Annotated in this window: 58 protein-coding genes (2 of these 58 cut by a window edge); 5 read left to right on the top strand and 53 right to left on the bottom strand. The window is 47.1% G+C overall.

Features of this window, described 5'->3' with window-relative positions:
- From SFC66_RS02215 to upp, 26 genes are all read right to left on the bottom strand, one after another.
- Positions 1-1,013, bottom strand: partial view of an AimR family lysis-lysogeny pheromone receptor gene (locus SFC66_RS02215; RefSeq protein WP_411217070.1) — the 5' portion only. Its footprint begins 55 nt before the window's first position; the window shows 1,013 of its 1,068 coding nt (coding positions 1-1,013); it begins with the start codon at positions 1,011-1,013; its stop codon lies beyond the left edge, outside the window.
- A gap of 228 nt (positions 1,014-1,241) precedes the next feature.
- On the bottom strand, positions 1,242-2,159 hold the full coding sequence (gene spoIIQ, locus SFC66_RS02220; protein WP_411217071.1) for a stage II sporulation protein SpoIIQ: 918 nt from the start codon (positions 2,157-2,159) through the stop codon (positions 1,242-1,244).
- Between the two features lie 75 nt (positions 2,160-2,234).
- A complete protein-coding gene (spoIID, locus tag SFC66_RS02225; RefSeq protein WP_411217072.1) occupies positions 2,235-3,278 on the bottom strand; it encodes a stage II sporulation protein D in 1,044 nt (347 codons plus the stop codon).
- A 101-nt stretch (positions 3,279-3,379) separates the two neighbouring features.
- Positions 3,380-4,267: a C40 family peptidase gene (locus tag SFC66_RS02230; protein WP_411217073.1), complete on the bottom strand. Its 888-nt coding sequence runs from the start codon at positions 4,265-4,267 to the stop codon at positions 3,380-3,382.
- Positions 4,264-5,361, bottom strand: coding sequence for a mandelate racemase/muconate lactonizing enzyme family protein (locus SFC66_RS02235; protein WP_411217074.1), 1,098 nt, complete (start codon positions 5,359-5,361; stop codon positions 4,264-4,266). Before SFC66_RS02235 ends, SFC66_RS02230 begins: the two co-directional genes overlap by 4 nt.
- Positions 5,358-6,296 (bottom strand): S66 peptidase family protein, encoded by a 939-nt coding sequence (locus SFC66_RS02240; protein WP_411217734.1) that lies wholly within the window; start codon positions 6,294-6,296, stop codon positions 5,358-5,360. The genes SFC66_RS02235 and SFC66_RS02240 overlap by 4 nt, the downstream gene beginning before the upstream one ends.
- Positions 6,297-6,357: 61 nt before the next feature.
- Entirely contained in the window at positions 6,358-7,983 is a 1,626-nt protein-coding gene (locus SFC66_RS02245; RefSeq protein ID WP_411217075.1) for a peptide ABC transporter substrate-binding protein, read from the bottom strand.
- A gap of 24 nt (positions 7,984-8,007) precedes the next feature.
- The gene (locus SFC66_RS02250) at positions 8,008-8,997 is read right to left on the bottom strand and encodes an ABC transporter ATP-binding protein (RefSeq protein WP_411217076.1); all 990 of its coding nucleotides are present in this window, start codon (positions 8,995-8,997) and stop codon (positions 8,008-8,010) included.
- A 4-nt stretch (positions 8,998-9,001) separates the two neighbouring features.
- The gene (locus SFC66_RS02255; protein WP_411217077.1) at positions 9,002-9,955 is read right to left on the bottom strand and encodes an ABC transporter permease; all 954 of its coding nucleotides are present in this window, start codon (positions 9,953-9,955) and stop codon (positions 9,002-9,004) included.
- Between the two features lies 1 nt (position 9,956).
- A complete protein-coding gene (locus SFC66_RS02260; RefSeq protein ID WP_411217078.1) occupies positions 9,957-10,892 on the bottom strand; it encodes an ABC transporter permease in 936 nt (311 codons plus the stop codon).
- Between the two features lie 12 nt (positions 10,893-10,904).
- Positions 10,905-11,729 (bottom strand): M55 family metallopeptidase, encoded by an 825-nt coding sequence (locus tag SFC66_RS02265; protein ID WP_411217079.1) that lies wholly within the window; start codon positions 11,727-11,729, stop codon positions 10,905-10,907.
- A gap of 163 nt (positions 11,730-11,892) precedes the next feature.
- The gene (gene murA, locus SFC66_RS02270; RefSeq protein WP_411217080.1) at positions 11,893-13,197 is read right to left on the bottom strand and encodes a UDP-N-acetylglucosamine 1-carboxyvinyltransferase; all 1,305 of its coding nucleotides are present in this window, start codon (positions 13,195-13,197) and stop codon (positions 11,893-11,895) included.
- A 33-nt stretch (positions 13,198-13,230) separates the two neighbouring features.
- Positions 13,231-13,938 carry a YwmB family TATA-box binding protein gene (locus SFC66_RS02275; RefSeq protein WP_411217081.1) on the bottom strand — a complete coding sequence of 236 codons (708 nt, stop codon included), beginning with the start codon at positions 13,936-13,938 and terminating at the stop codon, positions 13,231-13,233.
- A 78-nt stretch (positions 13,939-14,016) separates the two neighbouring features.
- Positions 14,017-14,250, bottom strand: a complete 234-nt coding sequence (locus SFC66_RS02280) for a DUF1146 family protein (protein ID WP_411217082.1) — start codon at positions 14,248-14,250, stop codon at positions 14,017-14,019.
- Positions 14,251-14,442: 192 nt separating this feature from the next.
- On the bottom strand, positions 14,443-14,847 hold the full coding sequence (locus SFC66_RS02285; protein ID WP_411217083.1) for a F0F1 ATP synthase subunit epsilon: 405 nt from the start codon (positions 14,845-14,847) through the stop codon (positions 14,443-14,445).
- A 38-nt stretch (positions 14,848-14,885) separates the two neighbouring features.
- On the bottom strand, positions 14,886-16,280 hold the full coding sequence (gene atpD / locus SFC66_RS02290) for a F0F1 ATP synthase subunit beta (protein WP_411217084.1): 1,395 nt from the start codon (positions 16,278-16,280) through the stop codon (positions 14,886-14,888).
- A gap of 23 nt (positions 16,281-16,303) precedes the next feature.
- The gene (gene atpG / locus SFC66_RS02295) at positions 16,304-17,170 is read right to left on the bottom strand and encodes an ATP synthase F1 subunit gamma (protein WP_411217085.1); all 867 of its coding nucleotides are present in this window, start codon (positions 17,168-17,170) and stop codon (positions 16,304-16,306) included.
- 59 nt (positions 17,171-17,229) lie between these two features.
- Positions 17,230-18,735, bottom strand: coding sequence for a F0F1 ATP synthase subunit alpha (atpA, locus tag SFC66_RS02300; protein ID WP_411217086.1), 1,506 nt, complete (start codon positions 18,733-18,735; stop codon positions 17,230-17,232).
- Positions 18,736-18,753: 18 nt separating this feature from the next.
- Positions 18,754-19,299: a F0F1 ATP synthase subunit delta gene (locus tag SFC66_RS02305; RefSeq protein ID WP_411217087.1), complete on the bottom strand. Its 546-nt coding sequence runs from the start codon at positions 19,297-19,299 to the stop codon at positions 18,754-18,756.
- Between the two features lie 3 nt (positions 19,300-19,302).
- Positions 19,303-19,821 (bottom strand): F0F1 ATP synthase subunit B, encoded by a 519-nt coding sequence (gene atpF, locus SFC66_RS02310; protein ID WP_411217088.1) that lies wholly within the window; start codon positions 19,819-19,821, stop codon positions 19,303-19,305.
- Between the two features lie 127 nt (positions 19,822-19,948).
- Complete coding sequence (atpE, locus tag SFC66_RS02315) at positions 19,949-20,155, bottom strand: F0F1 ATP synthase subunit C (RefSeq protein WP_038564072.1); 207 nt, start codon at positions 20,153-20,155, stop codon at positions 19,949-19,951.
- Between the two features lie 38 nt (positions 20,156-20,193).
- Positions 20,194-20,925, bottom strand: coding sequence for a F0F1 ATP synthase subunit A (gene atpB / locus SFC66_RS02320; RefSeq protein ID WP_411217089.1), 732 nt, complete (start codon positions 20,923-20,925; stop codon positions 20,194-20,196).
- A 20-nt stretch (positions 20,926-20,945) separates the two neighbouring features.
- Positions 20,946-21,299: an ATP synthase subunit I gene (locus SFC66_RS02325; RefSeq protein ID WP_411217090.1), complete on the bottom strand. Its 354-nt coding sequence runs from the start codon at positions 21,297-21,299 to the stop codon at positions 20,946-20,948.
- Positions 21,300-21,753: 454 nt separating this feature from the next.
- Positions 21,754-23,937 (bottom strand): S8 family serine peptidase, encoded by a 2,184-nt coding sequence (locus tag SFC66_RS02330; RefSeq protein WP_411217091.1) that lies wholly within the window; start codon positions 23,935-23,937, stop codon positions 21,754-21,756.
- Positions 23,938-24,004: 67 nt separating this feature from the next.
- Entirely contained in the window at positions 24,005-25,159 is a 1,155-nt protein-coding gene (gene wecB / locus SFC66_RS02335) for a non-hydrolyzing UDP-N-acetylglucosamine 2-epimerase (RefSeq protein ID WP_411217092.1), read from the bottom strand.
- Positions 25,146-25,775: a uracil phosphoribosyltransferase gene (upp, locus tag SFC66_RS02340; RefSeq protein ID WP_411217093.1), complete on the bottom strand. Its 630-nt coding sequence runs from the start codon at positions 25,773-25,775 to the stop codon at positions 25,146-25,148. Before upp ends, wecB begins: the two co-directional genes overlap by 14 nt.
- Positions 25,776-26,069: 294 nt before the next feature.
- Here upp and SFC66_RS02345 point away from each other — a divergent pair, with 294 nt between their 5' ends.
- The gene (locus tag SFC66_RS02345) at positions 26,070-26,369 is read left to right on the top strand and encodes a hypothetical protein (protein ID WP_411217094.1); all 300 of its coding nucleotides are present in this window, start codon (positions 26,070-26,072) and stop codon (positions 26,367-26,369) included.
- A 76-nt stretch (positions 26,370-26,445) separates the two neighbouring features.
- On the opposite strand, the gene SFC66_RS02350 is transcribed toward SFC66_RS02345, so the two are convergent.
- The 21 genes from SFC66_RS02350 to rsgA form a co-directional block, all read right to left on the bottom strand.
- A complete protein-coding gene (locus tag SFC66_RS02350; RefSeq protein ID WP_411217095.1) occupies positions 26,446-27,681 on the bottom strand; it encodes a serine hydroxymethyltransferase in 1,236 nt (411 codons plus the stop codon).
- Positions 27,682-27,727: 46 nt separating this feature from the next.
- Positions 27,728-28,267 (bottom strand): TIGR01440 family protein, encoded by a 540-nt coding sequence (locus tag SFC66_RS02355; RefSeq protein WP_411217096.1) that lies wholly within the window; start codon positions 28,265-28,267, stop codon positions 27,728-27,730.
- Between the two features lie 15 nt (positions 28,268-28,282).
- Positions 28,283-28,723 (bottom strand): ribose 5-phosphate isomerase B, encoded by a 441-nt coding sequence (rpiB, locus tag SFC66_RS02360; RefSeq protein ID WP_411217097.1) that lies wholly within the window; start codon positions 28,721-28,723, stop codon positions 28,283-28,285.
- Positions 28,677-30,053, bottom strand: coding sequence for a methyl-accepting chemotaxis protein (locus tag SFC66_RS02365; protein ID WP_411217098.1), 1,377 nt, complete (start codon positions 30,051-30,053; stop codon positions 28,677-28,679). Before SFC66_RS02365 ends, rpiB begins: the two co-directional genes overlap by 47 nt.
- A gap of 48 nt (positions 30,054-30,101) precedes the next feature.
- Positions 30,102-30,707, bottom strand: a complete 606-nt coding sequence (locus SFC66_RS02370; RefSeq protein ID WP_411217099.1) for a low molecular weight protein arginine phosphatase — start codon at positions 30,705-30,707, stop codon at positions 30,102-30,104.
- A gap of 144 nt (positions 30,708-30,851) precedes the next feature.
- Positions 30,852-31,868: an L-threonylcarbamoyladenylate synthase gene (locus SFC66_RS02375; protein ID WP_411217100.1), complete on the bottom strand. Its 1,017-nt coding sequence runs from the start codon at positions 31,866-31,868 to the stop codon at positions 30,852-30,854.
- 71 nt (positions 31,869-31,939) lie between these two features.
- A complete protein-coding gene (locus SFC66_RS02380) occupies positions 31,940-32,308 on the bottom strand; it encodes a hypothetical protein (protein ID WP_411217101.1) in 369 nt (122 codons plus the stop codon).
- Positions 32,309-32,372: 64 nt separating this feature from the next.
- Positions 32,373-32,999, bottom strand: a complete 627-nt coding sequence (spoIIR, locus tag SFC66_RS02385) for a stage II sporulation protein R (protein ID WP_411217102.1) — start codon at positions 32,997-32,999, stop codon at positions 32,373-32,375.
- A 301-nt stretch (positions 33,000-33,300) separates the two neighbouring features.
- Positions 33,301-33,993: a toxin regulator gene (locus SFC66_RS02390; RefSeq protein ID WP_411217103.1), complete on the bottom strand. Its 693-nt coding sequence runs from the start codon at positions 33,991-33,993 to the stop codon at positions 33,301-33,303.
- A 261-nt stretch (positions 33,994-34,254) separates the two neighbouring features.
- Positions 34,255-35,136 (bottom strand): peptide chain release factor N(5)-glutamine methyltransferase, encoded by an 882-nt coding sequence (gene prmC / locus SFC66_RS02395; RefSeq protein ID WP_411217104.1) that lies wholly within the window; start codon positions 35,134-35,136, stop codon positions 34,255-34,257.
- Positions 35,117-36,187 (bottom strand): peptide chain release factor 1, encoded by a 1,071-nt coding sequence (gene prfA / locus SFC66_RS02400; RefSeq protein ID WP_411217105.1) that lies wholly within the window; start codon positions 36,185-36,187, stop codon positions 35,117-35,119. Before prfA ends, prmC begins: the two co-directional genes overlap by 20 nt.
- Positions 36,188-36,250: 63 nt before the next feature.
- Positions 36,251-36,823 carry a thymidine kinase gene (locus SFC66_RS02405; protein ID WP_411217106.1) on the bottom strand — a complete coding sequence of 191 codons (573 nt, stop codon included), beginning with the start codon at positions 36,821-36,823 and terminating at the stop codon, positions 36,251-36,253.
- A 186-nt stretch (positions 36,824-37,009) separates the two neighbouring features.
- On the bottom strand, positions 37,010-37,255 hold the full coding sequence (locus SFC66_RS02410; RefSeq protein WP_038564035.1) for a type B 50S ribosomal protein L31: 246 nt from the start codon (positions 37,253-37,255) through the stop codon (positions 37,010-37,012).
- A 133-nt stretch (positions 37,256-37,388) separates the two neighbouring features.
- A complete protein-coding gene (gene rho / locus SFC66_RS02415) occupies positions 37,389-38,675 on the bottom strand; it encodes a transcription termination factor Rho (protein WP_411217107.1) in 1,287 nt (428 codons plus the stop codon).
- A 400-nt stretch (positions 38,676-39,075) separates the two neighbouring features.
- Positions 39,076-40,362 carry a UDP-N-acetylglucosamine 1-carboxyvinyltransferase gene (locus tag SFC66_RS02420; protein WP_411217108.1) on the bottom strand — a complete coding sequence of 429 codons (1,287 nt, stop codon included), beginning with the start codon at positions 40,360-40,362 and terminating at the stop codon, positions 39,076-39,078.
- Between the two features lie 95 nt (positions 40,363-40,457).
- The gene (fsa, locus tag SFC66_RS02425; protein ID WP_411217109.1) at positions 40,458-41,066 is read right to left on the bottom strand and encodes a fructose-6-phosphate aldolase; all 609 of its coding nucleotides are present in this window, start codon (positions 41,064-41,066) and stop codon (positions 40,458-40,460) included.
- 412 nt (positions 41,067-41,478) lie between these two features.
- A complete protein-coding gene (locus SFC66_RS02430; RefSeq protein WP_411217110.1) occupies positions 41,479-42,342 on the bottom strand; it encodes a class II fructose-bisphosphate aldolase in 864 nt (287 codons plus the stop codon).
- A gap of 123 nt (positions 42,343-42,465) precedes the next feature.
- Positions 42,466-42,843, bottom strand: coding sequence for a response regulator (locus SFC66_RS02435; RefSeq protein WP_411217111.1), 378 nt, complete (start codon positions 42,841-42,843; stop codon positions 42,466-42,468).
- Positions 42,844-42,986: 143 nt separating this feature from the next.
- Positions 42,987-44,594, bottom strand: a complete 1,608-nt coding sequence (gene pyrG, locus SFC66_RS02440; protein ID WP_411217112.1) for a CTP synthase — start codon at positions 44,592-44,594, stop codon at positions 42,987-42,989.
- Between the two features lie 178 nt (positions 44,595-44,772).
- The gene (gene rpoE / locus SFC66_RS02445; RefSeq protein ID WP_411217113.1) at positions 44,773-45,312 is read right to left on the bottom strand and encodes a DNA-directed RNA polymerase subunit delta; all 540 of its coding nucleotides are present in this window, start codon (positions 45,310-45,312) and stop codon (positions 44,773-44,775) included.
- A gap of 109 nt (positions 45,313-45,421) precedes the next feature.
- Entirely contained in the window at positions 45,422-46,480 is a 1,059-nt protein-coding gene (gene rsgA / locus SFC66_RS02450) for a ribosome small subunit-dependent GTPase A (RefSeq protein WP_411217114.1), read from the bottom strand.
- Positions 46,481-46,756: 276 nt separating this feature from the next.
- Here rsgA and SFC66_RS02455 point away from each other — a divergent pair, with 276 nt between their 5' ends.
- Positions 46,757-47,944, top strand: a complete 1,188-nt coding sequence (locus SFC66_RS02455) for a phospholipase D-like domain-containing protein (RefSeq protein WP_411217115.1) — start codon at positions 46,757-46,759, stop codon at positions 47,942-47,944.
- A gap of 42 nt (positions 47,945-47,986) precedes the next feature.
- Here the strand turns inward: SFC66_RS02455 and argS are convergent, their stop codons facing one another.
- Genes argS through speE form a run of 3 tightly spaced genes read right to left on the bottom strand, consistent with a single transcriptional unit; the run spans position 47,987 to position 50,975 of the window.
- Positions 47,987-49,657, bottom strand: coding sequence for an arginine--tRNA ligase (gene argS, locus SFC66_RS02460; RefSeq protein ID WP_411217116.1), 1,671 nt, complete (start codon positions 49,655-49,657; stop codon positions 47,987-47,989).
- Positions 49,654-50,094, bottom strand: a complete 441-nt coding sequence (locus SFC66_RS02465) for a YwiB family protein (protein WP_411217117.1) — start codon at positions 50,092-50,094, stop codon at positions 49,654-49,656. The genes argS and SFC66_RS02465 overlap by 4 nt, the downstream gene beginning before the upstream one ends.
- Positions 50,095-50,147: 53 nt before the next feature.
- The gene (gene speE / locus SFC66_RS02470) at positions 50,148-50,975 is read right to left on the bottom strand and encodes a polyamine aminopropyltransferase (protein ID WP_411217118.1); all 828 of its coding nucleotides are present in this window, start codon (positions 50,973-50,975) and stop codon (positions 50,148-50,150) included.
- A gap of 174 nt (positions 50,976-51,149) precedes the next feature.
- Between speE and SFC66_RS02475 the strand changes: the two genes are divergently transcribed.
- Complete coding sequence (locus SFC66_RS02475) at positions 51,150-53,192, top strand: transglycosylase domain-containing protein (protein WP_411217119.1); 2,043 nt, start codon at positions 51,150-51,152, stop codon at positions 53,190-53,192.
- A 40-nt stretch (positions 53,193-53,232) separates the two neighbouring features.
- Here the strand turns inward: SFC66_RS02475 and SFC66_RS02480 are convergent, their stop codons facing one another.
- Positions 53,233-53,733 (bottom strand): YwhD family protein, encoded by a 501-nt coding sequence (locus tag SFC66_RS02480; protein WP_411217120.1) that lies wholly within the window; start codon positions 53,731-53,733, stop codon positions 53,233-53,235.
- A gap of 42 nt (positions 53,734-53,775) precedes the next feature.
- Between SFC66_RS02480 and SFC66_RS02485 the strand changes: the two genes are divergently transcribed.
- Positions 53,776-54,702, top strand: a complete 927-nt coding sequence (locus SFC66_RS02485) for a ZIP family transporter (protein WP_411217121.1) — start codon at positions 53,776-53,778, stop codon at positions 54,700-54,702.
- A gap of 243 nt (positions 54,703-54,945) precedes the next feature.
- On the opposite strand, the gene SFC66_RS02490 is transcribed toward SFC66_RS02485, so the two are convergent.
- Together SFC66_RS02490 and SFC66_RS02495 are read right to left on the bottom strand one after the other, a co-directional pair.
- Positions 54,946-55,449 carry a YwgA family protein gene (locus tag SFC66_RS02490; protein ID WP_411217122.1) on the bottom strand — a complete coding sequence of 168 codons (504 nt, stop codon included), beginning with the start codon at positions 55,447-55,449 and terminating at the stop codon, positions 54,946-54,948.
- 12 nt (positions 55,450-55,461) lie between these two features.
- Positions 55,462-56,757 (bottom strand): HD domain-containing protein, encoded by a 1,296-nt coding sequence (locus SFC66_RS02495; protein WP_411217123.1) that lies wholly within the window; start codon positions 56,755-56,757, stop codon positions 55,462-55,464.
- 185 nt (positions 56,758-56,942) lie between these two features.
- Here SFC66_RS02495 and SFC66_RS02500 point away from each other — a divergent pair, with 185 nt between their 5' ends.
- On the top strand, positions 56,943-57,671 hold the 5' portion of the coding sequence (locus tag SFC66_RS02500) for a lipoate--protein ligase family protein (protein ID WP_411217124.1). The gene runs 96 nt beyond the window's last position; only the first 729 of its 825 coding nucleotides appear in the window; the start codon lies at positions 56,943-56,945; its stop codon lies off the right edge, out of view.

Raw genomic sequence — 57,671 nt, forward strand, 5'->3', positions numbered from 1 at the left:
CGTGAAAAATAGAAGTCTTTATGTCTGTGGATGAACTGGTGATAGGATGCTACTAAGTGGTCCTTTTTGTGATGAATCAACCCGTAGAAAAATTTATAGAATGCAGTCTGTTTTTCAGCTTTCCAAATTGGATATCGCTTTCTTGCGCGACCGACTTCGCCAAGCTGATATTCGATATACGCAAGTGCCAACGGATCATCCGTCAAGTACGCATGCGGAATACCGAAATACGCAGCAACGATCGGCAAGACTTGTTTCTCAAGCATTTGTACAAGGCATTCAGCATTATATCGCTTCGCCATTTTGCTGCCTTCGGCCAAATGGGAGAAGCTTGCAATCTTATCATCGAATAGATAAGTCAATCCCATTTTATAATGCTGCATGGCACGCTGGCCCGGAAGATATGTATGATTAAGGATACTCCTGCCATGCTTTCTGGCAATGATCAGTTCGTTCCGCTTCCAATGATACAGAAACAGCAGCTTGTCCACCCGGACACCCATCATCACCCGCATGAAGTAGTCTTTGATAAGCATGATCGTATCCTGCAGTTCGTCCAGGTAATAGCCGATCATATGATAATCGTGGTTGTGAAAATGCTGATAGATCCTGCCGATCAACACCAGGGCTTTTCCTTCTGGGAAATCCACTTGCAAGCGGTTGATCTGTCGATCGAATTCATTTCCCGGGAGCTTGTACGCCTGGTATTGAATGATCAATTCATATAGACATGCATATGTCCTGTTTCGCCGATTGGCAGATCGCTTATTCCGATCGACCAGCAGCTGCAGTTCTTTCTCGAAGAAATTCATACCAAGGAAATCCATTGCCGCGAAATTAACAGCAGCAGAATCGGATTGCAGACAGAATTTTGCCGTCATATCGGTAATTTGCTTTACATCATGGTTTGTCTCCACCAGTTGAATGAATGACCAAATATCTGTCATCCGGCTCATTGCTGCCGGGAGCTTGCCCAAGTCAGTAGCTTCCTTACGCAAACTTGATTGATTCAACTTCCCTTTCTCCTCTCACATTTCCCAATCTTACTTTCTTGGAATCACTTGACTCAGACTTTCATTTTGTGATTTGCACCATTTCATTATTCCATCTTTTCAGATAATTACAAGCGTTTACAGGATGGATTCGTTCGACAAATTACTGTGTTTCCTGCTCCTATCGTTGGACTGCTTTCTGCCTAAAAAAAAACAAAAAACACCCCATTATCGGAGTGTTTTTGCCAATCATGTCTGAGCTGATGAGGAAGAAGAAGTTGCATCGTCCTCTGGCTGCTCATCTTGTTCAGGAGCTTTTTCTTCATCGGATCTTTCTGGTGTTTCTTCCGTTTCACCTGCATCATCGGCTGGTGCAGTACCTGCATCTGCGTCATCTTCTGCTGGTGCTGGTGCTTCTGTTTCGCTTTGCTCATTTTGGCCAGCTGTATCCGCTGCTTCTTCTTGAACAGCTTCCGCCTTTGCTTCCTGAAGCTTGCTCACCGGCTGGTTGAAGAAGCTTTCAGGGTTTACAGCAGTATCACCGTTACGCACTTCGAAGTGCAAATGTGTTTCTTTATCTTTCGCGAATAGGCTCTGTCCCGCTGTTGCCAGGACATCCCCTTGCTTGACTTCCTGACCGACTTCCACTTTCACATCTTCCAGGCTTGCATAATATGTCGCAACCCCGTTGCTATGCTCCATCTGGACAACATTACCGTGCAATGCATCGTCTTTGACTTCCGTCACTGTACCGCTCAAAGCAGCCAGGACATCGAAGCTACCGCCATCCGCTGCAGCGTAATCCACTCCGGTGCTTTGATAGTATTTGTTGTCGTAGAGTACGAGTGCATTCTCTTGGGATTCGCTGTCGGCTTTGTGATCATAGAACTTCGTTACGACTGTCGCTTCTGCATCTTCTGCCACAGGAGCTTTCACCACTTCATCTTGCTCTGCTACAGGAGTAGCTTCTTCATCGCCGCCTAGATCGAAAGAATCAAAGATACTTTTATCTTCTTCTGCCTGCTCAGGCTCGCTTGTACCGCTCTGATACCACAATACCGCAGTTAAAAGCAAAGCGGAAATACCAAGATACAATGCTGGGAAAAACCATTTTTTACGGAAAAGACGTTTCCATTTGGATTTTGAAACGCTGTTTTTTTCCTTCATAGAACATCACCTCTGCAACCATTGTGGTCACAAAGATAGATTCCTATACATCTCTTTCAGAAAAATTTTCCAGCCTCATTTAGATACCAGTTTGGCGCCTTCTGCCGGCAATTTATCAATCTGCGTATCTGCGTAATAATATGTCAGGATGTCACTGTATGATTTGCCTTCCGCTGCCATGCCATTGGCACCATACTGACTCATGCCGACACCATGACCATATCCCTTCGTCTTAAAAATCAAGTGATCATCTTTCAGTGACAGCGTGAAATCTGTCGATTTGAGTCCGAGCTTCTCCCGGATTTCCCTGCCAGTGAACTGCTTGCCGCCAATCTCCACTTGCGCAACACGCTGGCTGTCATTTCGCTTGATACCACCAGGTGCTTTGCTAATATCGATAGTCACACCAAGAAGTTTTTCTGCTTCTGCGATCGGGATCACTTTCTGGTCTGTGAATTTCGGCGATTGTCTATCCCATGGACTTTCCACCGATTTTAAATAAGGCAGCGGGTTTTCCCAATAATCTTCCGCATTCTCGGTATATCCATTGCTCGTCGAGAAAAAAGAGGGGGTAATCGGTTCGCCGTCATATGTGATGATTTCACCGCTCGTTTCTTGCACAGCTTGTGATAGTTTCGCCATCTTTTCTTCATACTCCTTGCCCCATGCCTGGCGCAGTTCGTCTTCATTCTTATACACTTGATCACTGGTCGAATCGGATACTTCGATTGCTTCCGGTTGCTCCGCTTGGTGATCTTCCATATACCGCACCACATATGTCCGGGCGGCTACGGCTTGTGCCTTCAATGCTTCCAGCTCGAAATCGGCCGGCATTTCGGATGCAACCACTCGCGTCACGTATGTCTCAAGCGGCACCGTTTCCACTGCATTGCTTGCTGTACGGCTCACTTCCACTGCCACACTTGCTGTTTCTTTGACTTCTTTTTCCTGTTCCATTGCTGTAGCCGTCCTCTCCATTCCGCCTGGGTCTATAAATGGTACTACAATCAATGTCGGGAGTGCCACAATGACAGCAAATAAACAGACGATCAGCAAGCCGATACCGGCGTGGGATCTGAAGCGACGTTTTGCGCTTGGCTTCTTCTTATTCTTTTGCATAGAGGACCTCCTTATCAGCTGGTCTACTCTTTACTCTATGTAACTTCCATGGATTGCTAGAACTTCTGCAGCTAAAAAAATAGAGTGCCCGCGGCACTCTATCAGCTCCAGTATCTTCTGACGGCACAAAGTTCTGTTTCATACACAGTATCTGTCATATCCAGAATCTCGATTTTTCTTCCTGTCTTCGGGGCATGAAGCAATTTTCCATCGCCATGATAAAAGCCGACATGATGGACACGCCCCTTGCCTTGTTCATGAGCAAAGAAAAGTAAATCACCAGGTTCCGCCTTAGCCGAGGCTACCGGCTTTCCCGAAAGCACCTGTGCACTGGCATCGCGCGGAATGGTATAGCCGCCTGCCAGATGCATATTATGAGCAAAGCCGGAACAGTCATAGCCCCAGCTGCTCATACCGCCCCAAAGATAATCAAGTCCGATGAAGCTTTCAGCAGCAGCAATCAGCTCCCCGCCACTTGCACTCCGAGCAGTCAAGATGCGGCTTTCCGATTTTGAAATCCTGCCCCGTCCGATCGGTGTCATCACCGTGTAAAATGCTACATCTTCCCCGAGGAATGGAAGTCTTGTCATAAAACTGAGCTCCATGGATCCAGCCGTTCCCTCCAATATCAGCACCGCATGCTTCGCCGCAACCTCCACCATCTGTTTTGATTTTGGCAGAGGAGCTGCAAGCTGATGGGCGAGTATCCATCCTGGATAGCCATGGATATGTTTAGGCGTGGACTGAGAAGGGACGACCACTTTTACCCAACCATCCTTTTCATCTTCTTCCTTTACGGTCGTACCGAACAGCACTTGGGATTGCAGCAGATTATTTTCATGCAGTTCCAATTTAGCAGTGTGCGAAAGCTTCTGCACCCAACGTGATGGATCGGCAGGTTTTGTCGTTATTGGACTATCCACTGGTCTGGCTGCATCTGGATCGGTCCATAGATTAGCGACTGAAACGGCAATTGCATGTTCTTTCATATCACTTTTTCTCCATGAACATCCACAGCCAGGATGCCAAGTCCTGGAGAAGCATTGAGCATCATGCGGCTTCCTTCATAGCGGACGCCGCCTGTTACGATATCTTCCCGCAGCATGAGCGGGGCATCAAAGTCCACCCGGGTAATATGCTGCTGACTGGCAGCCAGATGTGCGGCTGCGCTGATGCCGATACGGGACTCGATCATGCAGCCAACCATGCACGCGACACCGTATGCGCGCGCAATTCGAGCAATATCCAATGCAGGTTGGATGCCGCCTGCTTTCATCAATTTGATATTCAGCAAATCCGCTGCACGCATCTCCAGTAGTTTTAGCGCATCCTGCGGGGAAAACAAGCTTTCGTCTGCCATGATCGGAGTTTGCACATGAGCTGTCACATACTGCATCCCGCTCAAATCAGACGCGGATACAGGCTGTTCCACCAGTTCGATGGTAAGCCCCGCATCTTCCATCCTGCCGATTGCGCGGACAGCCGTTTTGGCGTCCCAGCCTTGGTTCGCATCGAGCCGGAGCGTGATGTCGCTGCCAACCGCATCCCGAACTGCTTGCAGACGTTTGATATCCGTTTCGATATCGTCTTTGCCAACTTTTACTTTCAAGGTCTTAAAACCATCCCTGACATAAGCCGCTGCATCTGCTGCCATCTCTTGAGGCGGATTGACGCTCACGGTGAAGTCCGTTTCCAGTGTATCCCTTGCTCCGCCAAGGAACTGGTAAAGCGGCATCCCTGCATACTGTGCCATACAATCATGCAGCGCCATATCCACGGCTGCTTTGGCGCTGGTATTCCCGATCAGGCATCGCTGCAGCTTTTCAAGCAGCACATCGCGTTCCAGCAATGACGTGCCGATGATGGCCGGCTTGATGACATTCTCGACTGCGTAACGCACACTTGCAAGGCTGTCACCGGTTATGACATGTGTCGGCGGTGCCTCACCCCAGCCGATCAAACCGTCATCCGTCGTCACTTTTACAATGATGGATTCCGCAATCGTCACTGTACGAAGTGCCGTTTTGAAAGGCTTCTTTAACGGGATGGCTGTTTGGAACACTTCCAGCCTGGCAATCTTCATGTCGTCACCCCCGCCTCCACACGCAATGTCTTCGATTCTGTGTCCATAATGGCATCAGCCCCGAGCGGTACGGTAATATTCGGGTTGCAATGGCCAATGCGGAAACCTTTCAGAATCGGTTTGCCAAGGTCTGTCAAATAATCGACGAGCACTTGATCAAAAGATAATTGCTTGTCTTGCTCCTTTGATTTGCTGTTGCTGAAATCACCGATGAGGATCCCATTGGCTTGTGCCAGCTTCCCTGCTTGCTTCAGTTGATTGAGCATGCTGTCGATTTTATAAGTAGGCTCATCGATATCTTCCAATAACAGCAGCTTACCTTTTGTATCGATTTCATCCGGCGTTCCGAGCGTACTTACCAAAAGTGATAGATTTCCGCCAACGAGCTGCCCCGATGCTTTGCCGTGCACGATGGCTTCGAGCGGTGAAATATCCGCTGTATACACCACTTCTGTCGGTGTGAATAATTGCTGCAGCCAATCATAGCTCAGCTTGGCAAAATCGGATTCTGCCATATCCGAGGCAACCATCGGCCCATGAAACGTGACAAGCCCGGTCCGCTGACGTATTGCTGTATGTAAGTAGGTGATATCACTGTAACCAAGAAGAATCTTCGGATTCTGCTTGATCAGCTCAAAATCGATCATATCGATCAGCCGCCACGATCCAAAACCTCCGCGGGCGCAGATGATTCCTTTGATGCTGTCATCGGCGAACATGCTGTTGCAGTCGGCTGCCCGGTCGGCGTCGATCCCTGCTAGGTATCCATATTTATCGTATACATGCTTGCCCAGCTTCACCTTCAGTCCAAGCGATTCAACCAGCTTGATTCCTCGCGCAAGCTCCTCGCTCTCTATCGGTGATGCAGGCGCAACAATCCCGATTGTGTCTCCTTTTTTCCATGCTGATGGTTTCATGCCTATCTCCCCCTTTATCCTATATTTATGTCTTGGCAGACAGAAGAGAAGCAGTTTTCACCGCTTCTCTATCGCTGCCTTATTCGATATCAGCCCATTTCAGCTCCAAATAGCCTACTGGATGCATGATGACATTTTTCACATTCGGCTTTTGCAAATACACATGCTGGTAGAAGTGAAGCGGCACAATCGGCATCTCATCCATCAGGATTTTCTCAGCTTCCATCAGCAATTCAAAACGTTTTGACTCATCGGTTTCTGTTTTGGAATCGGCAATCAGTTTATCGTATGCTTCATTGGACCAGCCGGTACGGTTGGAAGAAGAATCCGATGTGAAGCTTTCCAGGAAGTTGACTGGATCACCGTAGTCGGCAAGGAAAGACCCGCGGAACAATTGGTACACAAGCTTGGTCTGCTCTTCACTGAAGACACTGGATTCGACTGTCTGCAGTTCGACATCCACGCCCAGGTTATCCGACAGCATGCTCTGCACACCTTCGGCCAGACGTTCGTTTTCGGTATTGGTTCCATATGTGAGCGTCACAGCAGGCAGTTCATCCCAGCCTTCCTCTGCCATAGCTTCTTCCAGCAATTTCTTCGCTTCGGCTGGGTCATCTTGCACCAAGTCGCCGTTTTCTTCACGGAAATCGCCGCCATCCGGTGTTTCAAAACCATATGGCACAAAGCCGCGGGCTGGCTTTTCACCGATTCCGCGCACAAATTCAACCATATCATCACGGTTCATCGCCAGGGCAAATGCTTTACGGACTTTTTCATTCGTGAATGGCTCTTTTTGAACATTGAAGCGCAGGAATTGATCGCCTGCTTGCACTTCGGTGACAAGTTCATCGCTTTCCATCAATTCTTTCGCATTATCAGCTGGAAGGGATGATCTATCCAAATCACCGCTTTGATACATTTGGTATTCCGTATTCCGGTCTGCCACCATTGCCCAGTTCACTTGATCAAGCTTTACCGTGTCTGCATCCCAGTATTCTGGATTTTTGACCATGATCAGTTCTTTATCATGCGACCAGCTATCGATTTGGAATGGCCCATTGCTCACATATGTGTCTGCTTCTGAAAACCATTCCGGATTTTCTTCGGCTACTTTTTCATTGACCGGGAAGAAAGCCGGGTTCGTCAATAAATTCAGGAAGTAACCAGTCGGTGCAGCAAGAGTGACTTTGAATGTTTTGTCATCGACTGCCTCGATGGCAACATCATCCGCACTGCCTTCGCCGCTGTTATACGCTTCGGCTCCTTCGATCACATATGCCAGGAATGCCGGCTGATAGGCCTGTTCCGGATCAAGCATATGCTTCCATGCGTAAACGAAATCGTTGGCAGTTACGTCATCACCGTTTGACCACTTCGCATCGTCACGAAGATGGAAAGTATATTCCTTACCATCCTCACTTACATCCCAATTCTCCGCGATGGCAGCTTGCGGCTGATGATTTTCATCCAGACGCGTCAGCCCCTCCATCAAGTTATTCACCATCACCCACGAAACACTGTCAAAGCCTTCAGGAGGATCAAGTGATGTCGGCTCCTGACCGTTATTCAGGCGCAGGATCTTTTTGTCCTCTCCGCCTTCCCCATCACCGCTTCCCCCAGCGCTGTTATTCGCTGTACACGCAGACAGCAATAGTACCAATGCGGCAAGACATGCTACAAAAGATAACTTCCAGTTTCTTTTCATCTCTTTTCCCCCTTTGGATTTGGATCAGACTGGCTGTTTTTTAGCTCGAGCATCTTGCAGCCAGCATTCCACTTGATGTGTTGCAGATAAGTGACTGGCAGAAGGATGCACATTCGCACATACCTGCATCGCTCGGGCACAGCGCGCCGTGAACGGACAGCCTTGCGGCGGAGCGAACAAATCCGGCGGTGTTCCATCGATCGGCTGCAGGATATCCTCTTTCATATCCAGCCGCGGCACCGACTGCAGCAAACCGAGTGTATAGGGATGCTGCGGATGATAAAAAATTTCTTCTTTGCTTCCGGTCTCGACGATTTTCCCGCCATACATGACAGCAACTCGATCGGCTACGCGGGCTACGACACCAAGATCATGTGTGACAAGGATGATGGATACACCAGTTTGTTCCTGAATTTCTTTGAACAGTTCCATGATTTGCGCCTGGATGGTCACATCCAGTGCTGTCGTCGGTTCATCGGCAATGAGCAAATCTGGTTCACAAATCAATGCCATCGCAATGACAATCCGCTGCCGCATCCCGCCACTGAACTGATGCGGATACTGCTTAAGCCGGCTTTCAGGATTCGGGATGCCGACCAGGCGGAGCATTTCGAGCGCCTTTACCTTCGCTTCACTTGTACTGACGGATGTGTGCTGTTTCAGCCCTTCTGTCAGTTGATCACCAACAGTCAACGTTGGATTGAGTGCTGTCATCGGATCTTGGAAGATCATCGAAATATCGACACCGCGTATGGATCGCATTTCTTTTTTTGATATTTTCACCAAGTCTTTGCCTCTGAACTGTATCTTGCCTTGCACAATCTTGCCTGCTGGAGACGGGATGAGCTGCATGATACTGTTGCTCGTCACGCTTTTTCCGCTGCCGGACTCTCCGACGATCGCCAGCGTCTCTCCTTTGTTCAAATACAGATTCACACCTCTGACAGCCTGAACGGTTCCGCCATATGTCGAGAAATGGACATGCAAGTCTTGTATTTCAAGTATTTTTTCCATATCGTCACCTCCTCAGCTTCGGATCAAATGCATCCCGCAGGCCATCACCCAGCACATTGAAAGCGAACATCGTCAAACTGATGAACAATGCCGGGAAAAACAGCAGCCACCAATCGCCGGAAAGGATGGCAGACAAACCATCATTGGCCATTGATCCCCAGCTGGCATTCGGCGCTTGGATACCAAGCCCTAAAAAGCTGAGGAATGCTTCAGCGAAGATTGCCGATGGGACAGTCAGTGTGATCTGTACGATGATCGGACCCATCGTATTCGGCAGCAGATTCTTGCGGATGATTCGTCCGGTGCTTGCTCCCAATGTTTTGGATGCAAGTACATATTCATGATTTCGCAGCTGCATCACCTGTCCGCGGACGATCCTGGCCATTCCGATCCAGCCGGTGATGGTCAGCGCCACAATGATCGTAAATAAACTCGGTCCCATGACAACAAGCAGCAAAATGACGACAAGCAAGTGCGGGAGGCCGTAAAGTATCTCGATGATACGCATCATGACACTGTCGGTACGGCCGCCTTTATAGCCGGCGATCCCTCCATAAATGATGCCGATGAAGAAATCGATCAGCGCAGCTGCTATTCCGACAAACAGCGAAACACGCGCTCCGTGCCAAAGGCGGGTGAACACATCACGTCCGAGATTATCCGTTCCGAACCAGTGTGCTGCCGATGGCGCAAGGTTTTGATTCCGCAATGCCCCTTCCGAGATGCTGTAAGGTGAGAATATCGGCGCAAACACCGCTGCCAGAATCAAGACGATCAAAAAGAAAAGACCAGTGATCGCCAATCGATTCTGCTTCAGACGCAGCCAGGCATCTTTGTAAAAAGACAAACTCGGCCGCGCCACTTCTTCCGCCTTTTTCAAATCCTTCTCGATCGGTTGGAACCACTCATCCGGTATGTGCTGCACCGTTGCATCGATTGGTCTGTTCGGATGCTCCATATCAGCTGCCTCCTTTCTTATGCAGCTTGATTCTGGGATCAAGGATGCTGTATACCACGTCTACCAGGAAGAGCATGAAAATGAGAAAAGCACTGTAGAAAACAGTCGTGCCCATGATGACCGGATAATCCCGATTATTGATGCTTTCGACAAAGTATTTTCCCATGCCCGGGATGGCAAAAATCCTTTCGATGACGAAGGTTCCAGTCAAAATGGAAGCCACCAGTGTTCCTAGAATGGTCACTACCGGCATCAGCGCATTTCGTAAAGCATGCTTGATGACGATCTTTGTCGGGGACAAGCCTTTGGCACGTGCGGTCTTGATATAATCCTGCGTCAGTACTTCCAGCATGCTCGATCGCGTCAGCCGGGCAATGATGGCTGTGGGTCCGGTCGCCAGTGCAATGATCGGCATGATCATATGCATCGGAGACGACCAAGTCGCTGCCGGCAGCAGCTGCAGATTGACAGCAAGCTGCTGAATCAGCAAGGTAGCCAGAATGAAGTTCGGGACCGATATGCCTAATACAGCCAATGTCATGGCGATATAATCGATAAGGCCGTTATGTTTCAATGCCGCCAATACGCCTAATGTGATTCCAGAAAGAAGTGCGATGGTGATGGTCCACATGCCAAGCTCTGCCGATATTGGAAAACCGCGGCCAAGCAAATCGTTCACAGTTTCGGTTGGCTGCTTGATCGACGGACCGAAATCGAAAGTTGCCAATGATTTGAGCCAGATGCCATATTGGACGATCATCGGTTCATCCAGATGATAATGCGCATTCAAGTTTTCCTGGACAGCTTCACTTGTACTCCGGTCTTGTGTTGTAAAAGGATTGCCTGGGATACTGTGCATGAGGATGAAGGTCAGCGTTGCGATGACAAGAATCGTCGCAATCATGATGAAAAAACGTCGAATCAGATATAATGCCATAAGCTTTCGCTCCTAACTGAAGGTTGTATGCATGGCCAGCTCCGTCATGACGAGCATGGCACGATACGCTTCGATGATGTCCTTGGCAGGAAAAGCAACAATTGTTGTACCATATTCCAGATGCGTACCTGGCATGAGCTGCGCCCACTCCGCTTGTCCATAGTTCGTAAATTCGATTCGCAGGAGAATTTCCTTTGGCGGGACGAGCGGTTTTGCTGCAGCTATATTGTTCATCGCTTCTTTTACTTTCTCCTGAAGAAGCTGTCCTGCTTTTTTCGGGGATGGTGTCAATATGGCAGAGCGTGATAACGATTGTTTGACTGGAGCTGTCACAACATGCGGCATCAGCTGTTCCGCTTCCAGACACGCCTGATCATCCCCTGCTACCAGCAGAACCGGCACACCATAATGACCAGCAATATAAGCATTGAAACCGAGTTCCCCGATCGGTTCATCATTCAGGAAAAAGTTGCGGACACCGTGAATCATACTGTGTGACATGACTCCGAACTGGCCTGCTCGTGCATGATAGCCAGAAAAAATCGCTCCCGAAAAACTCCCATCCAAGCTCTGCACCATTGAAAGCGGTTTCACTTCCCCGGATATCAAATAAGCCTCTTCATGTAATTCTTCCACCAATAGGTTATTCATCTTAGAATGGCTGTCATTGACAAGGACGTATTCGGCTCCGGCATTCCTGGCTGCTTCAATGATATTGTTCGTTTCTGTGGTCATGATTCGTCTTGCCCGTTCATAATTATGTTTCGAGCTATCCACATATGTATGGTCCGGTAAACCAACAATCCCTTCCATATCCACCGATAGGTAAATTTTCATGCTACTCCTCTCTTCCGGTAACTCCCTGTTTATTGAATTTTCTAAATAATTATAACATAGTGCTTTTATGTTAGGAAGAATAATTCCCATTTTGTTGGGAAGGTTTTCTTACAAAGCCCAAAAAAATAAGCCCCTTTGTAAAAGGGACTTATCCATCTTCTCATTAATGTGTTGTTTCTTCCACTGCAGCTGCAGCTTCTTCGAACACGTCATCATTCACACGTTCGATATCCGCTCCAAGTGCTGCAAGTTTCCCATGGAAATTCACATAACCGCGATCCAGATGCTTAAGCTCTGTTACACGAGTGTATCCATCAGCAATCAGTCCTGCCAAGATAAGTGCTGCTCCAGCGCGCAAATCAGTTGCTGCTACTTCAGCGCCTTGCATATCTGTCGGACCTTCCATGATGACACTGCGGCCTTCGATTTTGATCTTCGCGTTCATACGGCGGAATTCTTCCACGTGCATGAAGCGGTTTTCGAATACTGTTTCCGTGATGATACTTGTGCCTTTTGCACATAGCATCAATGCCATCATCTGTGACTGCATATCAGTCGGGAATCCTGGGTGCGGCAAAGTTTTCACGTCTGTCGCTGTCAATTTGTCAGGACCGATGACACGAATGCCATTGGCTTCTTCCTTGATCGTTACACCCATTTCTTCCATCTTCGCTGCAACAGCACTCACATGCTCCATCTCGATGCCTTCGATAAGGACATCACCTTTTGTGATGGCAGCTGCAACCATGAAAGTACCCGCTTCGATACGGTCAGCAATCATCGTATGCTCAGCACCAACTAGTTCTTCGACACCTTCGATACGGATAGTCTCCGTACCAGCACCTACGATTTTAGCTCCCATTTGGTTCAGGTAGTTTGCCAGATCGACAATCTCAGGTTCCTTTGCACAGTTCTCCAAGATAGTCGTTCCTTCAGCCAATGCTGCAGCTGTGATGATATTTTCTGTTGCACCGACACTTGGTACATCGAGATATATTTTAGCGCCTTGCAGGCGTCCTTCTGAGCGTAATTCTACATAGCCGTTACCGACTTGCACATTTGCCCCCATCGCTTCGAACCCTTTCAGGTGCTGATCGATCGGGCGGGATCCGATTGCACAGCCGCCAGGCAATGCAACTTTCGCATGACCGAAACGAGCCAATAATGGACCCAACACCAAAACAGATGCACGCATCTTGCGAACGTATTCGAAAGGTGCTTCTGTCGTCATTTCTTTCGCAGCATCCACAGTGATCGCGCCATTATCGAACGCTACCTCTGCACCCATACTGCGCAACACTTCATTAATCGTAAAAACATCGGCTAAAGCCGGGACATTATGAATAACACTTTTTCCTCTACTAGCAACTATACTTGCTGCGATGACAGGCAGTACGGCATTTTTCGCACCTTCGACCTTGACAGATCCCTTAAGCTGCCTTCCACCACGGACGATGATTTTTTCCAAGTTTCATTCTCCTCCGCGTCCAATTTCACTATATTAATATTCAGTCGTTATGATAGGCGTTCCTACAGTTACGGTTGATTGCCCATTCCCGTCATGCAGCGCAAGCTGTATGTTCATGTTGTCTGCTAAGGAACGGCTGGCTTTCAATTGTGTTGTATATCCTGTTGTCGTAGTGTAAACGTTATCTTGCATATTCGTTAGTGGTTGAACATCTAATTTTTCCATGACATTCTGAAACAAAATACCACCGCTTATTTTATCACCGAAACCTGCTTTGAGACAAGCGAATTTTGTTGCAGAATCAGTGAAAAAACGCATTTCGGCAGTATTTGTTAAGTCTTGGACATATGTGTGTACGTTATCCGTCCAATCCGAGCCGGAAATGGTATAGATGATTTCAGCCTGGTATTCCTTATCTGTAGGTACTACCATCAATATACGTTCGTCAATGCTCTGGTGTTTATGGGGGGTATGTACCAAAAATTTAGCGGCTTTGTCCGTTTTTTGTTCCATTATGGAACCTGCTTCATGCAATTTCGCCAAATAATCTTTTGCATCATCCCGGGAAATAGACTCACGTATGGTTATTTCATAAGAAAGCATCTCTGTCCCTTCGTTATCCAGCACCGTGTACATGCGATCCAAATCGTCCGTTACATCAGCTTTTCCTGCCCCTTGTGACTCCAATCCATTACCGATCAGCATAATGATTACTACGATTAAAACAAGATAATGTTTCATTTTTTTCGCTCCCCTGTCCGTACTTTTTACAAGCAGTATGAACAGGGAAGGTGATGCTTATACATTTTTGCTAGATTACTAGAACAGATACCGAAGCTGATTCGTCCAGCTGACCAACTGTAAAAAGGCATTGCTGACAGTCGTCCCGATGACGATGGTCAGCAAGATGACCAGCATCCTTGCTTCAAATACCTTTCCTTTCTTTATCAAGGCATCTACGTTGACCCCCATCAAAATACGCCAAGTAATACCCATGAAAGCGATGTGGGATGCCATCCCCAGCAGCGCATCCTGCCCTAACACAGTAAACATTCAAACACTCCTTATGAGAATAAGCAGGTGTATGCGAGCGGTTCAGCCACATAGTACTCTGTTATCCTATATTCCGTACTATTAAACACTTTTCTTTCAAATTATAACGACATTTGCTATGATACGCCATCTATATTTCCCAGGAAATCAAATAAAAAAACAGCATTCCCCAATGGAATGCTGTTTTTGATATCAACGGCCGTGTGATGCGACATCAAGTCGATTGATCGCCCGCTTAAGCGCCTGTTCTGCGCGGATTTTGTCTAAGTTATCCTGCTTTTCCTGCAGACGTTTCTCAGCGCGTTGCTTCGCCTGTTCTGCACGGTCCAAATCGATGTCAGTTGCTTTTTCAGCAGACTGAGCAAGAATCGTGATTCTGTCAGGACGGACTTCAAGGAATCCGCCGCTTACGGAAACCCAATCCGTGCGACCCTGGATTTGTAGACGGACCGAGCTGACTCTCAATGGCGCTACCAACGGAATGTGACCTGGCAGGATACCGAGTTCACCATCTTCCGCTGTACAGCTGACCATTTCATAGTCTTCTTCGAGAACAGGACCATCAGGAGTAACAATACTTGTTGTTACGGTACTCATAAGGAGCCCCTCCTATCCTACTATTGCATGATTGCTGCTTATTGGTTAACGCCAGCTTTTTCAAGCACTTCTTCAATACGTCCAACAAGGCGGAAAGCATCTTCCGGAATGTTATCGTATTTACCTTCCAAGATTCCTTTGAAGCCTGCAACTGTTTCTTTTACAGGTACATAAGAACCTTTTTGGCCTGTGAACTGCTCGGCAACGTGGAAGTTCTGAGAAAGGAAGAACTGAACGCGACGTGCACGTGCAACGACAAGTTTGTCCTCTTCACTTAGCTCATCCATACCAAGGATCGCAATGATATCCTGCAATTCACGGTAACGCTGCAATGTTTGCTGCACTTGACGTGCTACATTATAATGCTCTTCTCCGACAATGTTTGCATCCAATGCTCTGGAAGTAGAGGCAAGTGGATCTACGGCAGGATAGATACCTTGTTCGGATAGTTTACGGTCAAGGTTCGTTGTAGCATCCAAGTGAGCGAAAGTCGTAGCCGGAGCCGGATCTGTGTAATCATCGGCTGGTACGTATACTGCTTGGATGGAAGTTACGGAACCTTTATTTGTAGATGTGATACGCTCTTGAAGCTGACCCATTTCCGTTGCAAGCGTCGGCTGGTAACCTACTGCTGATGGCATACGGCCAAGCAATGCGGACACCTCAGAACCTGCTTGTGTGAAACGGAAGATGTTATCGATGAATAGTAGAACATCCTGACCTTCTTGGTCACGGAAGTGCTCTGCCATTGTCAAACCAGTCAAGGCAACACGCATACGTGCACCAGGCGGTTCGTTCATCTGACCGAAGACCATGGCAGTCTTCGCGATAACGCCGGAGTCCTTCATTTCGAAGTACAAGTCGTTACCTTCACGTGTACGCTCACCAACACCTGCGAATACGGAAATACCACCGTGTCCTTGTGCGATGTTGTTGATCAGTTCCTGGATAAGAACGGTTTTACCTACACCCGCTCCTCCGAAGAGACCGATTTTACCACCTTTGATATATGGTGCAAGCAAGTCGACAACTTTGATACCTGTTTCAAGGATCTCCGTCTCTGTTGCCAAGTTATCGAAGTCTGGTGCTTCACGGTGGATCGGGTCTTTTTTGACTTCGCCTTGGATAGGCTCGTCCAAATCGATCGTCTCACCTAATACGTTGAAAATACGTCCTAGTGTAGCTTCTCCTACAGGTACGCTGATCGCTGCTCCTGTATCCACTACCTCTTTTCCGCGCTGTACGCCTTCTGTGGAAGACATCGCGATTGTACGTACACTGTCATCACCAAGGTGAAGTGCCACTTCCAAAGTCAAAGAAGTAGTTTCGTTCACTTGGACAACTAGTGCGTTATAGATGGCAGGCAGGTGGCCGTTCGGGAAACGTACATCCACAACCGGACCCATTACCTGCGTAATGATACCATTGCTCATCTGGACCCCTCCTATCTGTATTCTTAGGATTGCTGCGCAGCCGCTCCGCTGACAATCTCACTGATTTCTTGTGTAATGGCTGCTTGACGTGCACGGTTATAAGTAAGCGTCAGATCATCGATCCGCTCGTTGGCGTTATCTGTCGCATTTCTCATCGCTGTCATACGGGCAGCGTGCTCACTTGCTTTCGCATCTAGCAGCGCGCCGTAGATCAAGCTCTCGGCATATTGAGGCAGCAATATTTTCAATATTTCTTCTGCGTTCGGTTCGAATTCGTACATGCTCTGTACGGAACGTCCTGTATCGGCAGAAAGGTCTGTTAACGGAAGCAGTTTCTGGGAAGTGACTTCCTGGGAGATGGCGTTGTTGTAATGGTTGTAAAACATCACCAATTCATCAATCTCGCCTTCCAGGAACATTTCCACAGCTTCCGATGCAATCTGCTTGATATCAGCAAAGTCCGGCTGATCAGGCAGACCGATGATTTCCTTGGCGATCGGCATGTCGTTCTTCTTGAAGAAGTCGCGGCCGAAACGTCCGGCAGCAATCACCGTATATTCATCTGCAGAAGCATGCTGACGCTGGATGGTACGATACACTTCACGAATGACGTTGTTATTGTACCCGCCAGCAAGACCACGGTCAGCCGTGATGACGAAGTAACCTGTCTTTTTGACTGCGCGTGTTTGCAGCATTGGATGTGTCGCGTCGTCTGAAGCGGCGATTTGTGACACAACCTCCTGCATTTTTTCGCTATATGGTACGAAAGCTATTGCATTCTGTTCCGCGCGGCTCAATTTGGACGCTGAAACCATCTGCATCGCTTTCGTAATTTGTTTCGTCTTTTTGGTAGAGTTGATTTTACTCTGGATATCTCTTAAGGATGCCAAGGCGCATGCAGCCTCCCTTCGCTAAGGAATACGTGCAGCATTCCGTAATTTATGAAATGTTAGTTTACGACGAATGTCTTCTTGAATGCTTCGATCGCGTTGTTAAGCTGATCGGAATCAGCCGGTTTGCCAGTCTCACGGATGCCTTTCAGCAAGTCCGCTTGATTCGCTGCGAACCAAGTGTGGAATTCATTCTCGAAACGAACGATTTGTTCAACCGGGATATCATCCAAGTAGCCATTTACAAGCGCATAGATGATTGTTACTTGTTTTTCAACGGAAAGCGGCTGATGCAAACCTTGCTTCAGTACTTCCACTGTACGTGCACCACGGTTCAAGCGAGCTTGTGTGGATGCATCCAAGTCAGAACCGAACTGTGCGAATGATTCAAGCTCACGGAATGCAGCTAAATCAAGACGCAATGTTCCGGCAACCTTCTTCATCGCTTTGATTTGCGCAGATCCACCTACACGGGATACGGAAAGACCTGGGTTGATCGCAGGACGTACACCGGAGAAGAACAAATCAGACTGCAAGAAGATCTGTCCGTCTGTGATGGAAATGACGTTTGTCGGGATATATGCAGAAATATCGCCAGCTTGTGTTTCAACGAATGGCAATGCAGTGATGGAACCGCCGCCCTTCTCGTCACTAAGCTTCGCTGCACGTTCCAATAGACGGGAGTGCAAGTAGAATACATCTCCTGGGAATGCTTCACGGCCCGGCGGTCGTTTAAGAAGCAAGGAAAGTTCACGGTATGCTGCTGCTTGTTTGGAAAGATCATCGTATACGATCAAGACATGCTTGCCGTTGTACATGAATTCTTCACCCATAGCCACACCTGCATACGGTGATAGGTAAAGCAATGGTGCAGGATCGGATGCACCTGCTGCCACTACGATTGTATAATCAAGCGCGCCGTGTTTACGAAGCGTTTCTACTGTACCGCGGATAGTGGATTCTTTTTGTCCGATTGCAACATAGATACAGATCATATCCTGGTCGTGCTGGTTGAGGATTGCATCGATTGCAACGGATGTTTTACCAGTCTGACGGTCACCGATGATCAACTCACGCTGACCGCGGCCGATCGGTACGAGTGCATCGATCGCTTTGATACCAGTCTGAAGCGGCTCGTCAACGGATTTACGATCCATGACACCTGGTGCCGGAGCTTCGATCGGACGAGTTTTCGTCGCTTCGATCGGTCCTTTACCATCGATTGGCTGACCTAGCGGGTTCACTACGCGGCCAACAAGTTCTTGTCCTACAGGAACCTGCATGATGCGTCCTGTACGGCGAACCTCGTCACCTTCACGGATGCCTTTGTATTCTCCAAGAATAACGACACCGACATTTGATTCTTCCAAGTTCTGTGCAAGTCCCATGACACCGTTTGCGAACTCGATAAGTTCTCCGGACATTACATTATCCAGGCCATGGACACGTGCGATACCGTCACCAACTTGAATAACAGTACCAACGTCACTTACTTCCATTTCAGCATCATAATTTTCGATCTGCTGTTTGATCAACGCACTGATTTCTTCAGCTTTCATGCTCATGCGGTCTCACCTCTATCCTTATTTGCTCACATTTACTAAATTGCGTTCGATACGAGTCAGCTGATTTTTGATCGAGCTGTCGTAAACTGTATTGCCGATTCTTACTTTCAACCCGCCCAATAGTGTCGGATCGACCTTGTTATCGATGGAAACAGCTTGTATGCCAAGTTTCTTTGAAAAAGTATCAGCCACCGTCTGGCGCTCTGCAACGGATAGCTCACGGACAGAATAAACGGTTGCTTGCACAGTACCTTGCTTTTCGTCATGCAATGCTTGGAAAACATCCGCCATTTGCGGGATGCTGCCGATACGACCGGCATCCAAGAGCAATTTCAGCGTGTTGCGGGTTTCGATACTTGCTGCTGCAAAACTAGTTTCAATCAATGCTTTCTTTTTATCCAAGCTGACCTTGGGTTCGGACAAGTAACGGAGGAAAGCAGCATCGTTTTGTGCCACTTGCTTCGCTGTGTGCAATTCCGCTCGCACGGTTTCGACGATATCGCGGTTCTCTGCCACTTCGAAAAGCGCTTCTGCGTATCGTTTTACAATGGTCACATCACGCATGGCTTATCGCTCCAATTCTTTCACATAGTCACTGATTAGCTTATCCTGATCTTCGGAGGAAATTTCCTTCTCGATGATCTTGCTTGCAATCTGTACGGAAAGGGATGCAACTTGTGCCTGCAATGCCTGCATTGCTTTTTCCTTCTCGTTGGCGATATCTTCAACCGCTGCGTCTTTGAGACGTACTGCCTCACGTTTTGCTGCGGCAATGATATTCTCTTCTTGCTGCTGTCCTGCTTTTCTTGCTTCTTCTATGATCGCATGTGCTTCAGCACGTGTTTTCTTCAATTCTTCAGCGGCAGTTTTTGCTGCTGCCTCTGCATCTTTACGGCTTTGCTCCGCCGCGTCTATTTCACTTGAAATAAACTCTTGGCGATCTTGCATGACTTTCAATAAAGGTTTCCAAGCAAATTTACCTAAAAGCGCCAGTAAGATTATGAAGCTGATGATCTGTACCAGCATACTGCCTATAGGTGCGCCGCCAATGGAAGCACCGATGATAAGTGTTTGCAACAGTTCCACTCCTTTCAAGCTTCTAACCACAGTTACATATGTAATCCGGGTTCTTACTTGTTCATGACTTACAAAAAGAATGGCGAATATTCAACAGATAGAATTTCGCCATTCATTCAAATTATAAGGTGAGTTATTACATTACGATAAACGCGATAACTACTGCTAGAATTGGAATTACCTCTACCAATGCAACCCCAAGTAGCATCAAGTTTCTAAGTGTTCCAACAAGCTCAGGCTGTCTTGCTGCACCTTCAACTGTACGACTGATGATTAGACCGTTACCAATACTTGCACCAAGTGCTGCCAAACCTACTGCAATAGCTGCTGCTAATGAACCCATAATATAATTTCCTCCTTGTTTTTACTTACAAATTTTGTTTAGTGGTCTTTCGAGACCTTGTGAGACAGATACACCATCGTAAGTACGATGAAGATATATGCCTGGATTGCACCGATGAACAAACTGAACGCCTGCCATGCCACCATAGGTATTACGGCAAGGATGGTTGTATACGGCGGTGCAGTGAATGCAAGAGACTCACCTATCAGGGATAGAAGAATCTCACCTGCAAAGATATTACCGAACAAACGAAGACCTAGTGTCAATACGTTTGCCACTTCCTCGATGAGATTCAAAGGAAGCATGAATGGGATTGGTGTTACATATCCTTTTAGATAATGCTTCATGCCATGCATCCGTATACCTGCGAAGTGTGCAAGTAAAACGACCATGAATGATAGTGTCAATGTTGTGACAGCATCGGAAGTTGGTGATTTCCACCATAATGTATGATCGCTGGAAACACCCATGACGATGACTCCAAGCATGTTACTCACGAGGATGTACATGAACAGAGTCAATCCAAGCGGCAAGAAATGCTTGCCGGTTTTCCAATCCATGGACCCGCCGACTACGCCTTTGACAAAATCGACGATCATCTCCAGTAGATTTTGGAATTTCCCAGGTCTCTGCTGCAGACGACGACTTCCCATAACACAAATGATAAAGACTATGATCGAGGAAATGATGGTCATCAGGGATGTGGAAAGGTTGAAATCAAGCCATTCGATACCAAAGGCATCATTCCACATTGGTGATTCGTGATTCAATTAATTCACCTCTTTCGCTGCTAGTCTTTAAGCCTGAAAACTAGAGAATCTATTAAGATAACGATGTAGCAAGTAGCTATACCTACAGCTACTCCAATAAGATGGAAATACTCTTCAAAACGAAGTGCGATCACAACAGCAAGTATCGCTGCTAGCAATCGTGAAAATGTGCCGATTCCGGAAATCCTCTGGTTCTTTGCAGCTGCGTTTACGAATCTCGTAATCTTTGACTGCAGCGACCATAGCATGAATAGACTAAATGCGGTTCCTAGAAGTAGGCCGAGGAAAATGCGTTGATAAGGTGTGAATGCTGCTCCAAGGACGAATATCGCCAAGAGACAGAACATCCACTTTCTTTGTCGTGCGTCGTTCATCTTATTGGCTTGCTGCATCTTCTTTACTCCCATGCGTGAAAGACGTACTTAAAATGACAGATACTTATGTATGGGAAGCGGTGCAGTAATTCTCTTGACCAACAACCAACAAAAGTACTTATAGTTCTTTCAGCGTTGTTATACGCTTGCGACAGCTGCTCGGAAGCTGGTGGCCGACACGCTGCGCGCAAACCACGTCCCCTGCCTGCCAGTCCAATACCCACTGCACGCAATGTATAGAATACAATAGGCCTATTAACAGTGTCAATACAAGATTGTGAAATAAATTACAAAGTTAATAATTACCTTTCACATTAGTATTGGATGCGCTTCCACCAAATCCAATGAGTGAAGGTCTGTCCATATTGCACGCACAGGCCTCCACTCATTATTATATAGGATAATTAACGCTTCATATTTGACAATTCTGTGACATATGTTTCACTTACTTGTACTATTTCACCAGCATTCGGTCTGACAAATACAGCGGAAGTTCGATATTCACATATTCTCCATCTTTCATACGAAGCTGCACGAGTGCCAGATAGACGCCGGCATTTCCTGCTTCCTTCTTATTCATACTGCCTTTGACCAGCCCTGCATCCACTTGTGATAATGTTAAAAGTCTTCTGTCATAAACCAGTGTATCCGGGTTGTATAAGTCTATTTGCAGATGGGCTGCGCCTTCTGGCAAGTAAATCTGGTAGCGGTATTCCCCGCGCCGGCCGACAGGCTTCCACTCCATCTCCAGCCCCATTGCCTTGGGATGATCCGTTTGTTTCACAAGAAACAAATACGGCAGCCGTACTTCTTGTTTGCCGAATCCAGCCGTGAGGTAACCTTGCTGCATGCCGGCTTTCTGTAAATCAGGATTGACAGAAATGCTGACTTTTATTCGTTTCGTTTCATGAGGAGCCAAGGTTTGGGGCATCGGCAGCCGCCAGCGGACCCCATTCACAGCTTTGGGTTGATTGAATTGCAGCCGCTGCGGTTCATCACTGACATTATGCACGGTAAGCACATAGTCGATCTCTTTTTTCGAAACGATCTTACCGAAACGCAGCAACGGATTTTCAATGATGACTGCTGTTTTGAGAGCTTTGGCAGGCTGCATTTTCCCCATGCCTTGTTCAATTGGGTCATAAGGTACGCCGTCCGGCTTTGTGAGCAGCTCCGCTGTCGTCAGTAAAGCTCCGATTTGCTGCTCGTTCGTCCAATCCGGATGGGCTTCCTTTACTAGTGCCAGTGCACCCGCTACGTATGGAGCAGCCATGCTCGTGCCTTGCAGTGCCTGATAGCCGGAATCCGGCACTGTGCTCCAAACAGGCGCACCTGGTGCTGCAATTTCAGGCTTGATTGCCCAATTTCTTGTAACAGGACCTCTGGAGCTGAAAACAGCCATTCGATTTTGAAGCTCGACCTGCTTTGCTGACAGCTGCACTGTCTGCTCGTTTTCCAAAAGCCATGCACCATCCTTCTTCGTTATAGCTGCAACGGGGATGGAAACAGGCCTTTTGCCGTCATCGAGAGAAGCCTGCAGCGGGCAGTCCGCATCGTTATAAATAAGCACAGCAGAAGCATTCGCTCGCTCTGCCGCCCTGGCTTTTTCTGCAAATGGAATCTTCCCCCTGACAAAAACGACAATTTTCCCTGTTGCATCTGGCAGTTTCTTTTCTCCTGTACCAGCATTGATGATTGGCAGGCTCCGACGCTGCTGCCATTCTACGGATCCTTGCAACAGAGCGATCGGAATCGTTTTTTTATAGAAACTCTCATACAGGACGGCTGACTTTTGCGGCGTGGTGACAGCACCGACCGACAATGCTTTTGTGGCAGTAGCCGGGGATCCGACCGTCCAGTTGGCAGGTCCCTCGTTGCCATTGGCAGTCACGACGCTCACTCCCATTTCCGCCGCTTTATTCACCGCCAAGCTGGTCGGCCAATCCGGGCCATTGACGGAGCTGCCAAGCGACAAATTGATGATATCCATTTTGTCTTCGACTGCTTTTTCAATGGCGGCAATCACTTGGACCGATGTCCCGCTCCCGCCAGGACCAAGTGCACGGTAGCTGTAAATATCCGCATCCGGCGCAATGCCCTTCATCTTTCCATTGGCAGCAATGATTCCCGCAACATGCGTGCCATGGATTGTAGCTTCCCCTTGTTCAGAAGTCGTTTCCATCGGGTCATCATCCCAGTCAACCACATCAAAGCCGCCTTTGTAGTTTTGTTTCAAATCAGGATGCTTGTAGTCAATTCCGGTATCAATGACACCGACTTTCACTCCCCGGCCCGTTACACCAGCGGCTTTGGTTCCCAGGAACTCTTCGGTCACGAAGGGGACATCTGCTTTTCTTGCTGTTGCTCTGTACGTTTGGACTTGATGCACATTCAGCAGCTGACTATGCGCTGTCAGTTCATTCAGCTCGGCATCCGTTGCTCGAAGTGCCAGTCCTTGAAATAACGTATCGAATTCCTCGACAATCTCAATGAATGGATAATGCATCTCCAGATAATCTCGATAATCCGCTGCATTTCCATCCAATTCGATGATGACCGTCCTTTGCTCTGCTGCCTGAGTCGGCTGGAAGCCAAATATGATCGACACAAATAAAAACAATAAAATACATCGCTTCACAGCCTCTCCCCCCTTTGTGTCATTAGGATGCACGAGAGAGGCTTCCCTATACAAAAAACCAGCTGACTCAGTCAGCTGGTTCAAAAGGCGCAGGCGGTTCTGTCTGCATTCCGAAATAATAGTGAAGATAATCGGCAATCCGAATCGAAGCTTGTCCGTCTCCATAAGGATTGGATGCTTGGGACATTTCATCATGTGCTTGTCCATCTGTCAAAAGATGATCGGCCATGTTGAATATCGTCTCTTCATCCGTTCCGGCAAGTTTCAGCGTTCCGGCTTGGATGCCTTCCGGGCGCTCCGTCGTATCACGGAGCACGAGTACCGGCACACCGAGTGACGGTGCCTCTTCTTGCACGCCGCCTGAATCCGTCAGTATCAAATAAGATCTGTACGCAAAGTTATGGAAATCGATCAGCCCAAGCGGCTCGATCAATTTGATCCGTTCATGATCTCCAAGAATCCGATCGGCAATATCACGAACTGCTGGATTCAAGTGAACAGGGTACACAATCAGGGTGTCGGGATGTGCATCTGCAATCCTTCTGATTGCAGTGAACATATGCTCCATGTTTTCACCGAGATTTTCCCGCCTGTGTGCCGTGACGAGTACGAGGCGTCTTCCTTGCGCTTCTTCGAGTATCGGATGCTGATAATGCAGATCAACGGTTGTCTGCAACGCATCGATTGCTGTATTGCCTGTCACCGCAATCGTTTCCGCATTCTTGTTTTCTTCAAGCAAATTTTGTCTTGCTTGGTCAGTCGGCGAGAAATGCAGATCTGCAATGACACCTGTCAGCTGCCGGTTGAGCTCTTCGGGAAATGGCGAGTACTTGTTCCAAGTGCGCAGTCCCGCTTCCACGTGACCGACAGGAATCATATTATAATAAGCTGCCAACGATGCTGCAAAGCTGGTAGTCGTGTCGCCGTGCACGAGCACGATATCCGGCTTCACTTTGCGATACAGCTCGTCCAGTCCTTCCATCACTTTCGTCGTGATATGCGAAAGACTTTGGCGTGCTTTCATGATATCCAAATCATGATCCGGCTGAATATCAAATATAGTCAGTACTTGATCGAGCATTTCCCGCTGCTGTGCCGTCACTGCGACTATCGTTTCGAACTGGTCCGGACGCTTTTTCAGTTCAAGCACAAGAGGTGCCATCTTGACTGCTTCGGGACGTGTCCCAAAGACAAGCATGACTTTCTTTTTACTTGGTTCCATACAATCGATCTCCGGCATCGCCAAGACCTGGTACGATGTAGCCATGATCATCAAGTTTTTCATCCATTGCAGCCAGATAGATATCCACATCCGGATGTTCTTTCTTGATAACTTCCACACCCTCAGGAGCAGCAATCAAGCACATGAGGCGGATTTGTTTCGCTCCGCGCTTTTTCAACGAGTGGATTGCGTCATTTGCCGAACCACCAGTTGCCAGCATCGGATCGATGACGATCAATTCACGTTCTTCAATATCAGATGGGAGCTTGATATAGTACTCCACTGGCTGCATCGTTTTCGGATCACGGTACATACCAACATGTCCGACACGCGCAGCAGGAATCAGGCGCAAGATACCTTCTGTCATGCCAAGACCGGCACGCAAGATTGGCACAAGTCCGATTTTCTTCCCAGCAAGTACCTTCGTTTTCGTTTCCACGACCGGTGTCTGGATCGTAGTCTCCTCCATCGGCAGATCACGTGTGATCTCAAAGGCCATCAGCGCCGCAACCTCGTCCACCAATTCACGGAACTCCTTCGTACCTGTATTCTTATCACGTATGTACGTAAGCTTATGCTGAATTAACGGATGATCCAAAACAAAAACATTACCCATTTCCGAACACTCCCTCTAAAAATATTCAAATCTTTAATAGTATACAGAAAGAAAAATAGGAACGCAATGAAAATTCAAAAAGCTAAGGAACCAGCTAGGAATGATGTGGCAGGGTAAGGAAAATAACTCCGTTTACCGATGATAAAACACAACAATTGTCTTAATTGTTACAATAAACCAATAACTTATGATACATTCTTAATAACAAGACATCCCATTAAATGGCATGAAAAATTGTTTTGACTCGTTTTTTAAAGTTTAGGAACATATCCTTAGACAAGGAGGCCTCACCATATGAGCGCACTAATTGTGGTTCCATTGTATCTTATTGCCATATTCCTTGTGATCAGTTCTTCCAGAAGTAAGGACTCTAAAGGTGCAGCGGTACGTTATAGAGCAATGAGTTATGCTATAGTCGTTTTTCCCATCGGATGGCTGATCATGGAAGCATATCGTCATCTCATACAACCCGTCCCACTCGAGACTTATCGCGGTTTCATGACGATGCTTTTACCAATCATATTCATCGTCTATGGCTTCTCCTTATTTTTATTAAGACGAAGGATGAGTGATCCCGAAGCAGCAGATCATTAAGTTTCTCTTTCTTTCCTACCCCAACAACATACACATATACAAAAAGACAGCCGCTCACGCGACTGTCTTTCTTCTCTTACTTATAAAGCGGGAAACGATCAGCCAATGCTTTCACACGGCCTTTCACTTCTTCCAATTTCGCAGCATCATCATGATGCTTCAATGTTGTGGCGATGATTCCAGCTAGTTCATCCATCTCCTCGAGCTTGAAGCCGCGAGTCGTGACTGCTGCTGTACCGATACGGACACCGCTTGTGATGAATGGTCCTTCTTTATCGAATGGAATCGTGTTTTTATTCGTTGTCACGCCAACTTCATCCAACGCATGCTCTGCATCTTTCCCTGTAAGGCCTAGCTTGCTTACATCAAGTAGGAGCAAGTGGTTGTCTGTACCACCGGATACAAGACGCACGCCTTCATTCGTCAAGCCTTCTGCCAAGCGCTTGGCATTATCGACGATCTGCTGGGAATAAGCTTTGAAATCATTATCCAGGATTTCTTTGAAGCTCATTGCTTTTGCAGCGATGACATGCATCAACGGTCCGCCCTGCATTGCCGGGAAGACTGCTTTGTCGATTTGTTTTGCGTATTTCTCTTTTGACAGGATCATACCGCCGCGTGGTCCGCGCAATGTTTTATGCGTTGTCGTTGTAACGATGTCTGCATATGGAATTGGCGATTGATGGACACCTGCTGCGATAAGACCAGCGATATGTGCCATATCGACCATCAGATATGCACCGACTTCATCAGCGATTTCGCGGAATTTCGCAAAATCGATTTCACGCGGATACGCACTCGCTCCGGCTACGATCATCTTCGGCTTCACTTCAAGCGCTTTTGCACGCACTGCGTCATAATCCAGCTGCTCTGTTTCCTGATCCACGCCATATTCCGTGAAGTTGTACAGCTTACCGCTGAAGTTCACTGGACTGCCGTGAGTCAAATGACCGCCATGACTGAGGTTCATGCCAAGAACCGTATCTCCCGGTTCCAAGAATGCGAAATAAACTGCCATGTTTGCTTGTGCACCGGAATGCGGCTGTACATTGACATGTTCAGCGCCGAAGATTTTCTTCGCGCGGTCGATTGCTAGATTTTCTGCTACATCAACATATTCACAACCGCCATAATATCTGCGGCCAGGATAGCCCTCCGCATATTTGTTTGTAAGTACGGAGCCTTGCGCTTCCATGACAGCCTGTGATACGAAATTCTCTGATGCGATCAGCTCGATCTTATCGTGCTGGCGCCCTCTTTCGTCTTCGATAGCTTTGAATAGTTCTGGATCATTCGCTTGAATATGTTTCATCGAAACATGCCTCCTCGTGTATTGTTGATGTATGTCGTTGCCGGTGTCAGCCTGGATATACTGCTCTAACGCCGCCGATCAGCTTGGGTCTTGTATAAGCTGTATTGATGCGGGCTCCGCCGATATAACGCTGTTTCAACCGGAATGGCACTGCCACATGCCTCAGATGCATCCCGATCATCGTTTCCCCGATATCGATTCCGGCATCTGCCTTGATATCCTCGACCAGTACAGGGGCCTCAAACTGCTCATAGGCAAAAGCAGCCATACTGCCGCCGGCTCTTGCAACAGGTTTCGCAGAAACTTCGGTTAAACCGTATTGCCGACTGATATGCTTCTCTACTACAATAGCACGATTTAAGTGTTCACAGCATTGAAATACAAGATTTATCCCAGTTTCTTTTTTCAGCCATTCCAGGTGCTGGTAAAGCAGTTCCGCGATTTCCATATTGCCTGCACTGCCGATCCGCTTACCACCCACTTCGCTTGTCGAACAGCCGATCAAGAATAAGTCTCCTTCATGCAAATGGCCGCTAGACGCAAGCTCTTTCACAACAGTACTGATATGATCTGCGATTGCCTTCATGATGCACCCTCGCTTTTACTTGTTTTCGTATTCCGTGATTTTGTTCACACGGTTCTGGTGACGACCTGCCGTAAATTCCGTTCCAAGCCATGCTTGGACGATTTCCCGAGCCAGTCCCGGCCCGATTACGCGTTCTCCCATGGCAAGCATGTTGCTGTCATTATGTTCACGTGTCGCTTTGGCACTGAACACATCATGTACAAGCGCTGCACGGATGCCTGGTACTTTGTTTGCCGAAATACTCATACCGATACCAGTTCCGCAAATCAGGATACCGCGGTCGAATTCACCGTTTGCCACTCTTTCCGCTGCAGGGATGCCGTAATCCGGATAATCCACAGACCCCTCACAATCACAACCTGTATCCTCAAACTCGATATTCATTTCCGTCAAAAGGTCCGCAACTTCCTTACGAAGATTTACTCCACCGTGGTCCGATGTCAGAATCACTTTCATATTGTTCTTCCTCCTTATTGAATTCCGCGTGATGCACGGATGCTTGTTTGGTAAATTCAAATTGCTTCATTTGCTGTCTGAGACTGCCTGCTTGCTCTTCCAGCGATGCAGCCAATTGTTCCAGATTGTGCATGACAGATGCTTGCTCCTGAACGGAGGCACTCACTTCCTGTGCCCCGGCAGATGCCTGTTCCGCAAGCGTCGCCACACCTTTGGATCGATCTGTAACCGACGCGATTTCTTCGCGCTGCTGCAGCGTCAGCTTGCCGATTTCCTGGATAGACGTCACAACCTGTGTGATGGCGGATGTCATTTCTTCCATCACAACACTGCTTTCGGAACCTTTTCCTGCCTCGCTCCGTGCCAGCGCCAATTGTTCATCGATCTCGGTGACGACTTGTCCGATATTCTGCTGGATTTCTTTGATGTTGGCAGATATGTCCTGCGCCGCCTGTCTGCTTTCATCTGCCAGTTTCCTGACTTCTTCCGCTACAACGGCAAAGCCCCGCCCCTGCTCACCAGCACGTGCTGCTTCGATGGAAGCATTGAGTGCCAGCAGATTCGTCTGCTCCGCGATATCGCTGACAAGACGGATGATTTGCTCGATCTTTGCAGCATTTGTTTCAAGCTGCTTTACATTCCCGATTGAATGCTCCTGTTTTTCTGCAATCATTTGAATTCCCTGCACCAAATCCATGACAACCGTTTGGGAACTGTGCAATTTGCCGACCATCCCATGTGATAATTCCTGCGACTGGTCTGCTTTGGTCCGGACATCCTCCGATAAAGCTGTTGCGTTGTCGAGTGACTGCACAATGCTTCCGACAGCTGCCGAAGTCGATTGAGCTCCTTCAGCCATCGTCTGCATGATGCCATCGATCTCGATGACTTTCTCAGAAGCTGTCATTGTTTCAGACTGGATTTGTTTCGCATACTGATCATTTGCCGCCGCATTCGCATCGATATCCGAGATCATCGACTTCAAGTTATGCAGCATTTTCTGAAAGGCGCGTGTCAATGCACCGATCTCGTCATTGGAAGGAATGACTTCCCACTCTTCCTCCAAGCTGCCATCAGCAGCTTTGGTTGCGACCTTTTCCAGATCCTTTAGCGGTTTCGTGATGAAGCGGGCAGCTGTAAACGCCAGGATCCCGGTCCATACGACACCAAGAAATAAAGTGAATAAAACGAGCACTGTTGCAGAAACATCCCAATATTGCTGCACAAAAGGATGTACGACATAAATGAATAACGCACTCACACTATATGTGACCAATGCGAGAACTGTAGCGAAAATCGCCAGTTTGAAACGCAGACTGAAGCTTTTCATGACAAATTCACCATCCATGCTGATATTTTGGTATGAGAGTCTTTTTACCTATCTCTCATTGTGAATCTTTTCTGCCAATTTATCAACATAGAATTCCAATTCCTTTAGCGTATCACGGTATACTTCCACAGACCTGCCAAAAGGATCCATGATATCCGCAGCCGGCATGCTTGCCTCGAGCTCCTGGATATAACGGATTTCCTGCTGATGTGACTCTATGAAGTCACGTTGGAATCGGTTAGGATCGCCTTGAAAGCTGCTGGCGAATCGCACACGCTTCGTTTCCAGATCAGCATATGCTTCCTGCAGCGCCTTCCAAGCAGCAGCTGCCTCCTGTGAAGCATATTCCGGCAATGTGAACAGCTTGCCGGCAGCATGCGGATACTGTTCAAGCAGCAATTGTTTATGCTGCTCCGTCATCGTCAGGATCAAATCGGCCCAATTCACCCGTTCTTCCGTGACCGGTTTCGATTGATGGCCAAACAGCACGCCAGCTTCTTCCATGACTGTTACCGCTTGATGCGAAGCTGGTGATCCGTCGTTGGCAAATATACCAGCAGACTGCACTTCCACCTGCGGCAGGCGTTTGCGCACAAGCGCTTCTGCCATCGGGCTTCTGCATGTATTGCCAGTGCAAACAATTAAAAGTTTCATCCAGATATCTCCTTGCTACTAAAAATGATGCTGTACTTAGTATACAACAGGACAGACAATCTTACATCGACAGGAGCCGGAGGAATTATCGTCTTTAAGATCGCATACAAAAAAGGAACGCTGATGATCAGCGTCCCCTCCTGCTTAAATCGATCCTGTCGCAGCTTTTTCCAAACGATTCATGATTGCAGCGCCGACTCCCTGCTTCCCGAAACTTTCACAAAGTATCACGGACACATCCGATTTCTTGAAATATCTGAGTGCATCATAAAGATGTTGCGCCACAGTCGACAAATCCTCTCGTGTACCGCAAACTTGGATACGCTCATTTTCCAGCTGCTGCGCGAGCTCCTCGGTCGCAATGATGCCGACGATCTCTCCGTCCTCGGCAAGCTTATCCGCATGCTGCTGCATATCCTTTTCCACCAAATATAAAGGTGCTTCCGGCGCGTAATGTGTATACTTCATTCCAGGTGCTTTCGGCTTTTCCTTTTCATCGCCAGCCAGTCCCGGATCGATCATCACGGTGCCGATGACTGCTTCGATTGCTTCCGCTGTTATACCGCCCGGCCGAAGTATTACCGGCACTGCTTCCGTACAGTCAATCACAGTGGATTCCAAGCCGATGCCAGTCGGACCGCCATCCATGATCCCCGCGATACGCCCTTCCAAATCATGTGTCACATGCTCCGCTTTTGTCGGGCTAGGTCTGCCTGAGATATTCGCACTCGGTGCTGCGATCGGCAAACCCACTTCCTCTAAAAGCCGCAAGCCGACCGGATGACTTGGTATGCGGATACCGATGGAATCAAGCCCTGCACTGACATTCGAAGCCACTGTCCCTTTACTCTTCAAAATGATCGTAATCGGTCCAGGACTGAAGGCATCCAGTAATGTAAACGCTGCTTCCGGGACGTCTTCGACAAGGTCCTCCAGCTGGTTCTTGCTTGCTACATGGACAATGAGCGGATTATCGGACGGACGGCCCTTTGCTTCGAATATTTTCCGGACAGCTTGTTCATTTGTTGCATCAGCGCCAAGACCATACACCGTCTCGGTTGGAAAAGCGATGGTCTCCCCTTTTCTGAGAAGATCGGCTGCCTCTTCCATCGCTTGTTTATCGAAAGACTGCTCTGACACAGTCCAATGCTTCGTTTCCATATGAATCAGATGCTCCTTCTGCTAAATATCACTAAGAGTTATGATACCATATGGAATGCTAAACCCCAATGTCAGAGCGCCTTCTCCCACCAGCCTTGTTTCGATTCGAAACCGTACAGCTGCATCAGCTGATCCAGCGTCTCATGATGGCTGACGAGCCGCAGATAACTTGCTTTTCGCCTGCGAGCTTCGATGCTGGCAAGCTCCATACAAGTCAAAATGACAGTCCCATTCGCTGGCGGTTTTGCGTACATCGAATGCACACGCAATGATTCTCCATGTGCTTCCAAACAAAAAAAGGCCCGCCACCCATCGTCCGTGTCCAGGATATAACCTTCTTCATACAGCTTCTGCTGTTCCTTTTGCCATCGCGGCAGACTGCCCCCGAAAAAAGCATCCAATTCAGCAATTTCGACTGCTTGAGCTGGAATCAATTGCATTAACAATTCCTCCCGTCTATTTCTGGTTGATAGATTATATGAACGGGAGGAAGATGATATGATTCTAGTTGAACCATTCTAATAGAAAGAATTTCACCTTGGGCTTTTCTTCTGCCAGCGGCTCTTCCGCTGCAATATCAATAGGCTCCGCATCTGCATTCTCCTCAGCTTCCGCTACACTCGTCCCGCTTGAAAAATCCAAGAAGCAAAGCGGCGGGAACAGCACGCACCACCAGTTCTCCCCCTCGCCTTCTCCCAGCGTGATCAACACAGCTTCATATTGACCTGCCGGATACAGATAAGAACCGTAAAGCTTTGCCGGAAAAGAAATATTTTCATTGTACTCTACTTCAAACCCTTGTGATTTCCCTTGCTCATTCAACACACGCGCAACAGTTTTTCTGATCTCGGGGAGCTGCTCCTCAATGAGTGCCCGCGCCTCTTCGATATCCGCAATATCCGCTACCCACCCATTGATCTGCGCATTCACTTCATCCCGGATCAAACGCTTCAAATCTTGATCACCATCAGAATTGCTATTGGCCAGTATACGGAGACGGATTGCTTCATCCGGAATCTCCTTCACCGCTTGTTCGCTATTGCTTATCTGAGCCTCTGTGCTGTTTCCCGGATAGAAGATATATAAAAATAAAAGAACGATTGCAGTAAGGAGGAATAATAGCTTTTTCATATCAAGTACCTCTTTCTTTTGTGTGATGGTACCAGTATGAACAGGTTGGGGAGATTTAAACCTATGAATCTAGTTTTATTTAAACTACATTAAGGATGTATTATGATAGGGACATCACCCCTGTAAAAAAGACAATTTTCATGCCGCGATGGTTGAGAACAGGGAAAGAATACCCTTCAGAGATAAACCGTGACCGATACTAATTGGAACGTAAAAAAAGATGACCCCTGTTTTATACAGGAATCACCTTCCGCTTTCCACTGCCTAACCCTTTCAAAAAGTGTATCTTTCACAGGCTGAGTTATTGATCGATTTTATCAATAGCCATACTTGGAATAGTGATATTACCACCCATTGTAGACTCGTAAGTAATTACACCACCTGATGTACCATAGATTGTAAGTTCATCATCTTCCAGAACTCTTGAATCTACAACAGAAGCATCAAATTCTCCTAGAAGGATTGTATCGTAGTCATCCCCAACCGCAAATCTGATTTGAGTGATTCCGTCACCTTCCATAACCTGGACTACTTTACCACTGAATTTCACTTTTTCACCAACATAATCATCCGGTGTTCTAGCCAGTTGATCATATGTAATACCTGTATCGTATCCCTGTTTCTCTTTCGCTTCAGCTTCCGCTTTTTCCTTAGCCTCTTCTTCGGCTTTCTTCTTAGCTTCTGCTTCTTCTTTATCTTTCTCTTCAGCTTTACGTTTTTCTTCAGCTTCCTTTGCTTCTGCCTCTTGCTGCTTTTTCTCTTCATCAGATAACTTGAACCAAGGAGCTGCTTCATCTACTTTTGCTTGCAGGTCTTCGTTTTCTTTTTTAAGACTTGCTACGGTATCGGTTTCGGTCGTTAACTTTTTCTCCAAGTTCGTTGACTCAGCATTAACTTCGTCAAGCTGACTTTGAGTAGGGCCAAACAATAATCCAATAATAAGTGCAACAACGGCCGTCAAGACATACTTCCAGTTTTTCTTAAGAAATTTCATTTGTGTCTCTCCTTGATGGTTAAATATAATTCATGCTAATTTTACCATCAAAGCATAGAAAAAAGACCATTTTTTTCAAAATAATAGTCTTTTATATCTACTTTTTTTAATTCCAATTATAAAAAACAATGTGGAAGGACTTTCCTCATGGCATTAACTATATGCTATGGAATGGACAAATCTTAAACTATATGATGGCGCTCTAAAATCACAATATACCTATGTCTCTACATAAAAAAAGAACCGTGCTACGCACAGTTCTCATTCACATATCCAAGCAAACACCATACGATCCTTGCCATTGATATCCTGCCGTACTTCCACTTCTGCTTTTGGAAACTTCGACAGTAACAAATCGCGCACCTGCGCTCCTTGCTGCCAGCCGATTTCAAAGGCCACGATAGCCGGCAATGCAAGTACCTCTGGCAATCCGCTGATAATCGCTTTATAAGCAGCAAGTCCGTTTTCGTCAGCAAACAAAGCTAGACTAGGATCGAAGTTTTTCACCGTATCCGCCATATGCTCTTTGTCTGCTTCATCGATATATGGCGGGTTGGAAACGAGCACGTTGACGCGTGTATCAAGGTGTCCGAGAGGCTCCAGATAACTCCCGTGCTTCAATGTGAGGTCGGCTCCTAATGTACGGCTGTTGCTTTTTGCAACCAGCAGGGCACGTTCGGATATATCCGTTGCGATGACATTGGCTTGAGGAAAAGCAAGCTTCAAGGACGTGGCGATGATACCGCTGCCAGTTCCGATATCGGCAATCGTCAAATCCTGTCCGGGTAGATGCTTGTGAATCAGCTCTTCCACGCCGAGGACAAGCTCTTCTGTTTCCGGTCTCGGAATGAGCACATCCCGATTCACATAATAGCGCCGCCCGAGGAATTCTTCTTCCCCAGTCAAGTGCTGAAGCGGAATACCGGTTTTGGCGTGCTCTTCGATATCTTTTTTGAAAGCGGAATACAGTACAGCATCCATTGGTTCACGCAAATTCATCAGAAGCTCGGTCTTATTGCATCCAAGATGGAACATGAGCAAAAGCTCGGCCACTCCCTCTTCTCGCCCATTTGTTTGCAGAAAACCTTTCGCTTCCTGAAGTGCCTCCATGATGCTTGGCTGGTTATTCTCCGATTTGCTCAAGTTTTTTCGCCTGCTCTTCCATGATCAGTGCATCGATCACTTCATGAAGCTTTCCTTCCAATATCTGATCCAGTTTCTGAATCGTAAGGCCGATCCGGTGATCCGTCACGCGATTTTGCGGGAAATTGTATGTGCGGATACGCTCCGAACGATCACCAGTACCAACAGCGGATTTCCGTGCATCATCGTACTCAGCCTGTGCTTCCTGCTGGAACTTATCATAAATTCGTGCACGCAGGATTTTCATCGCTTTTTCCTTGTTCTTGATTTGGGATTTCTCATCCTGCATCGATACAACGATCCCTGTCGGCATATGCGTCAAACGGACCGCTGACATCGTCGTGTTTACACTTTGTCCTCCTGGTCCGCTGGATGTGAATGTATCCACTCGGATATCTTTATCATGGATATCTACTTCCACTTCTTCTGCTTCCGGCATAACAACTACAGTCGCAGTCGATGTATGGATACGTCCGCCGGATTCCGTCTCCGGGACTCGCTGCACGCGGTGTGCACCGTTTTCAAACTTCAGGTTGGAATAGGCATTGGCTCCATTGATCATGAAAATTATTTCCTTGTAGCCTCCGACACCAGTCGAGTTTGCTTCCATCAATTCCGTTTTCCAGCCTTGCGCTTCCGCAAATCGGCTGTACATGCGATATAAATCACCAGCAAACAGCGCTGCTTCATCTCCGCCAGCTGCTCCGCGGATTTCCATGATAACGTTTTTATCATCATTCGGATCTTTCGGCAGCATCAGAATGCGCATCTGCTCTTCCAATTCCGGAAGTCGCGGGGACAATTCAGAGATCTCCGCTTTGGCCATTTCTATGATGTCCGGATCTTTTTCCTCGGCAAGCATCGTCTTGGCATCTTCCACTTGTGCGCTGATATCTTTGTATTCGCGATAAGCTTGTACGACATCAGTCAATCCTGCTTGTTCTTTGGAGTATTCACGTAATTTATTCGTATCACTGATCACATCCGGATCACTTAATAATTCGTTCAATTTATCATAACGGTCTTCCAGTGCTTGTAAACGATCTAGCATATCGACACCTCTTTCCTTGCTTCATTATAGCTTTTTACCAGTTTTGCAGCAATTGTGTACGTATTATAGCGGCGGGTTGCTGTGGCATTTGCGGCAGACAGGATAATACGAATCATTGCCGCCGATCTGGATTTGGTCGCCTGTATATACCGGCTTTCCATTGTCATCCACACGCAGGTTCATCGTTGCTTTACGGGCACAGAACCAGCAGATTGTCTTCATTTCCTCGATTTTATCCGCATAAATGAGCATATAGCGGCTTCCTTCGAATAATTCATTCTGGAAATCATTTTTAAGTCCAAAGCCCATGACAGGGATGTCGAATGTGTCGACGATTGCTGCCAGCTGCAGCACATGTTCCTTGCTTAAAAACTGCACTTCATCGATCAATACACAATGCGGTGTCGGTTCGTGGGTTTTTACGATTTCCAAGAGATTGGTTTCTTCGAAGATCGGGATGGCTTTACGGCGTAATCCAACACGGCTGGACACATACCCCACTTCATCCCTCGTATCGATACCAGAGGTGAAGATGAGCACCGATTTGTTTTGTTCTTCGTAATTATTGGCTACTTTCAGTATTTCGATCGACTTCCCGCTATTCATCGCGCCATATTTGAAAAATAATTGTGCCATGTCAATTCTCCTTGTCAAATAAAAAAGATAGTGTCACAGTACACTATCTTTATCCGTACTATATCTATTCCACTTATGTATATCTGGATATTCAGTGTACATGCAATGGTAACTTTGAAAAGGGGCTAGAAGCAGAAAAAACAGGCAAAGGGTGTTTGCCTGTTTCTTTCTTCATATCTTAAGCTATTAGCTCAAGTTGTATTTCTTCTTGAAACGATCTACGCGGCCGCCAGCTTTGTCAGCTTTTTGCTTACCAGTGTAGAACGGGTGAGAAGCTGAGCTGATTTCCACACGAATCAATGGGTAAGTGTTGCCATCTTCCCATTCGATTGTTTCGTCAGAACTCTGAGTAGAACCAGTCAAGAATTTGTAGTCAGAACTAGTATCTAGAAATACAACTTTGTTATATTTCGGATGGATTTGTTCTTTCATGCGTTAGCACTCCTTTTTGCCCTGAATCCCTAGGAAACAGAGTTTATTGTGAGAGACCGATAACTGTCGTGAAAGCTCACATAACGTGATTATAACAGTCTGTCTAGCCTATTGCAAGAGGAAATCCATGTAATCAGACGCGCTTATTCGTGCCTTTACGCTTCATTTCCTCTTCCATATTCGCCAGGAATTCTTCGTTGTTTTTCGATGCTTTCAGACGGCGCAGGAAGCGCTCTGCAAAGTCATGGGAATCTTGCATCGTCTTGCGGATCGCCCACATTTTATCCAACTGACTCTTCGGCACAAGCAATTCTTCTTTCCGCGTGCCGGAGCGGACCATATCGATTGCCGGGAAGATACGTCTTTCGGCAAGGGAGCGATCCAAATGCAGTTCCATATTGCCTGTTCCTTTGAATTCCTCATAGATGACATCATCCATACGGGATCCTGTATCGACAAGCGCAGTCGCCAAAATCGTGAAGCTTCCGCCTTCTTCGATATTACGTGCTGCACCGAAGAAGCGCTTCGGACGGTGGAAGGCTGCAGGATCGATACCGCCGGAAAGTGTACGTCCGCTTGGCGGAATGACCAAGTTATAAGCACGTGCAAGACGCGTGATGCTGTCCATCAGCACGATGACGTCTTTTTTATGCTCGACTAAACGCATCGCACGTTCCAGTACCAGCTCGGATACTTTGATATGGTTTTCCGGCACTTCATCGAATGTGGAGCTCACAACATCGACATCCGGGTGAACGGAACGTTCGATATCCGTCACTTCTTCCGGTCGTTCGTCAACAAGCAGGATGATCAGTTTGGCATCCGGGTGATTCGTTGTGATACTGTTGGCAATCTGCTTCAATAGCATCGTCTTCCCCGCTTTCGGAGGGGCCACGATCAAACCACGCTGCCCGAAACCAACTGGGGTCATCAAATCGATGATGCGAGTGGAGACTTTGCGTGTTTCCGTTTCCAGCTTCATCTGCTTATCTGGATACAAAGCAGTCAGTGCTGGGAAATGCACACGCTCTTTCGCCACTTCCGGATCTTCGTTATTCACTGCATCGACATGCAATAGTCCATAATACCGCTCGTTTTCTTTCGGCGGACGGACTTTACCGGATACTTTATCCCCGTTTCGCAAATCAAAGCGTCTGATTTGTGACGCACTGATATAAATGTCCTCAGCACTTGGGGCATAATTGATCGGCCGAAGGAATCCGAAACCTTCGGATGGAATGATTTCCAGGATACCGTCCATGAAAAGGAAGCCATCTTTTTCAGCCTGTGCTTTCAGGATGGCGAAAATCAATTCGCGTTTTGTCAGTTTCGCATAATAGGATACACGGTATTCGCGCGCCATTGCGTATAGTTCTTTCAAAGTCAATGTTTCTAGATGAGAAATGGATAGTTCAGCCACAAAATCACCACACCTATTGTATTTAAGGACTTGTCCTTATCTGTTTGGCTGTATAAATCATGATCCTTCTTTGGTGCTTCAAAACTGGTGGAATCTAATTCAATCTTGGACCGAGAGAGGTGCAAGGGTTCTAAAAAGACCCGGCATAGCTCTGGAAGAAAAGGAAGGATGGTAGTGTATAACTAGAATAGAAGATTATAACTATCATTTTTTACCACAATACAGCTTTTTTAAACTTGCTGCGTTTTTTAGCATAACTAATCATACATTTTCGCACTTGAATATTCAACTGTATTTTAAGTAAATAAAGTATCTAAAAAGACTGGCTTGCGCCAGTCCGGAATTATGAAGTTAAAATGGCAAGATTCGGTTTCATCCGCAGTGTGCGGCTTAAGGCCCATCAGGAATTCTGGAACTGCTCGACTTCCTGATCGCTCATCTCTTCCCGCCATATCTTGGCACCGAGTGCATGCAATTTTTCCGTGATATGCTCATACCCGCGGTCGATATGCTCGACACCAGTGATTTCCGTCACGCCATCGGCCATCAATGCAGCGATGATCAATGCCGCTCCGGCCCGCAGGTCGCTTGCTTTTACTTTTGCCCCTTCAAGCTTGGCAGCGCCCGTCACGATGGAAGCTCCGCCTTCCACTTTGACTTGGGCATTCATCCGGCGCAGTTCATCGATATGCTTGAAACGAGCCTGATAAATTGTATCCGTTATGACACCTGTCCCATGTGCCTTAGTCAGAAGGGCTGTGAATGGCTGCTGCAGATCCGTCGGGAAACCAGGATACACCAGCGTCTTCACGTCGACACTATCCAGTTTGCTGGCTGATCGAATCGTCAGCTGTTCGTCCCCTTCTGTGATCTCCACGCCCATTTCCCGCAATTTAGCGAGCAAGGATTCCAGGTGTTCGGGAATCACATTATCAATGACCACTTCTTCGCCTTGCGATGCAGCCAAGATGATATATGTCCCAGCCTCGATACGATCTGGAATGATCGTGTGATGGCAGCCGTGGAGCTGTTCCACGCCTTCGATACGAATCACGTCGGTGCCAGCACCCTTGATTTTCGCTCCCATACTTGTCAAAAGCGTTGCCACATCGACGATCTCCGGTTCTTTTGCAGCATTCTCGATCACAGTCTTGCCTTTAGCACGCACTGCAGCAAGCATGATATTGATCGTTGCCCCGACACTTACGACATCCAAATAAATACGCGCTCCGCGCAATTCATCCGCTCGCAGGTAAATGGCACCTTGCTCATTCGTCACCTTCGCTCCCAATGCTTGAAAGCCCTTGATATGCTGATCGATAGGTCGGGGGCCAAGATAGCAGCCGCCAGGCAAGCCGATGACTGCCTGTTTGAACCGTCCGAGCATTGCACCCATGAAATAATAAGAAGCCCGGAGCTTTTTCACTTTTCCGTTCGGAAGAGGCATGGACGTCATGTTGGCAGGATCGACTGTAAGAAGATCATCAGTCTTGGATACTTTTCCGCCAATCTCTTCAAGCAAATGACTCAGCGTCTCAACATCTGAAATTTCGGGCAGCCCTTCTATCGTCACGGGAGATTCAGCCAAAATGGCTGCAGGCAGCAATGCAACCGCACTGTTCTTCGCTCCGCTTATCTTGACTCTTCCTTTAAGAAGCTTTCCGCCCTCTACTAGTATTTTCTGCATAAGGAACTCCTCACATTTAGGATAACAGCAACGTTAGTTTCCTCTACTTTACCATAATTATACTATACCCGTCTGTTCCAGTCTGCAAGAAATCTTCATATTCCAGCATCTGTAAGTGGGTGCTCCGCAAGCTTTTGCAGCACATCGAACGGAACCGTCGCAATATGCGCCCCCTGCTTGGCTGCTTCTGTTATATACAGTGGATGCCGGATGGAGGAAGCAATGATTTCTGCCGGGATAGCATGCCGGTCAAATATAGCCGTGATAGCCCCGATAAGCTCCATTCCGCTATGACTGATATCATCCGATGTTCCGATGAATGGCGATATATATGTAGCTCCAGCACGGGCAGCAAGCAATGCTTGATTCACGTTGCAAACATATGTCACGTTGGTCCTGATATTCAAATCAGATAAAATCTTGACTGCCTTAAGGCCTTCCAGCGACATTGGAATCGTCACGGTGATATTCGGAGCAATTTCGGCCAAACGCTTTCCTTCTGCCACCATTTCATCTGCACACTTTGAAACAACCTCGACGCTTACAGAACCGGATACTTCTTCGGTTATCTCCCGCAGCCTGTCATGAAACGGCAAGCTTTCCCTAGCAACAAGCGACGTATATGTCGTCACACCAGCCATCACACCAAGTGCATTGGCAAGCTTGATTTCCTCCAAGTTTACAGTATCCACAAAGAATTTCATCGCTTCCACCCTTTCACTAGTCCCGAAGTAGTTTATGCAGAGCACTCTGTAAACGGCAGAGGCTGACGGTAATTATTTTCTTCGGTTTCCATGCTGCTTTCAAAAAGTAGCACTATAAAGTTTCTTTACCCAATCGGATTTTTTTAAACGTGATCTTGTACGTGCCGTGGAGAGATGCAGCATGGAGGAGGTGATTTAAGTGTGGAGAACGATTTTGGACAAGGTTCCAGTCATGGATGGAGAAAATGAGTTGTCGCTGTGTGAGGAAAGCACCCACTACAGTCTCCCTTGCTTACAGCTCCGTTCCTAAGCGGTCTCACTAAAGCCAGGAACTGGTTTCAGCGATCCCCTATGCTTTTGAGTATAAAAAAAGAAAACTGTCCGAAAGGACAGTTTTCTTTTTAATTTTTACTTACGCTTTGCCTGAAGAACCGAATTCGCGCATTTTGCCGATCACTGTTTCTTTGATCGCTTCACGTGCTGGTCCTAGGTATTTGCGTGGATCGTATTCATTAGGTTTTTCAGCCAATACTTCACGAACGCGTTTCGCAGAAGAAATTTGGTTCTCTGTGTTTACGTTGATTTTGGAAGTACCAAGCGTGATTGCTTTTTGGATATCTTTTGTCGGGATTCCAGTACCGCCGTGCAATACCAATGGAAGGCTTGTTGTGTTGAAGATCTCTTCCATGCGGTCGAAACCTAGATTTGGTTCACCTTTGTAAGGGCCGTGTACAGAACCTAGTGCTGGTGCGAAGCAGTCAACGCCAGTTTCTTCCACAAGCTGTTTACATTCGGATGGGATGGCATACGCTGCATCTGCATCGTCTACGATAAGATCGTCTTCTTGTCCGCCGATGCGTCCAAGTTCCGCTTCAACAGATACACCGTGTAAATGTGCAAGCTCAACCACTTTCTTCGTAAGCTCGATGTTTACTTCCAACGGATGGTGGGAACCATCGATCATTACGGATGTGAAACCAGCGTGAATCGCTTTTGCACACATTTCGAAGCTGGAACCGTGATCCAAGTGAATCGCTACAGGTACAGTGATGTTGTAGTCATCCATCAAACCTTTAACCATCAATACAACCGTCTTGAAGCCACCGATATATTTCGCTGCTCCTTCGGATACACCAAGGATGACAGGAGAGCTTTCTTCCTGTGCTGCTTGCAGGATTGCTTGTGTGAATTCAAGGTTGTTGATGTTGAACTGTCCTACAGCATAGTGATTGTCTTTTGCTACATTCAGCATTTCTTTCATTGATACTAAAGGCATAACAAAAATCCTCCTTCAATTATGCACGACGGTCGGCAACTATGTATGTGAAGTCGTGTAATTTATCACTTCCATACTTAAGCATACCAACTCCCTCGTCATGGTGCAACATTTCTCGCATTTTTATACTTGATTCGACCCTTCTTGCAATGCTTGATTCACCATCATCCTGACATTGAGTATGTCGAATGGCTTAGCAAGCACCTCGATCAGGAAATCATATTTCTGCCGAAAAGCTTCCGCTTCCTCAGCCAATCCGCTCATCATGATCGATGGTATGAACAACCCTTGTTCTTTCAGGTTATCAAGTACGGCGGGTCCGTCCAGAACCGGCAATTTATAATCAATCAGTAAAAGATCCGGTCTAATTTTTTTTATTTGTTCAAGTGCTTTTGCTCCCGTACCGACGGAAATCACTTCATGTCCTTCTTCCCGAATGACTTCTTCCAGTAAAATACGAATACCTGGCTGGTCATCCACGATCAACACACGCTTGTTCATCCGCATATCCCCCTAGAAAACGAAGCAAGCTGCTGCTTGCTTCGACATAATGTTCACTGCTGTGAGCCATTTACACTTTTTTCTAGTAAAACGAACCAAATTCCTGCTTTTTCACTCAATTTTATTAAATATGAGTATTTATATCAGCTTTCTTTATGCTGTAAAGATGCACCGACGAAGCCATGGAATAATGCATGCGGACGGTTCGGGCGGCTCTTGAACTCTGGATGATACTGGGAAGCGACGAACCAAGGATGATCCTTGACTTCGACCGTTTCGATCAAACGTCCATCCGGGCTTGTACCTGAGAAGACCAAGCCTTGCTCTTCCATCTGCGCACGATATTGGTTATTGAATTCGAAACGATGGCGGTGACGCTCATAGATGACGTCTTCATTGCCATACGCTTCTTTCGTTTTCGTACCATCCTGCAAACGGCAAGGATAGACTCCTAAACGAAGTGTACCGCCAAGGTCGGAGATATCTTTTTGCTCTGGAAGCAAATCGATCACCGGATGCGGTGTCAATGGATCGATTTCACTTGAATGCGCCCCTTCAAGCTGAAGGACATTACGAGCAAACTCGACAGTTGCCAGCTGCATGCCAAGACAGATGCCAAGGAATGGGATCTTTCTTGTACGTGCATAGTGGATCGCTTCGATTTTACCTTGGATACCACGATCACCGAATCCGCCTGGTACAAGGATACCGTCTGCATCGCCAAGCTGTTCTTCTACGTTATCAGCCGTTACATCTTCTGAATTGACCCATTTCACCTGGATATCCGTGTCATATGGGTAACCCGCGTGTTTCAAGGATTCCACGACAGAAATGTACGCATCCTGAAGTTCCACATATTTTCCGACCAAAGCAATGCGGACGGATTTTTTAAGATTCGTTACATGAGCTGCCATCGCGGACCATTCTGTCATATCAGCTGGCGGGCATTCCAAACCGAAGTGATCACAAACGAATTGATCCAAGTTCTGACGCTGCAAAGCAAGCGGTACATCATAAAGTGTATCGGCATCGATACATTCAACGACGGCATTGACTTCCAAATCACAAGAAGAAGCGATTTTTTCTTTCATATCCTGGCTGATGGCCATTTCAGAACGCAGGACGATGGCATCCGGCTGGATACCAAGCGAGCGAAGTTCTTTTACGCTATGCTGTGTCGGCTTTGTTTTCAGCTCTCCAGCTGCTTTGATGAAAGGTACAAGTGTACAATGCAAATACATCACATTGTCGCGGCCGATATCGGATTTTATTTGACGGATCGCTTCCAGGAACGGCAAGGATTCGATATCCCCCACAGTTCCGCCGATTTCCGTGATGACAACATCTGCGTTCGTTTGTTTCCCGGCACGGAATACTTTATCTTTGATTTCATTCGTGATGTGCGGGATGACTTGGACAGTACCGCCAAGATAATCACCGCGGCGTTCTTTCTTCAACACGGTAGAGTAAATCTTACCTGTTGTCACGTTGGAATATTTATTCAAGTCGATATCGATGAAACGTTCGTAGTGACCAAGGTCCAAATCCGTTTCAGCACCATCTTCTGTAACGAACACTTCCCCGTGCTGATAAGGACTCATCGTTCCCGGGTCCACGTTGATGTATGGATCGAATTTCTGAATCGTCACCTGCAAGCCTCTATTTTTCAACAAACGGCCAAGTGAAGCCGCTGTGATGCCTTTCCCTAGAGAAGATACAACTCCTCCTGTAACAAAGATATACTTTGTCAACGCAATCCCTCATTTCTAGCATTTATTTATAGAATACCCATGTCCTAAAAAAAAGTTTATGAAAAAATAAAAAGCGTCCCCTTTTGTAAGGGAACGCGTCTTCGGACAATTAAAGAGCCCACATAAAATATTACTGATTCTCCACTTTAAAGTCAATAACATTCAGCGAATTATTCGCTTAGCGGTCTTCGTCCTCGTCATCCTCATCTTCTTCACCTGTCAGATGCATATCTTCTCCGATGATTTCACGAGTATCGTCATCTGTGTTCTCACTTTGATAATCACCTTCGTAATCATCTTCTGCGATATCGTCATCTTCTTCTTCATCATCACCGTAATCTTCGTCGAAGCCTTCTTCATCGAGAGTGAAGTCTTCTTCCAGATCCTCAATCTCTTCGTCTTCCTCCGCGACGCGCTTCTTACGCTTCTTGGTAGGTTCAACCGTTACATCTTCGTCGAATTGATCTACTGAATACCAGCTCTTCAATCCCCAAAGATTCGATCCTGCAGTCATGAAACGGCCATCCACGTTCAAGTCCGTATAGAACTGCAGCATATAGTCTTCACGCTGTTCGTCATTCAATTTCTTGATATCAGCTATTTTATCGAATAGATCTTTATAATCGGTTGCTTTATTTTCATCCTCAAGAATCAAATTCGTCAATTCCACGAGGGAAAAGTCAGCAAGCTCTTCTTGGCTGTATTCTTTCAAACCCACTGTCACAGCACTCCCTTTGTCAATAAGTTGGTTATGTTCACGTCTACCGTTTTAGAACCATACCTTACATTATATTGCCAGGCCTATCAAAATGCAATGTTTCTTCCATTCAGCGGCGTTTTTTGACTTGTTTGACTTGCTTGGACAGCTGTTTGAACTGCTTCCGCTGCTCCTGCTGGGCTTTGACGGAAGTCTTGCCCTCAAGATACTGAAGCTCACGCTGCAGCTTGAAATAGCTGTGAAGACGCTCATCCTCCAGTTCCCCAGCCTCGATTGCTTCCTGTACGCGGCAACCAGGCTCATTGCTATGAGTACAATCACGGAAACGACATTCCCCACCTAATAGATCAATGTCCGCAAAAGCAGATTTCATCCCGGTATGATGCTGATTCCAAAGCTGCAGTTCCCGCATGCCTGGTGTATCGATGATCATACCGCCACCCGGCAGCTGGACAAGCTCCCGATGTGTCGTCGTGTGCCGGCCTTTGCCATCATCATCGCGAATCGCCCCTGCCAGCTGCACTTCCTGACCAAAGAGCATATTCACCAAAGTGGATTTGCCGGCGCCCGATGAACCGAGAAAGGCTGCTGTGACACCCGCAGTAAGCTGCTGCTCGATTGCATCGATGCCTCTTCTGTCCACTGCACTTGTCACATATACATCCACGCCCGGGGCGATGTTTTCCACTTCCTGCAGCTTTTGCCCGATGTCTCCGCAAAGGTCGCCTTTGCTCAATACAATGCATGGCAATGCTCCGCTATCATAAGCTGCCAGTAAATAACGTTCAAGTCGGCGAAGATTATAATCCTGATTCAAAGCCATCACCAAGTAAACATAATCCACATTCGCCGCAATGATCTGCTCTTTTGTCACCGCTCCCGCTTCTTTACGGGAGAACTTACTTTTTCTCGGCAGCAAAGCATGAATCGTCGCTTTTCCTTCGTCGTGACGGGCATCCACCAATACCCAATCGCCGACCGCCGGGAAATCTGACGTTTGTCGGAACTTTCCCGACGGAGCTGCAAGCAGCTCTCCATGCTCATCGAGCACCCTGTATAGATGCTTATGCTCCAGTACGACACGTGCAGGCGTCCATTGCTGGTCATATGCTTGCTTTGCTGTTTCCAATTGCTCATTCCATCCTAATAGATTCCATGCTTCGTTCATATTTTCCTCCTAGTGGGGCGCTATTTGGCCATAATAAAAAGGACTGTATGCACAGCCCTCCCACTAGAAATACAGATAGCGTAAATAAGCCGCTACTTCAATCGGGCAGGAGGGATGTGCGCAGTGACAGACGTCTTTTTAGACATTGTATATGTCAACATACTCATCATCCCTTTCTGCGCCGGCTTTTACCGTCCGCTTTGAATTGATTTTATGATACATGATATTGGCTATATTTGTAAAGCCTATTATTACTTTAGGAAAGGAGGTCAGTATATGTATGTCTTCTTCCTCCTGCTGGCTCTCCTGTTCCTCATCGCAGTGTTGATATGGGTGGACTTGAATCTTGGCAGGAAGCGCAGCAAAAGCAGCGCAGTCAATCGGCTGATAGGCCATAAACATGCTTTTGTTTCCATATTTGATGATGGCGTCAATTTCTATGACGCTTTGCTTCGTGATATAAAAGGTGCACAGCATTCCGTCGATATCCAATTCTTTCTTGTAAAATGGGATGAATCCACCAAACAACTGTCTGAGCTCTTGCAGCAGCGCGCGCAGGAAGGTATCAAGATACGTTTTTTATTAGACAGGATCGGCGGTTATCGCTTGCCTAAAAAGGAACGAAAGCGTCTGCGCCAGTCTGGCGTCATGCTTCGCTTTGCAAATAAACCAAGTTTTCCGTATTTCCTTTATGATCTGAATTTCCGCAATCACCGGAAAGTGACCATCATCGATCAGAAGAGTGTTTATGTCGGCGGATTCAATATAGGAAAAGAATATTTAAGTAAAGAGCCTCGTTTTGGCTTTTGGCGTGATTGTGTCGTCAAGCTCGAGGGAGAAGCTGTTTATACATTTGTGCAGGTATTCGCATCCGATTGGGGCGATCCATTCCATATCATTCCAAAGCAAGCACCAGCATTTGATGGTGCCCAGGTGGAAGTCGTGATTACGGAAGCTGATGGCTACGAAGACTGGCTTCTTCATCAAATCCATCAAGCAAAGGAATATCTTTATATAGGCACACCATATTGTGTGCCGTCGCGCCGGGTGGAAGCTGCCCTCAAACGTGCTTCTGAAAGAGGTGTCGATGTCAGGGTGATGCTGCCGACAAAAGTCGATCATTATATCGTCAACCAAGTCTCCTTTCATTTTGCTCGGCGTCTGCTGCAGCACGGTGTGCGGGTGAACTTATATCAGAACGGCTTTTATCACGCGAAAATCATACTCAGTGATGACTCCTGGTGTGCCGTCGGCTCTGCCAACCTGGATGGTCGCAGTTTGCTGATCAACAAGGAACTGACAATGACGATCCGCGAAAACGACCTTTTTTATGCCCAGCTGCTGGCATTATGGAGAAAAGATGAACAATCCAGCATTGATGCTTCCTTGCATGATATAAAAAAACGCCCGTGGATCGCAAAAGCAACCGGCATCGTTTTCAGACCGCTTCGGCATTACCTATAAAAAAGCCCGCAGGCATTGCTGCAAGCGGGCTTTTTCGTATGATTACATCTTTTCCGGTGCTTCGACACTGATCAGACGCAATGTATTTTTGATTGTGATGCGAACTGCTTTCATCAACGCGATTCGTGCTTTCGTCAATTCCACATTATCCGGATTCAGCACTTTCTCTGCATTATAGAAGCTGTGAAGTGCAGAAGCCAGTTCAAAAGCGTATTGCGTGATGCGATGCGGGATGCGTTTTTGAGCTGCGTCTGCAACGACCTGCGGGAATTCACCGATACGCTTCAGAAGATCCAATTCCTTCTCTGCTGTCAGAAGACCGGCATCGAATCCCCCTTCTGTCTGGAATCCTTTTTCAGCTGCTTGCGTGAGCATCGTGCTGATGCGGGCATATGCATACTGCACATAGAAGACAGGGTTTTCGTTGGATTGGGATTTCGCCAAGTCCATGTCAAAGTCAAGATGCGTATCGCTGGAACGCATGACAAAGAAGTAACGCATCGCGTCGATGCCGACTTCTTCCATCAATTCACGCAATGTGACTGCTTTACCTGTACGTTTACTCATCTTCACTTTTTCGCCGTTTTCGAACAGATTCACCATTTGGATGATGGTAACTTCCAATGTGTCGGCATCATAACCAAGCGCTTGGATAGCGGCACGCATCCGCGGGATATAGCCATGGTGATCTGCGCCCCAGACATTGATCAATTTAGAGAAACCGCGATCCAGTTTCGTTTTATGATAAGCGATATCCGGAGTCAGATACGTATAGCTGCCATCTTGTTTGATGAGCACGCGGTCTTTATCGTCTCCGAAATCCGTCGAACGGAACCAAACTGCCCCATCCTTCTCATACACATAATCCGTTCCGCGAAGTGTCGCCAAAGCAGAGTCGATCTTCCCGTCCTGGTACAGGGAAGTTTCCGAATACCATACATCAAATGGAACACGGAAATCAGCAAGATCTTTCTCCAGTTTTTTCAGTTCATACTTCAAGCCATATTCACGGAAGAAAGCAAGACGTTCCTCTTCCGGCTTCTGAACGTAGCTGTCACCATGCTCCTGGGCAAGCTGCTTCCCGATCTCGAAGATGTCCTTCCCATGATAGCCATCTTCCGGCATCTGGGCATCTTGTCCAAGCGCTTGCAAATAACGCGCCTGTACACTGCGGGCAAGATTATCAATCTGGTTGCCGGCATCATTGATGTAGTATTCGCGTCCAACATCATAGCCTGCAGCATCGAGTATGTTGGCAAGGGAATCCCCTACAGCTGCTCCGCGGGCATGTCCAAGGTGCAAGTCTCCAGTCGGATTCGCTGAAACGAACTCCACTTGGACTTTTTCGCCTTTGCCCGCATCCGTACGGCCAAAGTTATCGCCTGCTTCCAAAATGGTCGATACGAGCTCACCAAGATACGTGTTCCGCATAAAGAAGTTGATGAATCCTGGTCCTGCAATTTCGATTTTCTCAACAGGAGCTTGTTCATGATCGAAGTTCTGCTGAAGCTCCTCGGCAATCGCGCGAGGTGCTTTCTTTGCGATGCGGGCAAGCTGCATCGCTATATTCGTCGCGTAGTCGCCATGCGCTTTATCTTTCGGCTGCTCCAGAATGATAGCCGGAATCGTTTGTTCATCAGCTAATCCAGCCTTCAAAACAGCATCTTGAATCGCTGTTTTCAATTTTTGTTCCGTTTGTTGTACGATATTCATCCGTTACTCTCCTCCTGCACACGCAACGTCAGGGCATGTTTCCTTGACTGCACCTGATTGAGCGTCACTGTATAACTTATCTTCAGTTCTGCCGGGCTGTCGGCTGCCAGCGGCGAAAACGTCATCGCGTGTGTGCTTGTTTCCATATGCATTGTACCATATGGATGACGGTATACGTTCTCTGTCGGCTGATTTCTTATGAAAACTTGTTTCATATCAAAACCACCCGTGCGTTTGATGCTCACTTTATCCGCCGAGATGGTGATCAGCGTTTTCGTGTCCCCGACTTCTTCCGATTTCTCCGTGAAGCTGACAGCTGTCAATCCACCATTGGCAGAATAAGTTCCAGCTAGCTTCAAGGTTGTGTACTCTGTATCGTTTTCCTCCGTTATTGCCGTATCCATCTCGATCCATACGGGAATCTTTATCTGACGCATGCAGCTCCCCCTTTTCGTAAGAAAAAACGCCTCACTTGGAAGCGTTTCTTTTTTTATTTCAATAGGTCCTTTACGAACTTCGGCAGGACAAAAGCAGCGTTGTGCAATTCCGGCGTGTAATACTTCGTCTCTATTGGTTCAAAACGTGTCGCATCCACTTTTTTCGGGTGGTGTGTCTTGCTGCCCATCGTGAATGTCCACAGACCGCTCGGATAAGTCGGGATATTCGCCGTATACAATTCCGTTATCGGGAAAATCTCCTTCACATCTTTGTACACTTGTGAAATCAAGTCGGCCTTGAACCATGGGTTGTCTGTTTGTGCGACGAATAAGCCATCCTCTTTCAGTGCTTTTGCGATTCCTGCGTAGAAGCCTTTCGTGAATAAATTCACTGCCGGTCCTACTGGTTCCGTCGAATCCACCATTATGACATCATATGCATTTTCACTTTCGGCAATATGCATGAAACCATCTCCGACACGTACATCTGCACGCGGATCTTCCATCATGCCAGCGATGGAAGGGAGAAACTTCTTGGAATACTCGATGACTTTTCCGTCGATATCAACCAGCGTCGCTTTTTTGACCTTGCCATGCTTGAGCACTTCACGGATGACACCGCCATCCCCTCCGCCTACAATCAAGACGTTTTCCGGGTTCGGATGGGTGAACAAAGGTACATGCGCCACCATTTCGTGATAGACGAACTCATCACGTTCAGTAGTCATGACCATGCCATCCAATGTCAGCATGTTGCCCCATTCCTCCGTTTCAAGCATGTCCAATTTCTGAAAATCTGTTTGCTCACTATGCAGGGAGCGCTTCACTTTTGCCGTGATACCAAAGCTGTCTGTTTGTTTTTCCGTATACCAAAGTTCCATTGGATGTCATTACTCCTTATGTGTAGAATCCTATATCATCTCGCAACTAGTGTTGGTCATTTTTATAGCTTTAAACAATCAAATTATAGAGAAAATCCAAAAAAAAGCAACCCTTTCGGATGTTTATTATCCTGCAGGAAGCCGATACTGTTCCTGACATCATGCAGGAAGCAGGTGATAGATTTGATTCGGATTCCGATAGCCCGCTGGCAAAAATGGCTCCGTCCGAAAAGACTGGCAGCTCTGATGCTCGGAGGCATGCTGACTGCCATGGCCGGACTGCTCCTCATTTGCTATCTGATGGGACCGCCGCCGATGACAAGTAAATGGAGTACGACTTTCTATGCAAATGACAGCACGATCCTCGGTGAGCAATACGGCAATACACCAAAGCGCTGGGTATCTTTGGAGGAGACTTCCCCTCACTTGATCCATGCAACCATCCTGGCAGAAGATAAGAACTTCTACCATCACCACGGATTTGCTTGGAAGCGCATTTTAGCTGCGGCCCTGCAGGATATCAAGGCCGGTGCAAAAGTGGAAGGAGCCAGCACCATCACCCAGCAATATGCCAAAAACCTCTATCTCAGCAATGATAAGACGTGGACGCGGAAACTCAAGGAAGCCATTTACAGTATCCGATTGGAAATGTTCTATTCAAAAGATGAGATATTGGAAGGCTACCTGAATACGATCTATTACGGTCATGGTATGTATGGCATCCAGGCTGCAAGCGACTATTATATGGACAAGAATCCCGGAAGCTTGACAGCAGCCGAAGCTTCCCTGCTTGCCGGCATACCAAAAGGACCATCTTATTATTCTCCATTCCAAAATGAAAAACTATCCAGTGAACGACAAGAATATATTTATGGCTTGCTGCAGGATGCAGGTTATATCAACGAGCCCGAAACGTTGCCGGCAGTGTCATTATCGACAGAGCAGGAACGGGACACCATCAAGCGCGCCGGTTATTTTCAGGATCATATTACAGCTGAGCTAGCAGAAGTGCTCAACATGGACGAAGCTGATATTTCATCTGCCGGATATCACGTCTATACAACGATGGATCCAGCTCAGCAACTTAAGCTGGAGGAACAAGTGGCGGATACCATCCCAGCGGATACAAAGCTGCAGACAGGCGCCATCGCCATGGATCCCGATACAGGAGCTGTCACAGCGATGGTTGGCGGAACTGATTACAAAGCAAGCACATACAATAGGGCCACCGCATCCAAACGAATGCCCGGCTCGGCATTCAAACCTTTTGTCTATTACACAGCTCTTAACAACGGCTTTACACCGATGACACAATTGAAAAGTGAAGAAACCACCTTTGAACTCCCAAACGGCGGGGAATATGCTCCAGGCAATTATCACGGCTATTATGCCAATGAAGACATCAGCCTCGCCGAAGCCATTGCAATGTCGGATAACATTTATGCAGTGAAGACGAATCTGATGATAGGTGCTGAGAGAGTTGTTGCTGATGCCCGGAAGCTTGGTATCACAAGCGACTTGCAAGCAGTCCCCTCGCTCGCCCTCGGTACCTCGCCGGTATCGGTCGAAGAAATGGGCGTCGCTTACAGCCGGATTGCCAATGGCGGCAAGCCTGTGGAAAGCTATACCATCGAGAAAATCGTCGATCATAATGGAAAGACGATTTATACGCATAAGCAGCCTGCCAATAAGCGAAACCTGAATCGAAAAAACCTGTTTGTACTCACAGACTTGATGACAGGCATGTTCGATGATTCACTGAGCAGTTATATGCGTGTAACAGGCGCGACAGTCGCGGATCAGTTAGACCGTCCTTATGCCGGAAAATCAGGCACGACGACTTCCGATAGCTGGATGGTCGGTTTCAGCCCTGACTTGGTCACTGCTGTCTGGACAGGCTATGATGATAATCGATCAATGGAAAAAGTGAAAGAATTGGCTTACAGCAAGGAAATTTGGGCCGGCTTCATGGAAGCTGCGCATGAAGGCGAGCAAATCAAAGCATTCCGGCCGCCAGCCGGTGTACGCGGCGTGTTCGTCGATCCCGACTCTGGTCTTCTTTCCACTTCGCATTGTGAAAAACGCCGGTTCAGCTATTTTGTCCGCGGAACAGAACCAAAACTGTATTGCCATCCCGATATGGACGAAGATCCGCTTGTGCCAAAACAAGATACACCAGAGCATAAAAAGAAACATTGGTTTGATTGGCTGTTTTAAAATAAAGAGCCGCTATCCTTTTACAGGAAAGCGGCTCTTCTCATTGCAATTGATTTTCCAGATCTTTCGGTGTCAGATCCCAGAATTCCGGCTTGTATTCTTTCAGGAATTCAAGCAGCAAGTTCTTTGACAAGTCATCCATATGGTCCAGCACATACTTGCCTTTCATCGATTGTTCCATATGCTTCACATGCTCCGGCATCGACTTATAGGCAATGCGGTTCGGCCGGTCGACAAGGATTTCACTGGCTGCAGCACCGAAATAATACGGACCCTCCCCGCCATTTTGCACCGTCACCCAGACGATCCAATACAGCTTGCCATCCGGCACTTTTTCTTTTTCATGCTGAAAACGTACACGACGTTCCACTTGGCTGCGGGCATGCATTGCTGCCATATCGACGTAAGCCGTCTTCTCATGCGGATCGACGATGACTGGACTCATATTCTCCAGACTGATGGAACCAATCCCGTATCCGCCGTGTCCATCTGTTGAATCGTCCTTCATGATCGTGAAAGCATTATTCTTTTTCTTTTCCACGTATACCGCTCCCTCGACTTTTGCTTCTATAGTAGCATGCGTATGATTAACACTTCAATTCAATTGTTTGAGCATCAAAACAAAAAGCTGTCAGCCACACAAATGACCGAGCAATATCTTAATGAAATCATCCGGGGCGCTGACACAGTATGCCAAGCTGCATCTGCCATGCCGGTACAGCAGGATTACGCTAGGATCGAACCGGGAAAAGTACTTTGCAGAAAGGAGGATCATATGTATTTCTGGCTTAGCATGATATTTGCGATTGGTTTCGCTCTCATTCACTATTGCTCCAAGTATATGAGTTTTTTAAAGGAAACACCCCGGAGCAAATTTTTATCCATTTCAGCAGGTATTGCTGTCGCTTATGTATTCGTCCATCTCCTGCCTGAGCTGAATAGCTTTCAGGAACAGCTGCAGACAGAGCTTGAGGATAGCTTCTGGAGCTTCACCGAACATCATATTTATATCATTGCGCTTATCGGACTGGTGCTTTTCTATGTGCTGGAGAGAATGGTGAAAGTATCAAAGCGTACAGACAAACTGTCAGATCCAAACAAAGCAGGATCCGGCGTTTTCTGGCTGCATATCGCCTCTTTCTTTGTGTATAACAGCATCATAGGTTATCTGTTGGTGCGGGAAGAATATGAATCACCATTGGGCATGCTGTTTTATTTCCTGGCTTTAGGGGTCCACTTCATCACAAACGATCGCAGCCTGCGGCGTGACCATCAACAAATATACGACAAATATGGCAGATTGCTGTTGACTGGTGCCATTCTATTGGGCTGGTTCATCGGCATCTTCACCGAATTGAATGAAATAGCCGTCTCGTTGCTGAACGCCTTCATCGCCGGAGGCATCGTATTGAACGTACTGAAAGAAGAACTCCCCGAGGAAAGGGAAAGCAGCATCGGTAGCTTCCTGCTTGGTGCAGCCGGCTATACTGCTTTGTTGTTATTAATCTAAAAGCGGCTAGGGCATAACGAGCAGCTTAAAATTGACTATCATTCGAGCAGCCGCTTTGGCATAACATGACATATCGCTTTCCATGGGCAAGGTTTCAGCCACCCGCAGGAAAGCAGAGTGTATTTCCGGAGCGGCTGCATACCTCTATATTTTAAAACACAGCAAAAAAACCAGATAATGACCGCATGACTTCACGGTATTGTCTGGTTTTTTGTAATGCTTAAAGGCTTTTGTCCAAGCCCCTCATACTTGCAGTTTCTTCATGGATCCGATGAATTCCCAGGCGTCCTTCATCTCTTCATCGGTATAATTCTGTTTCTTCTTCACTGTCCGTACTTTTTCTTCCACTTCTTCCTCAGGAAGCTCTTCAAAATACAGCATCGTGGAAACCAGCTCGAGGAAGCGTGAGCTTCTTTCCTTCAGTAGATGCACCGCTTCTTGATAATCCGGGAAATGATTATCATAATGCGACAGAAACTGCTGCCCGTCCTCTGTAATCGTATAACGATATTGCGTATAGCTGCTTTTATCTTCTTTCATTTCTTTGATCAGACCAAGATTGCTCAATTCATCCACACGCAGTGACAATTCTTCCGAATAGGGACCAAATAGATGGAATTCATATTTTTCACCGAAGGGAATTCCATTTTTCTTCAGTATGTAAATCATCTTCTGCAGTTTCTTTCTTCCTACCACTTCTTCCACTGAGGAAAAGAATTGCAGGAGATTGGCGTGGTTAGCTAGCATAGCTGCTCCTCCTTATTGAAATAAAATCTCGTAAATTCGCTGTTTCTGTCTGCTGTCATCTGGCAAAGCTTCTAAAATATCCTGCGGGAAGTATAATTTATGGTCTGTTCGTTTCTTACCCGAAATCGCTTCGACTATATCTGATTGTCGCGATAATTCCTTGAGTTTTCCATTTGGCAATTGCAGATGGATCGGCAGCCGTTCTTCTTCCTCGCCGGGACGGTAAAAGTCATAAGGCAAATCGGATGAGGAATCATCGATCAGATAATAATCAGGATCGATACCGACCTCACTGAACAGCCTGGACAGCTCGACCATCTCTTTTACATGCAAAAGCGGGTTGAACTCAATGTATTTGAAGAGTCTGCGGTTCAGGAATCTTTCACACAAGTCTCTCAGTATATCATCTTCTTCCTCCAGCCAAGCCTGGAAATAGAAGGAAGTGACATTTTCATCGAGCCGGATATAATCTGCCAGTGTGACATTCCCGTCAAATAAGGAAATGAAATGCTGCGGACGCAGCTTGAACGTATAGTCACTTTGATAGAGCGCTTTGGCCCGGTGCAAGATCTTCGTCAAAATCACTTCCGCACTGCGCGTAACCGGATGGAAATATACTTGCCAATACATCTGGTAGCGGCTCATGATATAATCCTCCACCGCATGCATGCCGGATTCCTTGATGACGACTTGATCTTCGCGCGGACGCATCACCCGGAGTATGCGCTCCATGTCGAAGTGGCCGTAACTGACACCAGTGAAGTATGCATCCCGCTGCAAATAATCCATCCTATCAGCATCTATCTGACTTGAGATGATGCTGACAATCAGTTTGTCACCGTATGTCTTGTTGATGACTTCGGCTACTTTTTTCGGGAAGCTTGCGCTCACTTTACGAAGTACATGATTGACACCCGTTTCACCAAGTATGATCTTGCGGGTGAATTCCTCGTGATCCAATCCGAAAACCTTTTCGAAAGAATGGGAATAAGGGCCATGCCCAAGATCGTGAAGCAAAGCAGCACAGAGTAGGAGCAGACGCTGCTCCTTTTTCCAATTCTTCCGATTCTCGAAATTGTTCACGATCCGCCGGACAATCTCATACACACCCAAAGAGTGATTGAAGCGGCTATGCTCGGCGCCATGAAATGTCATATTGGAGGTTCCAAGCTGTTTGATCCGCCGGAGCCGCTGGAATTCCGGTGTCGCTATCAAATCCCAGATGACACGGTCACGGACATGCACATAGCGATGCACAGGATCTTTGAAAACTTTTTCTTCTTCTAGCTTTTCATCACGATACGCCATTTCCTCTGCCTCACTTTATGTCATTCTATCTCTTATTTTTTTGTCCAATAGTACCAGTTTATAAAATATCGGAAGCTCCGTAAACAACAAAACGTAATTTTTACTCGTTTCTTGTCTACCCTATTTTTTGCTATACTATGTATTGGCTGTTTCATGCCATTTCGTTGAAAAGGAGCGCGTTCTACGTGTTACATACATTACTCGAAGTACCCCGGTTCCGCCTGATCGACCATTCCGGCGAAGACGGTCCTGACCAGGCGATGGCTTCATTTGCCATTGATGATGCATTGGCCATTTCCGTCGGGGAAAACCTTGCCCCGCCAACGGCCAGACTGTGGATCCATGATCGTACGATTATGCTCGGCATCCCTGATTCACGATTGCCTTACATCGATGAAGGTGTTGCTTATTTGCAGGAAAAAGGCTATAAAGCCGTCGTCCGGAATTCCGGCGGTCTCGCTGTCTTACTGGATAAAGGCGTCGTCAATCTATCCTTTATCTTCCCCGATGCGAAGCATATTGGGATCCATGATGGTTATCAGGCGATGGTCAGCTTCATTCAATATATATTCCGTGACCTCACCGACAAAATCGAAGCGTTCGAAGTAGAAGGCTCCTATTGCCCCGGCACCTATGATTTAAGTATAGATGGCCGAAAATTCGCCGGCATCTCCCAACGTCGCGTAAAGGACGGTTCTGCTGTGCAGATTTATTTATGTGTGGATGGCAGCGGCTCCGCCCGGGCCGAAATCGTCCGGGGATTTTATGAAAAAGCAAAAAAAGATGCCGAGACTCGTTTCACGTTTCCTGAAGTTGTGCCGGAAACGATGGCATCACTTGACGAATTGCTCCATGTCCCGCTGACCAGCGAAAAGGTTTGCAAACGAATTGCAGATGGTCTCGCTTCTATCACA

Origin of the sequence: Terribacillus saccharophilus (assembly GCF_046592895.1) — a bacterium.
GTDB lineage: Bacteria > Bacillota > Bacilli > Bacillales > Amphibacillaceae > Terribacillus > Terribacillus saccharophilus_D.

Excerpts from the sequence above, each read along its gene's own strand:
- spoIIQ (WP_411217071.1), bottom strand. The coding sequence starts at position 2,159 with ATGAAGGAAAAAAACAGCGTTTCAAAATCCAAATGGAAACGTCTTTTC.
- spoIID (WP_411217072.1), bottom strand. The coding sequence starts at position 3,278 with ATGCAAAAGAATAAGAAGAAGCCAAGCGCAAAACGTCGCTTCAGATCC.
- SFC66_RS02230 (WP_411217073.1), bottom strand. The coding sequence starts at position 4,267 with ATGAAAGAACATGCAATTGCCGTTTCAGTCGCTAATCTATGGACCGAT.
- SFC66_RS02235 (WP_411217074.1), bottom strand. The coding sequence starts at position 5,361 with ATGAAGATTGCCAGGCTGGAAGTGTTCCAAACAGCCATCCCGTTAAAG.
- SFC66_RS02245 (WP_411217075.1), bottom strand. The coding sequence starts at position 7,983 with ATGAAAAGAAACTGGAAGTTATCTTTTGTAGCATGTCTTGCCGCATTG.
- SFC66_RS02250 (WP_411217076.1), bottom strand. The coding sequence starts at position 8,997 with ATGGAAAAAATACTTGAAATACAAGACTTGCATGTCCATTTCTCGACA.
- SFC66_RS02255 (WP_411217077.1), bottom strand. The coding sequence starts at position 9,955 with ATGGAGCATCCGAACAGACCAATCGATGCAACGGTGCAGCACATACCG.
- SFC66_RS02260 (WP_411217078.1), bottom strand. The coding sequence starts at position 10,892 with ATGGCATTATATCTGATTCGACGTTTTTTCATCATGATTGCGACGATT.
- SFC66_RS02265 (WP_411217079.1), bottom strand. The coding sequence starts at position 11,729 with ATGAAAATTTACCTATCGGTGGATATGGAAGGGATTGTTGGTTTACCG.
- SFC66_RS02275 (WP_411217081.1), bottom strand. The coding sequence starts at position 13,938 with ATGAAACATTATCTTGTTTTAATCGTAGTAATCATTATGCTGATCGGT.
- SFC66_RS02280 (WP_411217082.1), bottom strand. The coding sequence starts at position 14,250 with ATGTTTACTGTGTTAGGGCAGGATGCGCTGCTGGGGATGGCATCCCAC.
- SFC66_RS02285 (WP_411217083.1), bottom strand. The coding sequence starts at position 14,847 with ATGAGTACCGTAACAACAAGTATTGTTACTCCTGATGGTCCTGTTCTC.
- atpD (WP_411217084.1), bottom strand. The coding sequence starts at position 16,280 with ATGAGCAATGGTATCATTACGCAGGTAATGGGTCCGGTTGTGGATGTA.
- atpA (WP_411217086.1), bottom strand. The coding sequence starts at position 18,735 with ATGAGCATGAAAGCTGAAGAAATCAGTGCGTTGATCAAACAGCAGATC.
- SFC66_RS02305 (WP_411217087.1), bottom strand. The coding sequence starts at position 19,299 with ATGCGTGATGTGACCATTGTAAAACGATACGCAGAAGCGCTTTTCGAA.
- atpE (WP_038564072.1), bottom strand. The coding sequence starts at position 20,155 with ATGGGTTCATTAGCAGCAGCTATTGCAGTAGGTTTGGCAGCACTTGGT.
- SFC66_RS02325 (WP_411217090.1), bottom strand. The coding sequence starts at position 21,299 with ATGAACGACGCACGACAAAGAAAGTGGATGTTCTGTCTCTTGGCGATA.
- wecB (WP_411217092.1), bottom strand. The coding sequence starts at position 25,159 with ATGGAACCAAGTAAAAAGAAAGTCATGCTTGTCTTTGGGACACGTCCC.
- upp (WP_411217093.1), bottom strand. The coding sequence starts at position 25,775 with ATGGGTAATGTTTTTGTTTTGGATCATCCGTTAATTCAGCATAAGCTT.
- SFC66_RS02345 (WP_411217094.1), top strand. The coding sequence starts at position 26,070 with ATGAGCGCACTAATTGTGGTTCCATTGTATCTTATTGCCATATTCCTT.
- SFC66_RS02350 (WP_411217095.1), bottom strand. The coding sequence starts at position 27,681 with ATGAAACATATTCAAGCGAATGATCCAGAACTATTCAAAGCTATCGAA.
- SFC66_RS02355 (WP_411217096.1), bottom strand. The coding sequence starts at position 28,267 with ATGAAGGCAATCGCAGATCATATCAGTACTGTTGTGAAAGAGCTTGCG.
- rpiB (WP_411217097.1), bottom strand. The coding sequence starts at position 28,723 with ATGAAAGTGATTCTGACATCGGACCACGGTGGAGTAAATCTTCGTAAG.
- SFC66_RS02365 (WP_411217098.1), bottom strand. The coding sequence starts at position 30,053 with ATGAAAAGCTTCAGTCTGCGTTTCAAACTGGCGATTTTCGCTACAGTT.
- SFC66_RS02370 (WP_411217099.1), bottom strand. The coding sequence starts at position 30,707 with ATGAAACTTTTAATTGTTTGCACTGGCAATACATGCAGAAGCCCGATG.
- SFC66_RS02375 (WP_411217100.1), bottom strand. The coding sequence starts at position 31,868 with ATGGAAACGAAGCATTGGACTGTGTCAGAGCAGTCTTTCGATAAACAA.
- SFC66_RS02380 (WP_411217101.1), bottom strand. The coding sequence starts at position 32,308 with ATGCAATTGATTCCAGCTCAAGCAGTCGAAATTGCTGAATTGGATGCT.
- spoIIR (WP_411217102.1), bottom strand. The coding sequence starts at position 32,999 with ATGAAAAAGCTATTATTCCTCCTTACTGCAATCGTTCTTTTATTTTTA.
- SFC66_RS02390 (WP_411217103.1), bottom strand. The coding sequence starts at position 33,993 with ATGAAATTTCTTAAGAAAAACTGGAAGTATGTCTTGACGGCCGTTGTT.
- prfA (WP_411217105.1), bottom strand. The coding sequence starts at position 36,187 with ATGCTAGATCGTTTACAAGCACTGGAAGACCGTTATGATAAATTGAAC.
- SFC66_RS02405 (WP_411217106.1), bottom strand. The coding sequence starts at position 36,823 with ATGGCACAATTATTTTTCAAATATGGCGCGATGAATAGCGGGAAGTCG.
- SFC66_RS02410 (WP_038564035.1), bottom strand. The coding sequence starts at position 37,255 with ATGAAAGAACAAATCCATCCGAAATATAACAAAGTTGTATTTCTAGAT.
- SFC66_RS02420 (WP_411217108.1), bottom strand. The coding sequence starts at position 40,362 with ATGCAGAAAATACTAGTAGAGGGCGGAAAGCTTCTTAAAGGAAGAGTC.
- fsa (WP_411217109.1), bottom strand. The coding sequence starts at position 41,066 with ATGAAATTCTTTGTGGATACTGTAAACTTGGAGGAAATCAAGCTTGCC.
- SFC66_RS02430 (WP_411217110.1), bottom strand. The coding sequence starts at position 42,342 with ATGCCTTTAGTATCAATGAAAGAAATGCTGAATGTAGCAAAAGACAAT.
- SFC66_RS02435 (WP_411217111.1), bottom strand. The coding sequence starts at position 42,843 with ATGAACAAGCGTGTGTTGATCGTGGATGACCAGCCAGGTATTCGTATT.
- rsgA (WP_411217114.1), bottom strand. The coding sequence starts at position 46,480 with ATGAACGAAGCATGGAATCTATTAGGATGGAATGAGCAATTGGAAACA.
- SFC66_RS02455 (WP_411217115.1), top strand. The coding sequence starts at position 46,757 with ATGTATGTCTTCTTCCTCCTGCTGGCTCTCCTGTTCCTCATCGCAGTG.
- argS (WP_411217116.1), bottom strand. The coding sequence starts at position 49,657 with ATGAATATCGTACAACAAACGGAACAAAAATTGAAAACAGCGATTCAA.
- SFC66_RS02465 (WP_411217117.1), bottom strand. The coding sequence starts at position 50,094 with ATGCGTCAGATAAAGATTCCCGTATGGATCGAGATGGATACGGCAATA.
- speE (WP_411217118.1), bottom strand. The coding sequence starts at position 50,975 with ATGGAACTTTGGTATACGGAAAAACAAACAGACAGCTTTGGTATCACG.
- SFC66_RS02485 (WP_411217121.1), top strand. The coding sequence starts at position 53,776 with ATGATTAACACTTCAATTCAATTGTTTGAGCATCAAAACAAAAAGCTG.
- SFC66_RS02490 (WP_411217122.1), bottom strand. The coding sequence starts at position 55,449 with ATGCTAGCTAACCACGCCAATCTCCTGCAATTCTTTTCCTCAGTGGAA.
- SFC66_RS02495 (WP_411217123.1), bottom strand. The coding sequence starts at position 56,757 with ATGGCGTATCGTGATGAAAAGCTAGAAGAAGAAAAAGTTTTCAAAGAT.